This window comes from Streptomyces hokutonensis, assembly GCF_042751305.1.
Lineage (GTDB): Bacteria > Actinomycetota > Actinomycetes > Streptomycetales > Streptomycetaceae > Streptomyces > Streptomyces hokutonensis_A.
The window spans coordinates 64882-121675 of record NZ_JBHYWD010000007.1 but is presented as its reverse complement, the minus strand read 5'-3'; the positions used below and the strand labels follow the sequence as shown (position 1 = coordinate 121675).

Genomic DNA, 56794 nt, shown 5'->3' with positions numbered 1-56794 from the left:
TCGCCCCCGCGCCTCGGGCCCCGCCGCACCCATGGTCGCGCCCCACCCCCCCCGCCCGCGCCGGGCGCGCCGCCCATCGCCCCCCCCCCCCCCCGCCCCACGAGATCGCCTCCGAGGCCTTCACCCGGCTCTGGGCCCGCTGGACGAAGGTCGCGGAACCGCGCGGCTTCCTCTACGTCACCGCGGCCAACCTCGTCCGGGACCACTGGCGCAAACTGGAGCGCGAGCGCCGGGCCGTGCGCCGCGCCACCACCGAGGAAGCGATACGCCCGCCGACCGAACAGACCGACCCGTCCGTACGGCTGCTCGTCCAGTCGCTGCCGGAACGACTGCGCGTCCCGATCCTCCTGCACTACTACGCTGACATGCCGATCCGGGAGGTGTCCGTGCTGACCGGGCGCAAGGAAGGAACCATCAAGGCCGACCTCCACGCGGCCCGCGAACTGCTCCGAGCCCATCTGAGGAGAAGCCTTGACCACACACTTTGACGAGGAGGACGAGGGGCGTGAGCCCGACTTCGCCCTCGACGACCCCCTCACGGTCATCCTGCGGCCTTCCTCCGCCGAGTACCTGGGCCCGCCCGTCGGCCGCTACGAGTCGATCCGCCGCGGCGCGCACCGCCGCCGCCTGCTCCGCGCGGCGGCCGGCGCCGGCGCGACCTGCGCGGTCCTCGTCCTGGCCGCCCTCCCGTTCCGCCTGGCCCACCGCGACACCCCCGTGACCCCCACGGTCCCCCTCGCCCCACCTCCCCTGAGCAGCACTCCTACGACTCCGCCCGCGCCGCCCGCCACCCAGGCACCCAGCCCCAGCGCGGACCCGAGCCGCACGAGTGTCCCCAGCATGGAACCGTCCAGGGCCCCCACGGCACCGGCCTCACTCGCGTCCCGAACCGCCGCCCCCTCGGCCATACCGACCCGAACGCGGTAACTCCCGCGCCCACAGGGGCAATTGCAGCCGATCGTGTGACGATCAACTGGAGCTGTCCCACCAGATGATCACCTTCTGGGACCACTTCACCGCGACGGGCGACCCGAACAGTTACGGCACCCCGAACTGGCAGAAGTACCGTACGGGGACAGGGGAGTTGATGTCCCTGAAGGCCTGCGACGCCGCCCCGTCGAGCGACAGCCCCCGGTGGCCTGCTCGAAAGCCACCCGCGACTTCGCCCAGGAACACGACCTGGACTTCTGGGGGAGCCTCGGGACGCCGGGCAGCTGACGCGAGTTACGGCCGCCCCGTGCGCGGCGGTTCGTCGAGTACGCGGCTCACCGCGACGGCGGCCTCCCGTACGGCGGGGCCCAGCCGGTCGTAGGGCGTGCTGGTGGCCGCACTGACCGAGACGGCGGCCACCGTGATGCCGGCCCTCAACACCGGTGCGGCCAGGGACAGTTCGCCGAGCCGGTACTCCTCGTGCGCGGTGGCCAGGCCTGTCGCGCGGACCCGGGCCAGCTGGGCGCCGAGGGGGCCCGGCGCGGTCAGTGTGTGCGGGGTGTGGCGTTCGACGGAGGCGGGCGGGCCGTGGCCGTGGGCCAGCAGGACCTTGCCGGCCGCCGTCGCGTACAGCGGCAGGCGTTCGCCGCTGACCAGGCACAGCGCGGTACCGTCCGCCGGTACGGCGACGTCGGCGTGCCCGCCGGTGCGCGCGGACAGCGCGCGGAGCGCGGGCAGCGCCGCGTCCAGCAGTCCGCGCGGGCAGGGCGCCGCCGCGCCGAGCGCCCGGATGCGGGTGCCCAGGCGGTAGGAGCCGTCGGCCGCGCGCTCAAGTCCGCCCCAGGCCACCAGTTCCGGCACCATCCGCAGCGCGGTCGGCACCGGCAGTCCCGTCCGCCGTGCGATGTCCGTCAGCCGCAGGGTGTCAGGACCGCCCACGAAGGCGTCCAGCACCGAGAAGACCCGCCCGGCCACTTCGCACCCCAGGTTTTCAACCAGCGAAAGCCGGACGTTGTCGCCGCCAGGCACGCCCCGCGAAGGTCAACACATGACTCTCGCCCTCTCTTCCGACGAGCTCCTGTCCACCACCCGGGCCGTCCGCCACCGCCTCGACCTCACCCGTCCCGTAGCCCGTCAACTTCTCGAAGAATGCGTGGACTTGGCGGTCCAGGCGCCCACCGGCCGCAATCGCCGGCGCCGGCACTTCGTCATCGTCACCGACCCGCAACGACGGGCCGCCCTCGCCGACCTGTGGCGGGCCGGGGTGAACACGCCGGGTGCCTCCGCCCCCGTCCCGCTGCGCGACCTCCGCCGGGCCGACGTCGCCCACATGGACCGCGTCTTCTCCGGCGCCGCACACCTCTACGAACACCTCCAGGAGGTCCCGGCACTCGTCGTCCCGTGCGTGGAGGGCCGTACCGACGAGGCCCCCGTACTCCACCAGGCAGGCACCTGGGGATCCATCCTCCCGGCGGTCTGGAGCTTCATGCTCGCCGCCCGCGCCCACGGCCTCGGCACCTGCTGGACCACGGGCAACCTGGTCCACGAGAAGCAGACGGCCCGCTTCCTCGGCATCCCCTGCTCCGAGGTGATGCAGACGGCCCTGATCCCCGTCGCGTACACCCTGGGCACGGACTTCCGCCCGGCTCGCAGGATCCCCCGCGAGGAGGTACTCCACTGGGACGAATGGTGATGGAGGAGAGAACCGCCGATTGTTTTGAACGTGTTCAATTATCGGCGTAGGCTGCCGCCATGAACGACAGAGCCGCCCTTCTGAAGGGCATCCGCGTCTGGCTTGCCCTGTTCGTCGTCTGTCTGGTGCTCAGCGGCGCCACCGCCTTCCCGCTGGTCCACGAACTCCGTTGGGCCGAGGACCTGTTGACGTCCCTGTCCGTACCGCACTACCTGCCCGCCCTCGCGGATTGGATCGAGCGCGTACGCCAGGGACTCGACACCGCCGACACCGACTACCCCTTCCTCCTCTACGGCACGGACTGGCTGGCCTTCGCCCACCTCGTCATCGCGGTCGCCTTCTACGGCCCCTACCGCGACCCGGTCCGCAACATCTGGGTCGTCGAGTTCGGGATGATCGCCTGCGCCGGAATCATCCCGCTCGCTCTCGTCTGCGGACCGATCCGCGGAATTCCCTTCTGGTGGACGGTGATCGACATGTCCTTCGGGGTCATCGGGATCGTCCCGCTGTACGTCGTCCGGAAGAAGATCAAGCGGTTGGAAGCCGTGCTCGCGCCGACTCCCGCCCCCGCCCCGGCTACTTGAGCGCCGCCAGCGCGATCCGCATCGCGACCGCGTTCATCGACTCGCCCTTGGCGTCCGTGGAGTTGACGGAGTAGACGAGGGTGCGGGAGAGGTCGCGGGTGGCCAGGACGACCGCGCTGTAGCCGTACCGGGAACCGGACTTGAGCCAGTACACCTTCCCGCCGTACTCGAAACGCTGGAGGCCGGCGCTGTAGCTGGCGCCCTCGATGCCGGACGGCACCGTGAACATCTCCTTCAGGTACGGCTCCGGCACGATCCGCCCCCGGAACAGTGCCGTGATCAGCCGTTCCAGGTCGGCGGTCGTCGAGATCATGTCGCCGGCCGCCCACCGGTCCGCCTGGTTCCAGTCGGTGACGTCGACGAACTCCGTTGTGCCGTCGGTCTGTTGGACCACCTGGTAGCCGTGGTTGTGCGGGCCCCGGATGCGCGGGTCGGTGCCGGGGAAGTACGTGTCCCGCATGCCCGCCGGGCGCAGCACGAGGCGGGTGGCCTCGGAGGCGTACGAGTGTCCCGTCACCTTCTCGATCAGCAGGCCGAGGATCGTGTAGTTGATGTTGAGGTAGTCCTGCTGTGTGCCCGGGCGGAACTCCGGGCCCTTCGCCACCGCCGACGCCACCACCTCCCTCGGCGTGAGTGTGTCGAAGCGGTGCGCGTACTGGTCGGCGAAGGCGTCCCCGAAGCCGTCACCGGCCTGGATACCGCTGGTGTGGGTCAGCAACTGCCGTACGGATACGGGCTCGAAGGCCTTCGTGAGCAGCCCCGGCAGATAGCGCTGGACCGGTGTGTCCAGGTCGACCTTCCCCTGTGCGGCGAGCCGCAGCACGGCCGCCGCCGTCACGACCTTCGTCGTCGAACCGGCCCGGAAGCGGGCGGCGGGATCGGCGGCGGCACCGCTCTCCAGGTCATGTACACCGGCACTCCCGCGCCAGCTTCCGTCCGTCCCTCCCACCCGCACGAGGGCCGCCGTGGCATCCGCGTCCGGCAGTCCGACGAGCGCGGCCCGCAGCGCCTCGGTGTCCGGGCCGGCCGTCTCCCGTACGGCAGTTGAGGGCGAGGAGGACGCGGCGAACGCGGGTGCGGCCAGCGGTCCGGCCGCGAGGGCGAGGACGAGCGAGGCGGTGAGGACGGTGGTGCGACGGCGGGTGCGCATCGGCTGCTCCTGGGTTCTCCGGTGGCTGTCGGTGATCAGCCTCATCGCATACGGCCCACCGCGGATCGTCGGCGAGGAGGGCACCCACCCTGGCGCCACCCGGACCAACTCCCTTGCGGAACAAGGGGTTTACCGGGGTTGGCCCCCTACGGGATCCAACTCGGCGCCGCAAAAACTGTTATCGCCGAAGCCTTCACCCCGTCTCCCTCTGCGTCCTCCGTTTCCTCACGCACCGGAGCCACCCACTTGGCAACGAACGCACCCGAGCCGACCGGCGCCCCCAAGCCGACCGGCACCCGCAGGCCCGCCAACAAGCACCGCCTCACCCGCCGGGGCCTGTTCACGCTCGGCGGCGGAGTCGCGGCGGCGGGAGTCGTCGGCGGCGGGATCGCCGCGTTCTCCGGAGGCGGCGCCGACGCCGCGCAGCCCGGCACGGCCATCGGCACCGCCACCGCCCGGCCCGAGGCGCTGACCCACCCGGGCATGCTGCACAACGCCGGTGACCTGCACCGCGCCAAGGTCCGGATCGCCGCCCACAAGGACCCCTGGCTGAAGGGCTGGACCCGGCTCACCAACAACCCGCATTCCGCGAGCACTTGGCGGCCCCGCCCGCAGGCCGTCGTCGTCCGCGGCGGCACCGGCCAGAACTACGGCATCCTCTACAACGACATCCACGCCGCGTACCAGAACGCCCTGCGCTGGCGGATCGGCGGCACCAAGGCCAACGGCTCCACAGCCGTCGCCATCCTCAACGCCTGGTCGGCCACCCTCACTTCGGTCAACGGCAACGCCGACCGCTTCCTGGCCTCCGGCATCTACGGCTACCAGTTCGCCAACGCCGCCGAACTCGTCCGCGACCACCCGGACTTCGAGTTCGCCCGCTTCAAGAAGATGCTGCGCACGGTGTTCCTGCCCATGAACACCGACTTCCTGACCAATCACAACACCGCCAACATCACCAACTACTGGGCGAATTGGGACCTGTGCAACGTCGCCTCCCTGATGGCGAGCGGCATCCTGTGCGACGACCGCGCCACCTTCGAACGCGCGGTGACCTATATGAAGTCCGGCGCGGGCAACGGCTCGTTCAAGCACGCCATCCCGTTCGTCTACAGCGGCCAGAACCTCGCCCAGTGGCAGGAGAGCGGCCGGGACCAGGGCCACACCATGATGGGCATGGGCCTCATGGGCGCGATCTGCGAGATGGCCTGGAACCAGGGCGTCGACCTCTACGGCTACCTCGACAACCGCTTCATGAAGGCCGCCGAGTACGTCGCCAAGTACAACCTCGGCGCGGCCGTGCCCTTCACGACGTACGCCTGGCGCAGCGGCCAGGGCGCCGGACGCTACCTGGAGCAGCCTGTGATCTCCGACATAGCCAGGGGAACCGTTCGCCCGGTTTGGGAGATTCTGCACAACCACTACGCCCGCCGGCGGCGTCTGACCACCCCGTTCATCACGCTCATGGCTGAGAAGGTGCGTGCGGAGGGCGGTGGCGGCGACTACGGGCCCAACAGCGGCGGCTACGACCAACTCGGCTTCGGGACGCTGCTGTACAGCAAGTGACACCGTCGTACACCAAGTGACACCGGGGAGGGTGAGAGGCGACATGGACGGGGACGGACGGCAGTGGCACTCCACCATCGCCGCGGCACAGGCCGGTGACCGGCGGGCGCTGGACGAACTGGTCGCGGGCTGGCTGCCGTTGGTCTACAACGTGGTCGGCCGCGCCCTCAACGGCCATGCGGACGTGGACGACGTGGTCCAGGAGACGATGCTCCGCGCCGTCGACCACCTCGGCTCGCTCCGCGACCCCGACAGCTTCCGGTCCTGGCTGGTCGCGATCGCCATGCGCCAGATCCGGGACCGGGCCCGCCGCCGCAAGTCCCCCGACCAGCTCCCGGACGGGCTCCCCGGCGACGCCGCCGACTTCGCCGAACTCACCGTCCTGCGGCTCCAGTTGGAGGGCCAGCGGCGCGAGGTCGCGGAGGCGGTCCGCTGGCTCGACGACGAGGACCGCCAGCTCCTCTCCCTGTGGTGGCTGGAGGTCGGCGGCGAACTCACCCGCCGCGAACTGGCGTCCGCCGTCGGCATCAGCCGCCAGCATGCGGCGGTCCGCGTCCAGCGCATGAAGGAACGCCTGGAAACCGCCCGGGCCATCGTCCGCGCCCTCGACGGCGCCTGCCCCGACCTGCGCGAAGTCACCGCCCGCTGGGACGGCCGCCAGGACTCGGTCTGGCGCAAACGCGTGGCCCGCCACCTGCGAGGCTGCACCTACTGCGGCGACCCCCGCGAATCCGTCGTCCCCGCGGAACGCCTCCTCGTCGGCATCGCCCTCGTCCCCCTCCCACTCGGCTTCACCCTGTCCCTGGCCTTCGGCGCGAAGACGGCGGCGGCTGCGACGGGGTTGGCGGGGGCGGCTTTTGCGGCGGGGGCGAGTGGGATGGGTGGGGCGGGCGGGGCGGCTGGTGTGGTCGGGGCGGGCGGCTCTGCGGGTGCGGCGGGTTTCGCGGGATCGGCTGGGGCGGCGGGTACCGCCAGTTTCGCCGGCTCGGCCGGGGCCTCGGGTGTCGCGGCCTCGGCCGGGACGGCAGGAGCAGCGGGCACGGCGGGTTCGGCAAGTGCTGCCGGTGCCATGGGTTCGGCGCACGCTGCCGGTGTTGTGGGTTCGGCGGGGCTGGCGGGGGTTTCGGGTGCGGTGCATGCTGCTGGGGTCGTAGGTGCTGGGGGAGTTTCGGGTGTTGCGGGGTCTGCCGGTGTTGTGGGTTCGGCGGGGGTTTCGGGTGCGGTGCATGCTGCTGGGGTCGTAGGTGCTGGGGGAGTCTCGGGCGTCGCCGGATCCACGGGCCTGCCCGGAGCCGCGGGAGCTGCCGGAGCCGCGGGTTCGGCCGGGGGCGCCGGAGTTTCGGGTGTCGCGGGGTCTGCCGGGGCTGCGGGTTCGGTGGGCGCTGTGCACGGGGCAGGCGCCGTGGGTTCGGCGGGCGCGGCCGGTGCTGCTGGCGCCGCCGGAACCGCCGCCGGTGCGGCGGGAACCGTCGGCTCGGCCGGTGGGCCCGCCGGCTGGTCGGCCAAGGTGCTCGGGCTGCTGACCAAGCCCCTCGTCGCCGTGACGGCGGGCGCGACGATCGCGGCGGGCGGCGCCTACGTAGCCACCCACACCCCGAACACCCCACCCCCGAAGGCCCTGACCCCCACGGCGACGGTCGGCACCCTCCACCCCCCGTCCGCGACGGCTACCGCGACCATCCCATCCCCCTTCCCGTCCGGATCCCCGTCCCTCCCCCCGTCCCCCTCCTCCTCCTCGAAGACGACGAGCGGACCGTACGGCTCGGTGGTCGACGCCGTGGACCGTGCCCCGAACCCCGACACCCCACCCGCCGCCCTCCCGCACCGCCCGGCCTCCGGCCTCAGCAGCACCGGCGGGGCGCACGCCACCATGAACCATCGCGGGGACAACGTGACGCTCAGGGGCCAGGGTTACGTCCTCGTCCGCTGGCAGATCTCACCGCAGTACCGCTCCGGCGCGCTGGTCATGCCGAGTTGGACCACGCTGAAGGGCAAGCTCTTCCACGTCGCCTCGGGCGGCGGTCGCCGCATGGACGACCGGGTCGGCACCACCGACCCCACCGCCACCGGTATGGGCAGCAAGACCACCGGCTACGACGTCCTGCCCACCGGCACCCAACAGATGTGGCAGAACGAGTACTTCTACATCGACGGCAGCGTCACCCTCACCGTCAACGAACGCGGCGCCGACTACGGCCTCAATGTCTTCCCCACCACCTGGGACGCCGTGGAACAGGACATCACCACCGGCCCCGCCCAGGGCGCCACCCGCTACGGCCTGACCCGAGACACCGGAAAGGACAACGCCCCGGTACCCCAGTACGTCACCCGCACCACCCCGGCCGACCCGGCGACGGTCGCTCAGGCCTCCCGGGTCTGACCGTCCCGCCCGTAGTCGTCCTGCGCGGCCATGACCTCGTCCCCGTGCTTGAACGCCCATGCCCCGAACGCGTCGATCGGTTCGAGCAACGTCCGCCCCAGCGCGGTGAGTTCGTACTCAACGCGCGGTGGCGAACCACCGTAGGACCGCCGTGCCACCAGCCCGTTGAACTCCAGCCGCCGCAAGGTCTCGGTCAGCACCTTCTGGCTGATCCCGCCGATCCGCTCCCGCAACTCACCCGGCCGCCGCGGACCGTGCCGCAGCGCCCAAAGCACCACACAGTTCCAGGTGTTGCCGAGCAGGTCGAAGGCGAGCCGGGCCCGGCAGTCGGCGAGAAACACGGGGTCGGAGGTCACGCACCACATGGTGCCCGAGCGGCTTCCTACTGTCGTGCCATGCGAATCGGAATCCTCGGAACCGGCGGAATGGCGGACGCGCTCGGCGCGCAGTGGCTCCGGCCCGGACACGAAGTACTGTTCGGCGGCCGCGACTTGGGGCGGGCGGAGACTCTCGCAAGGCGACACGGCGGCGACCACGGCACCCTCCACCAGGCCGCCGACTTCGGCACCGACGCCGTGCTGATGGCACTGCCCTGGCAGGCAGCGATCGAGATCGCCCCCCAACTACCCCTCACCGGACGCGTGTTGATCGACTGCACGAACCCGGTCGGCGCGGGCTTCCGCCTGCTGACGACGGGCGCCCCCTCCGCCGCCGTACAACTCGCCGCAGCCGCAGGCCCCGAGACCCACGTCGTCAAGGCCTTCAACCTCTGCCACGAGGACGTCTGGCGCCTGACACCCCCGGTGTTCGACGGCCGCCCCCTGGGCGTCCCCCTGAGCGGCGACAACCAACAAGCCCTCGCTGTCGTACGGCAGTTGGTGCGGGACGTGGGCTGCGAACCCTTCGCGGCGGGGGAGTTGGACCAGGGCGCGGCACTACTGGAGGCGACTGCCGCGCTGCTCATCCGGTTGTGGGTGGGGGAGGGAGTGGACGCTCAATCCATCGCCCCGCCGGGGGAGTCGGCGGGCCCGCGAGCCCCGGGCGCCGCCGTCACCCCTGCTTCCTGAGCCCGCACAGGACGCCGACGCGGTTGGTGGTGATCGAGTCGACGCCCAGGTCGAGCAGCCGGCGCATCGAGCGCCGGGTGTCGGGGGTCCAGACCGACAGGAGGTAGCCGTCGCGGTGGACACGGGCGACGAGGTCCCGGTCGACCAGTGTGAAGCGGTAGTTGAGCCAGCGCGGCCGTACCGCTTCCAGGACCGCGGGGCGCGGCGGCGCGAGCGAGGTCCAGGTGAGGGCGATCTCGGCCGACGGATCGGCGGCGCGCACGGCGAGCATCCAGTCGGCGCCCGCGCAGTAGTACGCCCGGTCGGCCGCCCCGCACTCGCCGATCACGTCCACGATCCGGCGCACGGCCCCCGGGTCGGCCACGCCGGGCAGGTCGACCATCACCCGGCTGCCCTCGGTCGCGGCCAGCGCCTCCACCAGCGTCGGCACCCCGCCGTCCGTGAGCCCGCGCACCTCGTCCACCGACAGGGACTTCAGCGGCCGGTCCACTTCCCACAGCCGTTGCAGCGTCTCGTCGTGCAGCAGCACGGGCACGCCGTCCCGGGTCACTCGTACGTCGAACTCGACGGCGTCCGCGCCCTGTTCGAGCGCGGAACGCAGTGAGTCGAGGGTGTTCTCACGGGCACGGTAGGGGTCGCCGCGATGGCCCACGGCGGTCACGTTCTCCATGGGCCCATTCTGCTGGTTGTCGCGGGAGCGCCGACCGTCAGGGCGCGAGCCACGCCGAGGTGTAGGCGTCGATCTCGTCGTTGACACGGGCCTTGCCGGCCGCGTCCAGGAAGGAGGCCGCCACGGCGTTCTTCGCGAGGTCGGCGACACCGCGCTCGTCGAGGTCGAGGAGGCGGGCGGCGACCGCGTACTCGTTGTTCAGGTCGGTGCCGAACATCGGCGGGTCGTCGGAGTTGATCGTGACGAGGACCCCCGCCCGGGTGAACTCCTGGATGGGGTGCTCGTCGAGCGTGCGGACCGCGCGGGTGGCGATGTTGGAGGTCGGGCAGACCTCCAGCGCGATGCCGTGCTCGGCGAGGTGGGCGAGCAGCTTGGGGTCCTGCGCGGAACTGGTGCCGTGCCCGATGCGCTCGGCGCGCAGGTCGTTGAGCGCGTCCCACACCGTCTCGGGCCCGGTGGTCTCACCGGCGTGCGGCACGGAGCGCAGGCCGGCCGCGATGGCCCGGTCGAAGTACGGCTTGAACTGCGGCCGGGGCACCCCGATCTCCGGCCCGCCGAGCCCGAACGACACCAGCCCCTCCGGGCGCAGCCGGTCGTCGGTGGCGAGCCGCACGGTCTCCTCCGCCGCCTCCAGCCCGGCCTCACCGGGAATGTCGAAGCACCACCGCAGCACGGTCCCGAACTCCGCCTCGGCCGCCTTGCGGGCGTCCTCGATCGCGTCCATGAACGCCCGCTCGTCGATCCCGCGTCGCGTCGAGGAGAACGGCGTGATGGTCAACTCGGCGTACCGCACCTGCTGCCGGGCCATGTCCCGCGCCACTTCGTACGTCAGCAGCCGCACGTCTTCGGGCGTCCGGATGAGGTCGACCACGGACAGATAGACATCGATGAAGTGCGCGAAGTCCGTGAAGCTGAAGTAGTCGACCAGGGCCTCGGGGTCGGTGGGCACAGTGGAATCGGAGTGCCGGGCGGCCAGCTCCGAGACGATCCGCGGGGAGGCGGAGCCGACGTGGTGAACATGCAGCTCGGCCTTGGGCAGCCCGGCGATGAAGGCGTGCAGCTCGCGGGCCTGACCGGCGGCGGGTACGGCGCTGTGGTCGGACAAGGTTCCTCCCCGGAACGGCGCCCCGGGCAGTGCCGTACGGGACGCGGGTGATCGGCTGATCGATGACTCGGGATCATCGTAGGCCGGGGTGGGAGGGGACGGGGGTGGTGGTCGGCGGGGGCTGATCGCGCCGAGCCCGATCGGCATCCGCGGTGCCGTCCGTATGGCGGAACTGTCACGTGAACGCTCTAGCATGGTCCGTCTGACGGTCGACCGACGGGGACGGGGACGGGACATGGGGGACCAGACACAGCCGGACGGCGGCGCGGGAGCGAACGACGACCCGTGGGCACCCCCGGAGAACAGGCCGTCACTGGACAAGCGCGCACAGCCGCCGAGCCCCGGCCGGCAGCCGCCCCCGCAGGACCAGCCGCCGTCCCTGCACTACCAGCCCACCATGACCGCCCTCCCGTCCGACGGCTTCGCCCCGCCCGGAACTCCGCCCGCTACCGGCGCACCCGGAGTCCCGCACCCTTCCGGCGCCCCCGGCTACGGCCAGCCCAGCACACCCGCCAGCCAGCCCGGCACACCCCCGGGCCTCCCCAGCTACGGCACCCCCGGTTACGGCCCGCCCAACGCCCCGGGCGCACCCGGCATGCCAGGCGCCCCGGGAGTGCCCGGCGGCTACGGCTACCCCGGCTACCCGCAGGGCTACGGCTGGCCCGGTATGCCGATGGCCCCGCAGAACAACCTGGGCACCGCGGCCCTGGTGCTGGGCATCCTGTCCTGCTGCCTGTTCTGCGTCTACGGCATCGTCTCCCTGGTCCTCGGCATCATCGCCGTCGTCCTCGGCGTCAAGGGCAAGAAGCGGGCCGACCGCGGCCAGGCCACGAACCGGGGTCAGGCCCAGGCAGGTCTGGTCACGGGGATCATCGGCATCATCCTCGGCCTCGCCGTGATCGTCCTGCTGGTCATCGGCTTGGCGGTATACGAGAACGAGAACGGCAACCAGGACTCCGACTCGACCTCGTCCTACAACTCCGCGCCCGCCCTGACGGCCCCGATCCCGACCCAGGAGTGACCCAAGGGCCGCCCAACCGACACGCCCCTGGGCTCGCCCCGCCGAAGCGCCCCCTCGCTCTCCACCAGCGCGAGCCTGTCGCGGTTGAAGCGTCTTCCCCGGTAGGCCCCCGAGGCCCGCCCACCGAAGCCACTTCAGCCCTCGGCCCTCGCGAGCCCAGCCGTAGGGTCTTCCCCGATACGCCTCCCGATGCGCGCCTTGCTGAAGCGGCCCCGGCCCTCCTCCAACGCGCACCGCAACCGCAACCCAAGCGCCTCCCTGACCCCGCCCCTGGGCTCGCCTCGACCTTTCGTCCCAGCCATTGCCCGCCCTCCCGGTTGGGTCGAGCCCAGATCGCAACCGCAGCGGGTTCCTCGATACGCCCCCTGGTCTCGCCCGCCCCGGCCCTCCTACCTCAGCAGCTACCCCCGGCCTCCCGTCAGCGCGGCCCCATCCCCGCCGAAGCCCTCCAGGGCTTCCATCAGCGGGAACCCGGCCGCGGTCGAGGTGCCTTCGCCGATACGCCCTCAGGCTTGCCCCGCCTCCGCCTCCGCCTCCGCCTCCGCCTCCGCCTCGGCGGCTGCGCCCGGCCTCCCGTCAGCGCGGCCCCTTCTCCCGCCGAGGCCCTCCAGGGTTTCCATCAGCGGGAACCCGGCCGCGGTCGAGGTGCCTTCGCCGATACGCCCTCAGGCTTGCCCCGCCTCCGCCCCCGCCTCGGCGGCTGCCCCGGCCTCCCGTCGGCCAGCACACCAACCGCAGCCGAAGCCCCCCGGGGGGGCCGGCAGAGGCCCCCTACTCCACCCGTCCCCGCGCCTCCATCAACGCGAACCCCAGCAGATTCGGCCCCCTCCACCGCTCCGGATCCTCCGCCGCCGGGTCGTCCGCGGCCAGCCCGATCCCCCACACCCGGTCCACGGGACTCGCCTCCACCAGCACCCGATCCCCCGTGCCCAGCAGAAACGCCCGCAGTTCCGCGTCTGCCGCGAACTTGTGGACGCTCCCCTCGACGACGATCCCGAACCGCTCCCGCGCCCAGGTCTCCTCGTCGAAGCCGCGCACCAGGCGCCCCGCCTTCTTCGCCATGGACGGATGACCGGCGGAAAGCACGCGCGTGAGCGCCTCGGTGTCGCCGAACAACCGCGCCTTGCCCGCCATCATCCAGTGCTCGGCGGTCGCATACGTCACCCCGTCCACCGTGAACGGCGACGGCCACCACTGGCTCAGACAGCTCGCGCTCACGCGGCCGTCCGGGCGTGGGCGGTGGCCCCAGAAGTGCAGGTACTTGACCTTGGTCCCGGCGCGCACTTCCCTGATCAGGGCTTCCTGTGAATCGATCTTTCGCGCCGCGTCGGACGCGAGCTTCCCCGTGATCTTGTCCATACACGCGAGTCTTGCAGGCACCACTGACACTCCGTCCCCCCTTTTCCATGCGGACTCGACACCTGGTCGAAGGATTCCGTCGCGTAACCAAAAGGCAACAACGGAATCACTTGTTGGAGTCCCTTTGCTCTGTCAGGATCGGCATTCAAATCGAGCTGGAGCTACGCCACCCGCCAGCGGACGAAGCGGGGCGAAGGCGGAGGAGAGCGACATGCACAACCCGGGCAACGCCACCCCGGAACGATTCCCCGCTCAGGAGTACTTCGCGGACGGCGCGCAGTTCATCGCGGGCCGCCTGACCAAGGGCACCTCGGGTCGTACCCACGCGGTTGTCGACCCGGCGACTGGCGAGGACGTCTACACGTACGAGCTGGCCGGCACGGCCGACGTGGACGCGGCCGTCGCCGCCGCCCGCGCCGCCTTTCCGGGCTGGTCGGGCGCCACCCCCGGCGAGCGCTCCGACGCGCTGCACCGCTTCGCCGCCGTGCTCGCCGAGCGCGCCGACGACTTCGCCCGCGCCGAGTCCCTCCAGTGCGGCAAGCCCCTCAAGCTCACCCGCGAGTTCGACATCCCCGGGACCATCGACAACACGGCCTTTTTCGCCGGTGCCGCACGGCACCTCCAGGGGCAGTCGGCCGGTGAGTACTCGGGCGACCACACGTCGTACGTACGCCGTGAACCCATCGGTGTCGTCGGCTCCATCGCGCCCTGGAACTATCCCCTCCAGATGGCCGCCTGGAAGATCCTCCCGGCGATCGCGGCCGGCAACACGATCGTCCTGAAGCCCGCCGAGCTGACCCCGCTGACCTCGCTGATGTTCGCGCAGGCCGCCACCGACGCCGGTATCCCGGACGGTGTCATCAACATCGTCACGGGGACCGGGAAGGAGGCCGGGGAGCACCTCGTCGGGCATCCCGACGTGGCCATGACCTCCTTCACCGGCTCCACCGCCGTAGGCAAGCGCGTCGCCGAGATCGCGACCGCCACTGTCAAGCGCATCCACCTGGAGCTGGGCGGCAAGGCACCCTTGGTGGTCTTCGACGACGCCGATCTCGAAGCCGCTGTCAACGGAGCCGTCGCCGGTTCGCTCATCAACACCGGGCAGGACTGCACGGCCGCCACGCGCGCGTACGTGCAAAGGCCCCTCTACGAAGCGTTCGTCCAGAAGACAGCAGCTCTCATGGCGGGCGTCCGGGTCGGCGACCCGTTCGCCCCCGGCACCGACCTCGGGCCGCTGATCTCGCACGTCCAGCGCGACCGCGTGGCCGGTTTCGTCGACCGGGCGCGTGGCTACGCGCGCGTGGTGACCGGCGGCGAGGCTCCTCAGGGAGATCTCAAGAACGGCGCGTACTATCGCCCCACCCTGGTCGCGGACGCCGCCCAGGACAGCGAGATCGTGCAGTCGGAGCTCTTCGGCCCGGTCCTCGTGGTGCTGCCCTTCGACAGCGACGACGAGGGCATCGCGCTCGCCAACGACACCCCGTACGGGCTCGCCGCCTCCGCGTGGACCCAGGGCGTCTACCGGGCCAACCGCGCGACCCGCGAGATCAAGGCCGGCTGCGTGTGGATCAACGACCACATCCCGATCATCAGCGAGATGCCCCACGGCGGCTACAAGGCGTCCGGCTTCGGCAAGGACATGTCCGCCTACTCGTTCGAGGAGTACACCCAGATCAAGCACGTCATGTTCGACAACACGGCGGTGGCCCGCAAGGACTGGCACCGCACGATCTTCGGGGACCGATAGCAGAACTGACGGCCGCCCAAGGCGCCGCCGTCTCCTCCCGAAAGGGCAGCACGCGCATGAAGCAGTACGAGCCCGACCGCCTGACCCCGGCCGAAATGGCCGCCGTCCGGCGCAGCTTCCGCAAGAGCAGGTCCGCGTGGACCCGCCGTTCGGTGCTGCGCGCCTCCGCCGGCGGCGCGCTCGCGGTCGGCGGTCTCGGGGCCCTCAGCGGCTGCGGGATCCCCGCGGCAGGCAAGACGCAGGGCGGCGTGTCCGCCGACGACCACTCGGCCACGGAGAAGGAGATCGACTTCTCGAACTGGCCCGAGTACATCGACACGGACGACAGCGGCAAGCACCGGCCCACCCTGGACGCGTTCACCAAACGGACCGGCATCAAGGTCAAGTACACCGAGGACATCAACGACAACGACGAGTTCTTCGGCAAGATCCAGCCGCAGCTCGCCGCCGGCCAGCCCACCGGCCGCGACCTGATCGTCCTCACCGACTGGCTGGCCGCCCGCATGATCCGCCTGGGCTACGTCCAGAAACTGGACGCGTCCAACCTGCCGCACGCCTACGCCAACCTGTCGGACCAGTTCCGCAGCCCCGACTGGGACCCCGGCCGGGCGTACTCGTACGTATGGCAGGGCATCTCGACCGTCATCGCCTACAACAAGAAGGCGCTCGACGGCGTCGAGGTGAAGTCGATCTCCGACCTCCTCGACAACCCCAAGCTCAAGGGCCGCGTCGGCTTCCTCACCGAGATGCGCGACAGCGTCGGCATGACCATGCTCGACATGGGCAAGGACCCGGCGAAGTTCACCACCGACGACTACGACGCGGTCATCGCCCGCCTCCAGAAGGCCGTCGACAAGGGCCAGATCCGCCGCTTCACGGGCAACGACTACACGTCGGACCTCACCAAGGGCGACTTCGCCGCGTGCGTCGCCTGGGGCGGCGACATCGTCCAACTCCAGTCGGACAACCCGGACGTGGGCTATGTCATCCCCGAGGCCGGCTACATGACCTCGACCGACAACCTGCTGATCCCCAACAAGGCGCGCCACAAGACGAACGCCGAGCGGCTGATCGACTACTACTACGAGCCCGAACCGGCCGCCGAACTCGCCGCCTACGTCAACTACGTCAGCCCGGTCGCGGACGTGAAGCCGTATCTCGCGAAGATCGACAAGTCGGCGGCGAGCAACCCGCTGATCCTTCCCGACAAGGCCATGGCGGCCAAGTCCCACGCCTTCCGCTCCCTGAGCTCGAAGGAAGAGACGGCCTACCAGCAGAAGTTCGCAAAGCTCACAGGGGCGTGACGACGATGAACACCAAGGACACCAGCGGCGACGTCCGCCTCTCCGGTATCAGCAAGACCTACGACAACGGCTTCACAGCAGTGCAGCCGCTGGACCTGACAGTGCCCCAGGGCTCCTTCTTCGCCCTGCTCGGCGCCTCCGGCTGCGGCAAGACCACCACCCTGCGCATGATCGCCGGCCTGGAGGAACCTTCCTCCGGCACCGTCCACCTCGGCGACCAGGAGGTCACCAACCTCCCGCCGTACAAGCGGCCCGTGAACACCGTCTTCCAGTCGTACGCCCTCTTCCCGCACCTCGACATCTTCGAGAACGTCGCCTTCGGTCTGCGCCGCCGGGGCATCAAGTCGGTGAAACAGCAGGTCGTCGACATGCTCGACCTGGTCCAACTCGGCGAGCAGGCACGGAAGAAGCCGCACCAGCTGTCGGGCGGCCAGCAGCAGCGCGTCGCCGTGGCCCGCGCGCTGATCAACCACCCGAAGGTGCTCCTCCTCGACGAGCCCCTCGGCGCCCTAGACCTCAAGCTGCGCCGCCAGATGCAGCTGGAGCTCAAGCGCATCCAGACCGAGGTCGGCATCACCTTCGTGCACGTCACGCACGACCAGGAGGAGGCCATGACCATGGCCGACACGGTCGCCGTGATGAACGCGGGCCGTGTCGAGCAGCTCGGCTCGCCCAGCGACCTCTACGAGAACCCGAACACCACCTTCGTCGCCAACTTCCTCGGTACCTCCAACCTCATCGAGGCCGAGGTCGACTCCAAGTCCGGCGACGACATCGTCCTCAAGGCGGGCGGCGGCAAGCTCGTCCTGCCCGAGGCGCGATGTTCGGCGCCCACGACGACCGGCGGCAAGGTCCTGGTCGGCGTACGGCCGGAGAAGATCACCCTCACGCCCGCCGACGACGCGGGCGAGATCCCGGCCGGCCGCAACCGCATCACCGGCAAGATCGCCGACTCCAGCTTCATCGGCGTCTCCACCCAGTACGTCATCGACAGCCCGGTCTGCCCCGAGTTCGAGGTCTACGCCCAGAACATCGACCGTGACTCCCGGCTGCGGCCCGGCGCCGACGTCGTCCTGCACTGGAACCCGGCCCACACCTTCGGCCTCGACGCGGCACAGGACATCGACGCGGGCGTCGACACCGAGGAGGAGGCCGCCTGATGGCCGCTGTCACCGAGGCGCCGCCCCTGGCGCCCGCGCCGGAGAAGAAGCCTCCGCGCAAGAGGGGCCGCTGGACGCCGTACTGGCTGCTGCTGCCCGGCATTCTCTGGCTGATCGTCTTCTTCGCGCTGCCGATGATCTACCAGGGCTCCACGTCGATCCAGACGGGCTCCCTGGAGGACGGCTACAAGGTCACCTGGCACTTCTCGACCTACTGGGACGCGGTGTCCGAGTACTGGCCGCAGTTCGTGCGCTCGGGCCTCTACGCCGCAGCCGCGACCATCCTCTGTCTGCTGCTCGGCTACCCGCTCGCGTACCTCATCGCCTTCCGCGCGGGACGCTGGCGCAACCTGATCATGATCCTGGTGATCGCGCCGTTCTTCACCAGCTTCCTGATCCGCACGCTCGCCTGGAAGACGATCCTCGCGGACAGCGGCCCGGTCGTCGGCGCCCTCAACACGCTGCACGTCCTGGACGTCACCAACTGGCTCGGCTGGACCTCCGGCGACCGCGTCCTCGCCACCCCGCTCGCGGTGGTCTGCGGACTGACGTACAACTTCCTGCCGTTCATGGTCCTGCCGCTCTACACCTCGCTGGAGCGCATCGACGGACGGCTGCACGAAGCGGCCGGCGACCTGTACGCCAAGCCCTTCACCACCTTCCGCAAGGTCACCTTCCCGCTGTCGATGCCCGGCGTCGTCTCCGGCACCCTGCTGACCTTCATCCCGGCGGCCGGTGACTACGTCAACGCCGAACTTCTCGGCTCCACCGACACCCGCATGATCGGCAACGTCATCCAGACGCAGTTCCTGCGCATTCTGGACTACCCGACGGCGGCGGCTCTTTCCTTCGTCCTCATGGCCGCCATTCTCGCCATGGTGACCATCTACATTCGCAAGTCCGGGACGGAGGATCTGGTCTAAATGGCAGTCGTACGCTGGTTCAAGCGCCATTTCGTAGTCATCGCGGGCCTGTTGACCCTCGGCTATCTCCTGCTCCCGAACGTCATCGTCACGGTGTTCTCCTTCAACAAGCCGAAGGGGCGCTTCAATTACGAGTGGCAGCAGTTCTCGCTGGACGCCTGGAAGCAGCCGTGCGGTGTCGCCGACATGTGCGGCTCGCTCTCCATCAGCCTCCAGATCGCGGTCTGGGCGACCATCGGCGCCACCGTCCTCGGCACGATGATCGCCTTCGCGCTGGTCCGCTACCGCTTCCGCGCCCGCGGTGCCGTCAACTCGCTGATCTTCCTGCCGATGGCGATGCCCGAGGTCGTCATGGCGGCCTCGCTGCTCACCCTGTTCCTCAACATGGGCGCCCAACTGGGCTTCTACACCATCCTGATCGCCCACATCATGTTCTGCCTCAGCTTCGTCGTCACCGCCGTCAAGGCCCGCGTGATGTCGATGGACCCGCGTCTGGAGGAGGCGGCCCGGGACCTCTACGCCGGTCCGGTGCAGACGTTCGTCAGGGTCACCCTCCCCATCGCGGCCCCCGGAATCGCGGCGGGCGCGCTGCTCTCCTTCGCGCTCTCCTTCGACGATTTCATCATCACCAATTTCAACGCGGGTTCGACCGTCACCTTCCCCATGTTCGTCTGGGGATCGGCACAGCGCGGGACACCCGTTCAGATCAATGTCATCGGTACGGCCATGTTCCTCGTCGCCGTATTGTTGGTGCTCGTCTCCATGGTGATCACCAACCGCCGCAACAAGGTAAAGGCATAACCGCTAGCGCCCTGTAGGGAGTTGAAATCATGGCCCCGAGCGCCATGAGCCGCAGCAACAATTGGACCAAGTCTCTTTCCGAAGCCCGGCCGGTCCCGTACTGGCTGGACGACCCCGGCAAGCCCCACCCCGAGCCCGCGCTCACCGGCGCCGAGACCTGCGACCTGCTGGTCGTCGGCGGCGGCTACAGCGGACTGTGGACCGCGCTCATCGCGAAAGAGCGCGACCCGCAACGGGATGTCGTCCTGCTGGAAGGCCGCGAGGCGGGCTGGGCCGCCTCGGGCCGCAACGGCGGCTTCTGCGCCGCCTCCCTCACCCACGGCCTGTCCAACGGCCTCACCCGCTGGCCCGACGAGATCCACCAGCTGGAGAAGCTGGGCGCCCGCAACCTCGACGAGATCGAGAATGCGGTCGCCCGCTACTCCCTGGACTGCGAGTTCGAGCGCACCGGCGAGATCGACGTCGCCACCGAACCGCACCAGGCCGAGGAACTCCACGACTGGTACGGCGAGTTGGAGAGCAAGGGCCTCGCCGACGGCACCGAGTTCCTCGACGCGGAAGCGGTCCGCGAACAGGTCGACTCGCCGACCTTCCTGGCCGGCCTGTACGACAGCCGGGGCGTCGCGATGCTCAACCCGGCCAAACTGGCCTGGGGGTTGAAGCGCGCCTGCCTCCGACTCGGCGTCCGTATCTACGAACACACCCCCGCCCTCGCCCTCAAGCCGTACGGCGCCGGGATGGCCGTACGCACGCCCTACGGTTCGGTCCGCGCCCGCCGGGTCGCGCTCGGCACCAACATCTTCCCGAACCTGATCAAGCGGGTCCGCTCGTACACCGTCCCGGTCTACGACTACGCGCTGATGACCGAACCGCTCTCCGCCGACCAGTTGGCGTCGATCGGCTGGAAGAACCGCCAGGGCCTGGGCGATTCGGCGAACCAGTTCCACTACTTCCGGCTCTCCGCCGACAACCGCATCCTGTGGGGCGGTTACGACGCGATCTACCCCTACGGCGGCCGGGTGCGCGCCGAGTACGACGACCGGCCGGAGACCTACGCCAAGCTCGCCGAGCACTTCTTCACCTGCTTCCCGCAGTTGGAGGGGCTCAACTTCTCGCACGCCTGGGGCGGCGCGATCGACACCTGCTCGCGCTTCTCGGCGTTCTTCGGCACCGCCCACCAGGGCAAGGTGGCCTACGCGGCGGGCTTCACCGGCCTCGGCGTCGGCGCGACCCGCTTCGGCGCGGACGTGATGCTGGACCTGCTCGCGGGGGAGCGGACCGAGCGCACGGAACTCGAGATGGTCCGCAAGAAGCCGCTGCCCTTCCCGCCCGAGCCCTTCGCCTGGACCGGCATCGCGCTCACCAAGTGGTCGCTGGCCCGCGCCGACGACCACGGCGGCCGGCGCAACCTGTGGCTGAAGACGATGGACAAGCTGGGCCTGGGCTTCGACAGCTGAGCCCCACCTGCGAGGTGTGACCCGGTTCACTCCTTCGAGGGGCCGGAACCCGCGTAATGCCGACGGCCGACCTCCCTCTCTCCTGTGACGCGACCAGCGTCGACATGAGAAAGGGAGGTCTCCTCATGACTGGGGCGAAGACGGCCGTCGAGTGGCTGGCATCCGTGGCTCCGGATCCGGAGGCCTGCCGCTGGGAATGGGAGCGCAACCCCATGGGGATCGCGCTGCTGCCCGCCGGCAAGGCCTGGGACGTACTCATCCTGCCGGGTGAGCTCGGTTATCCCACGCTCGATGTGCTCACCCGGGTCATCGATCAACCGGGCCCGGTACTCGTCGACTTCGGCGACGCACGCATGGGTTTCCTGGTACCGCCCGGTACCGCGGCCCGCTGGCTCGGCACCGGGATCCGTACGGCGGGACTCGGCACGTGGATCGTCGTGCCGTACCCCGGCCGGTCGACCGGCGGAGTCCGCTGGCTGGTACCGCCGGACGGCTCCGGCACCCTCACCGACCCCGCACTCCTCGAACTCGCCATGCACGAGGCGGCGGCGGGGCTGGCGACGGAAGGGGGCGACGGGTGAGCGGGTGAGGTCTTGACAAGCTAATTGGTCTGGACCAAATTGGGCGCGCTCCACCCCTCCAATTCCCCCATGCCCGGAGGCACTTGTGGATCGCTCCAGACCTGTCCTCGCCATGCTCACGGCCGCCCTGCTGGCCGTACCCGGCATCACCGCACTCTCGTCGGCCGCCCGTGCGGCCGACGCGGACCTGGCGAAGAACGGCGGCTTCGAGTCCGGCCTCGACAACTGGTCCTGTTCCGCGAGCAGCGGTACGACGGTCAAGTCGCCCGTGCACGGCGGCAGTTCGGCATTGCAGGCGACCCCGGCCGGCAACGACTACGCCCAGTGCGCGCAGACGGTGACCGTGAAACCGAACTCGCAGTACTCGCTCGCCGGTTACGTCCGCGGCAGCTACGTCTACCTCGGCGCGAGCGGCACCGGCACCACGGACGTCTCCACCTGGACCCAATCGGCCCCCGACTGGCAGCGGTTGACGACGAGCTTCACCACCGGCGCGTCCACCACCAAGGTCACGATCTACACCCACGGCTGGTACGCCACCGGTGCCTACTACGCCGACGACATCTCCCTCACCGGCCCGGCGGTCGACGTAGGGACGCCGCCAACCACCCCCACAGGCCTCGCCGTTGGCACGATCAACTCCTCCTCCGTCGCCCTCTCCTGGTCCGCCGTCACCGGCGCGACGAGCTACGCGATCTACCGCGACGGCGTGAAAGTCCAGACGGCGAGCGGGACTTCGGCCACCGTGAGCGGACTGTCGGCCGCGACGGCGTACAGCTTCCAGGTCGCTGCGGTCAACGACGCGGGCGAGTCCGCCAAGTCGACGGCGGTCACCGCGACCACCTCCACCGGTTCGGGCCCCAGTACCGGACTGCCCACCCACGCCCTCGTCGGCTACCTGCACGCGAGCTTCGCCAACGGCTCCGGCTACACGCGCCTGGCCGACGTCCCCGACAGCTGGGACGTCATCGACCTGGCCTTCGGTGAACCCACCTCCGCGACTTCCGGCGACATCCGCTTCAACCGGTGCCCGGCCAGCGAGTGCGCGAACGTCGAGAGCGACACCGACTTCAAGGCGGCCATCAAGGCCAAACAGGCGGCAGGGAAGAAGGTGCTGATCTCCATAGGCGGCGCCAACGGCCAGGTCCAACTGACCACCACGGCAGCCAGGGACACCTTCGTCTCCTCGGTCTCGAACATCATCGACACCTACGGACTCGACGGCCTGGACATCGACTTCGAGGGCCACTCGCTCTCCCTGGACGCGAGCGACACCAACTTCAAGAGCCCCACAACTCCCGTGGTGGTCAACCTGATCGCCGCCCTGAAGACGCTGAAGGCCAAGTACGGCTCGAAGTTCGTGCTGAGCATGGCGCCCGAGACGTTCTTCGTGCAGATGGGCTATCAGTTCTACGGCACCGGCAAGTTCGGCGGCCAGGACCCGAGGTGCGGCGCGTATCTGCCCGTCATCTACGCACTGCGCGACGACCTCACCCTGCTGCACGTCCAGGACTACAACTCGGGCCCGATCATGGGCCTCGACGGGCAGTACCACACCATGGGCGGCGCCGACTTCCACATCGCGATGACCGACATGCTGCTCACCGGCTTCCCGGTCGCGGGCGACACCACCAACATGTTCCCGGCCCTGCGCCCCGACCAGATCGCCATCGGCATGCCGGCGTCGGTCAACGCGGGCAACGGCTACGTGGCTCCCGCCGAGGTCACCAAAACCCTGGACTGCCTGACGAAGAAGGTGAGTTGCGGCTCGTACACGACCCACGGCACCTGGCCGACCCTGCGCGGCCTGATGACCTGGTCGATCAACTGGGACCGCTACTCGAACTGGGAGTTCCAGAAGACGTTCGACGGCTACTTCGGCTGAGGCTCGCTCCGAAAGCGGCCGAGAAACAGCCGCAGCGAGGCGAGCAGCACGGTCCCGAGACACCAACTGGCCACCACGTCCAGTGGCCAGTGGTAGCCCCGCCGGACCAGCCCGAAGCTGACGGCGGCGACGAGGAGGGCGCAGACGGCAACGGCTCCGCGGCGGGCGTACGACGTCCGGAGCCAAGGAAGGAGGACGAGCGTCGAGGCGCCGTAGGCGATCATCGCGGTGGCCGTGTGGCCGGAGGGGTAGTAGCCGGTGCCGGGCGGGACGGCCGGGGTGCCGCCGCGGGCGATCAGTTCCTTGACGGGGACGATCAGCGCCGGGACCAGGGCCATCAGCACGGCCCCCGCGAGGGGTGACAGCCACCAGCGGTCCGTACCACTGACACGGCCGCGCCAGGCGACGTAGACCAGCACCACGACGAGAACGGGAACCGCGACCTGGACGTTGCCGAGGTCGGCGAGGAGTTCGGAGAAGTGGTCCGGGTGGACGAGTGCGCGGCTCAGGCGCTCGTCCAAGCGGAGGAGCGGGCCGTCGGCTGCCACCTGCCAGGTGATCACCGCGAAGAGCAGCACGGGAAGGGCGAGAAGGAGCCAGAAAAAGGAGGTCGGCCGGCCCGGAACAGGGGGGGTAGTTCCGGGCCGGCCGTCCGGATCGGAACGTCGGCCGCCCCGGGGGGTTTGGGGCGGGCGACTGTCCGATCGGTGAGGAGATTCGGAGCCGGAGGCTCCTGTTGTGTGCGCGAGGGCACGACCAGGGCGAAGCTGGGGAGGCCTCGTCCTGAAGTCGCCCACAGTCCCCTGTGGGCGGGGTGTATCTCTCATCTGGGTAGAACCTACGGCAGTGACTGGAGGGAAGACAGGCGGATTCGCGTCCCGTCATGCACCCCGCACACCTTCTTCACACGGCCTGACGCCCGCCGCCCCAGCCTGTGAATCACGGCGGATGAAAGGGCTGGGGCGGATGGGACGCGTGAGGCGCGGCCCCTGTGCGGGAGCTGCGGGCTCCCTGTGGCCCGGAAGTACGGGAGAGGGTGGCTCAGATACGTGCGAACGCCTGCTCGATGATGTCCAGGCCCTCGGTCAGCAGGTCCTCCCCGATCACCAGCGGGGGCAGGAAGCGGAGGACGTTGCCGTAAGTGCCACAGGTCAGGACCAGCAGCCCCTCCTGGTGGCAGGCCTTGGCGAGCGCGGCCGTCGCCTCCTGGTTCGGCTCCTTGGTCGTACGGTCCTTGACCAGCTCGATGGCGATCATCGCGCCGCGCCCCCGCACATCGCCGATGATGTCGAACTTCTCGGCCATGGCACCGAGCCGGGCCTTCATCACGGCCTCGATGTTCTTCGCCTTGGCGTTGAGGTCGAGCTCCTTCATCGTCTCGATGGCACCGAGGGCACCGGCGCAGGCGACCGGGTTGCCGCCGTACGTACCGCCCAGACCACCGGCGTGCGCGGCGTCCATGATCTCGGCGCGACCGGTGACGGCGGCGAGCGGCAGGCCGCCCGCGATCCCCTTCGCGGTGGTGATCAGGTCCGGGACGACACCCTCGTCCTCGCACGCGAACCACTGACCCGTACGGCAGAACCCGGACTGGATCTCGTCGGCGACGAACACGATCCCGTTGGCCTTGGCGAATTCACTCAGCGCGGGCAGGAAGCCCTTCGCCGGCTCGATGAAGCCGCCCTCGCCGAGGACCGGCTCGATGATGATCGCGGCGACGTTGTCGGCGCCGATCTGCTTGTTGATCATGTCGATGGCCTGCGCGGAGGCCTCGGCACCGGCGTTCTCCGCACCGGTCGGCCAGCGGTAGCCGTAGGCGACGGGAACGCGGTACACCTCGGGCGCGAACGGCCCGAACCCGTTCTTGTACGGCATGTTCTTCGAGGTCAGCGCCATCGTCAGGTTGGTCCGGCCGTGGTACCCGTGGTCGAACACGACGACGGCCTGCCGCTTCGTGTACGCCCGCGCGATCTTCACGGCGTTCTCGACGGCCTCGGCGCCGGAGTTGAACAGCGCGGACTTCTTGGCGTGGTCACCCGGGGTCAGCTCGGCCAGCGCCTCCGCGACCTCGACGTATCCCTCGTAGGGCGTGACCATGAAACAGGTGTGGGTGAAGTCGGCGAGCTGCGCGGTGGCACGGCGTACGACGGCCTCGGCGGAGGCGCCGACGCTCGTCACCGCGATACCGGAACCGAAGTCGATCAGCCGGTTCCCGTCGACGTCCTCGATGATCCCGCCGCCCGCGCGCGCGGTGAACACGGGCAGCACGGAACCCACACCGGCCGCGACCGCCGCGGTACGGCGGGCCTGCAGTTCCTGGGACTTCGGGCCGGGGATCGCGGTGACGACGCGGCGCTCCTGCGGAAGTGCGGTCATGAGGGGCTCCTGGGGTGGTGCGGACGCTTGCGCGCTGTCCTGTTTCTTTTTCTTCCTTTCTCGCAGGCTAGGACCGGGGGCGAGGGGTGGGCATGCTCCATGTGGGCGGTGTCGGCGCCGCGGGTTGTCCGCCGTGGACAGTGTCGGGTTCGCGTCGCTTGTCGCGCGCCGGGCCGCGTAAACGGTGAACTCCCCTTGCCGGCGCGTTAGATTGACTCGCTGACGATGCACGGAACGGCTGGTCAAGGGGCGAGGGCGATGGACAGCGACGGGACGCGGGACGCGCGGGGTACGCATGCGAATCCTGTGCCGCGCCCGGCACGGCCTACGGAGGCGGCGGGGGTGCCGCCGAGGCCTGCGCACCCCCCCGGCCCGGTCGGCGCCGCCGTGGCCGACTGGCTCAACGAGCCCCGGCCGGCCGCCGGTCCTGGTATCTGGCGGTTCGGGTACCGCGTGCCCAAGCCGGAGAGGGGCACCGACCGGCTGTCCCCGATCACCATCGTCGGCGTGGTCGTCCCGCTCGTCGTGGGCATGGTGCTGTGGTCGCTGTGGCGGCACGGCAGCATCCCGTACCAATGGGCGCTGCTGAAGGTGTTCACCCCGGACGACTGGTGGTGGGCCGGCACCACGGCACCCAAGGGCAAGGGCTTCGACGCCGTGGCGGTGGCCGACGGCGTGTTCTTCGGCATCCTGGTCTACGGCATGGGGCGCCTGGGGAGCTGGCCCGAGATCATCCGGCACCTGGTCACGCGCCGCCCGCAGCCGGCCCGGGCGCTGCTCGCGCTGCTGGGTGCCGTGGTCGCGGAGAACCTGGTCGTGATCCCGAGCGTCTTCGACGTCGGCTGGAACGCGCTTCCGGTGGCCGGTCCGGTCTACCACCTCATCAACCTCTTCCCGGGCGGCTACGACTTCATCTCCACACCGCTGATGGGCAACCTGCTCTACGTGGTCATCGGCGTCCTGCTCCTCTGGCCGTTCGCCCGGATCGGCGGCTGGCTGCCACTTCTCCGCGAGCGGTACGCCCCACGCGACACTGCCGCCGCGACGGTCGCTGCCGAGCCGGCGCCGGCCGACGGTTCACGGGCCCACTGGCCCGAACTGCGCGAGGCGGGGCAGTTCGAGGCCGCGGACGTCCTCACCCACGAGGTACTGGCGGGGCGGATGAACGACGTGGACTGCGCGCGCGTCGAGCACGCCTGGAAGCGGGCCCGGCGGACCGGCGACCTCTCCTCCTTCACCCGCACCGTGCTGCGGGACGCCGGCGCTGCCTGGACCCACCCCTCCGGCTCCCGCGACCTGCCCGGCCGCATCGCGCGGCACGACCTGCTCGCCGGTCAGGTGCGGATCGGGACCTGGGCGCCGGGTGAGCGCACCGCGCTCGCCTACCGCGGCGTCGGCACCGCGCTCGGCCCGGACACGCTGGGGACCTCGCTGCTCGTCGTCGGACCCTCGGGTTCGGGCAAGACACGGCACGTGGTGCGGCCGTTGGTCGAGAACCTCACCCTCCAGGCCCTCACTGGCCGGTGCGCCGTCGTCGCGGTGTGCGCGGCCGGTGCGCCGCTCGGCCCGGACGACGCGTTCGACGTGATCGTCAGGGTCGGGGATCCGGGGTCCGTCCACGACCTCGACCCGTACGCCGAGTCCACCGACCCCGACGAAGCCGCCGCCCTGCTCGCGGAGGCCCTGGCCGGAGACCTCGACACGGTGGACACGCAGCGTGCCGCCGGCGCTCTGGCCCAGCTCCTCGGGCCCTACCGGGCCGCGTACGGCAGGTTCCCCGCACTGCCCGTACTGCGCGAACTCCTCGAGGGCGAGCCGAGGGTGCTGGCGGAGCTGAGCGGGGCACTCACCGACGACGGACACGCCATGATGCGGCGTGAACTCGACTCCCGTATGCGCCACGCAGGCGGTGGCAACGACCCCGGCCAGGCCCTCGCCGACCGGCTCGCGCTGCTCGACCGCCCGGTGTTCGCCGAGTTCTTCGGAGCGGGTAGCGGGACCGTACGGCCGTTCTCGCTGCGAGCCGTCGCCCACCACCCGCTGCGGGTCCGTATCGACCTGCCCGAACACGGGCACGACGAGGCGGCCAAGGTGCTCACCCGGCTGGTCCTCGCGCAGTTCACCGCGGTCGTACGCGGCCGCGAGCGCGGGCACTTCGCCTGCCTCGTGCTCGACGACGCCACCGGCACCGTGACCACCGAGTCACTGCGCCGGATCCAGCGGCTGCGCTCCGAGGACGCGGGTGTCGTCCTCGCCCTGCGCACCGTCGGTGAGGTGCCCGAGGCCCTGCACGGCCCGCTCTACGGCGCGGTCGGCTGCCGGATGGCGCTGGCCGGCGTCACCACCTGGGACGGCAGCCGCTTCGCGCAGGCCTGGGGCACCGAGTGGGTGGAGACCACGGATGTCGCCAAGCACACCGTCTTCGCCGACCAGCCCATGACCCGCGCCATCCACGCCCTCCGTAAACTCGTCACCGGCAAGGCCGTGACCACGGAGGCCGTGACCGTCCGCCAGGTCGAACGGGAGCGCTGGTCCGCGTCCGAGCTGGCGCACGGTGTGCCGGCCGGGCACGCGGTGCTGTCCCTGACCAGCGTGAAAGGGGAACACGCGCCTCCGCTGCTGGTGGATCTGCGCGGCCAGGGGCACTGAACCGGACATACGGGGGCGTCGCGACCATACGGTGAGGCAGAATCGGCACAGGCCGTTCATACGCGGCGGCCAAAAGATCGCCATGATCGCCCGTGCTCGATTTCCTCCCATCTGAAGGCCCCATGCCCCCCACCCTCGCCTCGCTCGTCCACCACTCCGCGCTCAAACTCACCGTGCGCGCCGGCGAGGACCGTCTGGACGTGCCCGTGCGCTGGGCGCATGTCAGCGAGCTGGCCGACCCGGTGCCGTACATGGAGGGCGGGGAACTGCTGCTGATCACCGCGTTGAAGCTGGACGCGGAGGACCCCGAGGCCATGCGGCGGTATGTGAAGCGGCTGGTGGGGGCGGGGGTCGTGGGGCTCGGGTTCGCCGTCGGGGTCAACTACGACGAGATCCCGAAGGCGCTGGTCGACACTGCGGCGGAGGAGGGGCTGCCGCTGCTCGAGGTGCCCCGGCGGACCCCGTTCCTCGCGATCAGCAAGGCCGTCTCTGCCGCCATCGCCGCCGACCAGTACCGGTCCGTGACCGCGGGGTTCGCCGCGCAGCGCGAGCTGACCCGGCAGGCCCTCACCGACGGCCCGGAGGGGCTGCTCGCCGCGCTCGCCTCGCAGGTCGACGGGTGGGCCGCGCTCTACGACACGTCCGGCGCCGTCGTCGCCGCCGCACCGGAGTGGGCCGGCCGCCGGGCCGCCCGGCTCACGGCGGACGTCGAACGGCTGCGGGAGCGCCCCGCGCCCGCCTCATCCGTGGTGGGCCTCCCGGACCACGAGGACCGCGTCGAACTGCACTCCCTCGGCACCGGCCGACGGCCGAAAGCAGCCCTCGCGGTGGGCACCGCCGCCGCGCTCGGGACCGCGGAACGGTACGCCGTCCACTCGGCGATCGCGCTCCTGACCCTCACCACCGAACGCTCACGGTCCCTGCAGGCCGCCGAGCAGCGGATCGGCGCGGCGGTGCTGCGGATGCTGCTCGCAGGACAGCCGGACCACGCGCGGGCGGTCGCAGGGGGCCTGTTCGGAGCGCTCCTCGACGCGCCGTTCCGGGTGATCGTGGGGGAGGGCACCGGCGCGGACCGCGACGCGCTGGGCGGGCTCGCCGAGGTCATGGAGTCGGCGGCGGCCCGCTCCGGGGAGGCCGTGCTCGTCGTACCGGAAGGATCTCAGGAGGCGCAGCGGCTCGTGGTGCTCGCCGTCGACGGGGGCGCGGCCGTCGAGGCCTGCCGCGAGTACGCGGCGGCGCTGGAGGCCGAGCGCGCCTCCTCCGACGGACGGGACGTACGCGAGCAGGCCGAGGACGACGGACCGGTCGTCGGGCTCTCCGCGCCGGCCGGGCCCATCGCCGCCGCTGCCGCCCACAAGCAGGCGGAGCAGGCACTGTCGGTGGCCCGGCGGCGCGGTCGGGTGTTCGTCGAGCACGAGGAGCTGGCCGCCGGGTCGGTGCTGCCGCTGCTCGCCGACGACGCGGTACGGGCGTTCGCGGACGGGTTGCTGCGGCCGCTCTCCGAGCACGACGCGACCGGGCGCGGGGACCTGGTCGCCTCGCTGCGGGCGTGGCTGTCCCGGCACGGCCAGTGGGACGCGGCGGCGGCGGACCTCGGGGTGCACCGGCACACGCTGCGGTACCGGATGCGGCGGGTGGAGGAGATCCTCGGCCGCTCGCTCGACGATCCGGACGTACGGATGGAGCTGTGGCTGGCGTTGAAGGCGACGGCCGCGGCGGAGTGACGGCCTCTGCGGAGTGACGGCCGCGGCGGTGGGGCAGGCCCTGCCGAACTGTACTGTTCCCGTCCGGTACCACTACGACTCGGCTAAACGCACCGCGGCCTCCCCGCACCTACGGTTGACCGAGAAGCCCCAAGACCACCCCCAACGCGGAAGGGCCGGGACATGACTTCCACCCACGCCTTCTGGCTCGCCGGCCGTCAGGCCAACGGCGAGGACACCTTCGACGTCACCTCCCCGTGGGACGGACGCCTCGTCGGCAAGGTCAGCGTGCCGACCGACGCCCAGGTCGAGGAGGCGGTGGCCGCCGCGTACGCCGTACGGGACGAGTTCGCCGCGACCCCCGCCCACGTCCGCGCCGCCGCCCTCGACCACGTCAGCCGGCGGCTCGCCGAGCGCACCGAGGAGATCGCGCAGCTGATCTCCGCCGAGAACGGCAAGCCGATCAAGTGGGCGCGCGGTGAGGTCGGCAGGGCCGTGTCCGTGTTCCGGTTCGCGGCCGAGGAGGCCCGGCGCTTCAACGGCGGCGAGGCCCAGCGCCTCGACACCGACGCCGGCGGCCAGGGCCGGCTCGCCCTCACCCGGCGCTTCCCGAAGGGCGTCGTCCTCGGCATCGCGCCCTTCAACTTCCCGCTGAACCTCTGCGCCCACAAGATCGCCCCCGCGATCGCGGCCGGCGTGCCGATCATCCTCAAGCCGGCCCCGGCCACCCCGCTCTCCGGCCTGATCATCGGCGACCTGCTCGCCGAGTCCGAACTGCCCGCCGGCTCGTGGAGCATCCTGCCGGTCGCCAACGACCACATGCCCGCCCTCGTCCAGGACGAGCGGCTGCCGGTGATCTCCTTCACCGGTTCGGAGAAGGTCGGCTACGCGATCATGGACTCGGTGCCGCGCAAGCACTGCACCCTGGAACTGGGCGGCAACGGCGCGGCCGTGGTCCTCGGGGACTACTCCTCCGACGCCGACCTCGACTGGGCCGCGACCCGCATCGCCACCTTCTCCAACTACCAGGGCGGCCAGTCCTGCATCTCCGTCCAGCGGGTCATCGCCGACGCGGCCGTCTACGACCGCCTCCTCCCGCGCATCGTCGCCGCCGTCGAGGCCCAGGTCACCGGTGACCCGTCCGACGCCAAGACCGACGTCGGCCCGCTCGTCAGCGAGGCCGCCGCGCAGCGCGTCGAGTCCTGGGTCCAGGAGGCCGTCGACGCCGGCGCCACCCTCCTCACCGGCGGCAAGCGCGACGGCGCCTCGTACGCGCCGACCGTGCTCACGGACGTACCGGCCGACGTCACGATCTCCTGCGAGGAGGTCTTCGGACCGGTGCTCACCGTGACGAAGGTGGACGGTGAGGCCGCCGCCTTCGCCGCCGCCAACGACTCCAAGTACGGCCTCCAGGCAGGGGTGTTCACCCATGACGTGCAGGTCGCCTTCCGCGCCCACCGCGCACTCGAGGTCGGCGGTGTCGTGATCGGCGACGTCCCGTCGTACCGCGCCGACCAGATGCCCTACGGCGGCGCCAAGCAGTCCGGTGTCGGCCGCGAGGGCGTGAAGTTCGCGATGGACGACTACACCTACGAGCGGGTGCTGGTGCTCACGGGGCTCGCGCTCTGACCGTTCTCTCACCGAGCCGTACTAGCTAATGGGAACCATTTTCAGATAGTCTCCCCGAAGGGGCCCGGCGCCGATGCCTTCCGGTGCCGGGCCTCTTCTTCGTGTCGGCCTGCTTCCGGACCCTCAGCCGGAGAAGCCGACGTGCGCGAGCCGCAACGGGCCGCGCAGCCCGATGTGCACGTCGTGCACGCCCTCGGCGACGATCCCGGCGCCGAGAGTGGTGTAGTCGTAGGGGCCCGACGTCGGTGCGGGCAGGGCGAGTCGGGCCAGTGTCAGGCCGCCGTCGAGGGACAGTTCCACGACCCCCTCGCCGCCCGCCACCTCCACGGTCACCTCCGTGACCCCGGCGCCGAAGTCGCAGTGCCGGTACGTCAGTTCGGCCGTGCCGCCGCCCACCGGGGTCACCGCGTCGCCCGCCGTCTTCGTCCGGTCGACGATCTCGCCGCCCGACTGCTCGTCGAAGTCGGCCGCGGGCAGGCCCCGTTGGAGGAGATCCCGGGGTGCGGTGGGCTCACCGGTGAGCGTCACCGTCGTCCGCAGGCGGATGTCCTCGCTGGAGGCGCCGACGAGGAGGTCGTAGCCGCCCGGTTCCAGGCGGTGGCCACCCCGGGCCACGTCCCAGAACTCGAAGGCGGACAGCGGGACTTCGAAGGAGAGGTCCGCCGTCTCGCCGGGGGCAAGGGGTACGCGGCGGTGCGCGGCCAGTTCACTGAGCGGGCGGGGGACCGACGGGTTCACCGCGCTGATGTACAGCTGCGCGACCTCGTCGGCCGTCACGTCCCCGGTATTGGTGACCGTGAACTCCACGTGCACCGCCCCGAGTTCGACCCGTGCACTCAGGTCGCCGTACGAGAAGGACGCGTACGACAGGCCGTGGCCGAACGGGAACAGCGGGGTGCCCTCGAAGTAGAGATACGTCTGACGGCTGCCGATCACGTCGTAGTCGAGGAGGTCGGGCAGGTCGCTGTCGGCCGCGTACCAGGTCTGGGGGAGGCGGCCGGCGGGGGACACGTCACCGGCGAGGACGCGGGCGAGGGCGGTGCCCGCCGCCTGGCCGCCGTGGGCGGTCCACAGGATCGCGGGCAGGCCGGGGAGGTCGGAGGGGTCCACCGTGTACGGGTACGCGGAGACCAGGGCCAGGACCGTGCGCGGGTTCGCGACGCGGGCCGCGCGCAGCAAGCGCTGCTGCTGGGGCGGGAGTTGGAGCGTCGTACGGTCCTCGGTCTCGCGGCCGTTGATGTGCGGGTCGTTGCCCGCGACGACGAGCACCACGTCCGCCGCCTCCGCGACCCGGGCCACCGTGTCCTCGCCGCGCTCCACGATTAGCAACTCGAAAACCTCCGCACCTTCCCCGGCAACCTTCACGCCGTCGGCGGCGACAGAGACGTGGCGACCCGTACCGATGTGCAGCAGGAGGTGACCGTTCTCGTGGGGTTCCAGGCGGAATGTCTCCTGGACGACCCAGCCGCCGGGCTGGTCGGCGGAGGCGCGGACGTAACCGTCCTCGGCGACCGAGAGATAACGGCCGTCGGAGGCGCGGAGGGTGAGGACGCCCTCGCCCCAGTCGACGAGCGCGAGTTCGGTGCCGGTGGCGTCGGTCGTGAGCGGCGGGAGGTCGGTGCGGCCCGCGAGGAGCGCGGGGTCCAACGCGCCCTCGGCGCCGCGCACTTCGTCGGAAACGTCCGCCAACGGAACGTGCAGATACGCGCCTTGGGAGGTCTTCAGCCGGACCCGGTCCACGCCCTCCGCGAACTCGACGCGCTCGGCGCCGAACCGCTCGTACAGGCCCTCCAGCGGAGTGGAGCGGTGGATCAACGTGCCGCTGTACCAGTCGAGTTTGCACTCGTCCGCGAGCAGGCCGACCACGGCGAGGCGCGTGTCGTGGGCGAGGGGCAGCAGGTCGCCGTCGTTCTTGAGGAGGACGACCGCCTGTTCGGCGGCCTCCTGGGCGAGGGCCCGGTGCGCCGCGGTGTCGAAGTCCTCGGTGCCGGTGTGCGGATCGTGCGCCGGGTCGAACTCGCCGAGCCGGAACCGGACCGAGAGCTGTCGGCGTACTGCCGCGTCGATGTCGGCCTCGGTCAACAGGCCCTGTTCCAGGGCGCCTTGGAGCCGGGCGACGATCGTCGAGCTGTCCGTGCCGTGGTCGGTGAAGCTGTCCACGCCGGCGAGCAGCGAGGCCGCCGTCGCCTCCTCGTGGGTGTCGAAGTAGTGCTCGGAGTCCACCAGGTTGGAGGGCGCGCCCGCGTCCGAGCAGACGAGGAGGTCCTCGTCGGTCCAAGTGCGGAGGTGCTCGCGGAGATACGGCGAGACGTGGTTGGGGCGGCCGTTGACCAGGTTGTACGCGGGCATCACCCCGGCCACCGCGCCCGCCTCGACCGTCTCGCGGAACGCGCGCAGGTCGTACTCGTGCAGCACGCGCGGGCGGACGGAGGACGAGGTGACGTCGCGGCCCGTCTCGTTGTTGTGGGCCAGCCAGTGCTTGAGGACGGGGGCCGTGCGCCAGTACGTCGGGTGGTCGCCGCGCAGGCCGCGCGTGTACGCGGTGGCGATCGCCGAGGTCAGCCCCGGGTCCTCCGAGTAGCCCTCCTCGTTACGGCCCCACAGCGGGTGGCGCAGCAGGTTCACTGTCGGCGCCCACACGTTGAGGCCTACGCGGTCGTCGCGGGCGCGCATCGCGCGGACCTCCTTGGACACCGCGTCGCCGACCCGTCGTACGAGCTCCTCGTTCCAGGTCGCGCCCAGGCCCACCGCCTGCGGGAAGACCGTCGCCGGGCCCATCCAGGCCACCCCGTGCAGGGCCTCCTGGCCGGTGCGGAACGCGGCGACGCCCAGGCGCTCCACGGCGGGCGCGTACTGGTGCAGAAATCCGATCTTCTCGTCGAGGGTGAGCCGTGCCAGCAGATCGTCGATGCGCTTCGCGAACGGCAGCTGCGGGTCGCGGAATGGCGGCGTAGGCGGCGTTTGTGCGGTCACGTGGGGTTCCCCTTGCGATGGAGCGGCGCGGCTCTTTCGAAGCGCTTCGATGCTGATTCGATGCGGAGCGGGTGTCAAGAGACCTTCACCGTTATTTCAAGCAGCGCATACGGACAGGTCACCCCGCACACCTCGGAGGAATCTTGGAAGCGACCCTTGTGCACCCATGGGTGTTCACTTAACCTCGCAGCAACATCGAAGCGCTTCGACTAAGTGCTCTGTTCCACTCAAGACACCGCAGCCGACGGCTCCACCGCCGGGTGTCCTGGTGCGCCATGAAGGGTTGACGCAATGACGCCGAACGCCTCCGCCGCCTCCGCTCCCAGCCGGAGAAGCTTCCTCGCCTCCACGGCGGTCGTCGCCGCAGCGGTGGCGGGAGGGGTACCGCTGCTCTCCGCCTGCGGCGCCTCGGACAGCGGTTCGGGCGGGGGCAGTTCGGAGGGCAAGGGCGTCAAGAAGCTGCTGCCGGCGTTCGTGGCCGGCAACGTGGTGACCCCGGACCTTCCCTCCAAGAACGGCTCCGCGATCGGCTTCACCAGCAAGCTGGACCTGGCCACACTGAAGACGTCGGTTCCGAAGAAGCTCGGCAAGGGCGGCAAGGTCTCCGTCATGTCGCCGTTCTGGGGCTCCCCGCCGAAGAGCGACAACGCCTACTACAAGGCGATGAACGCCCTGATCGGCGTCGACGTGGCCTGGCAGAACCAGGACGGCAACACCTACGACCAGAAGCTCGGCGCGGTGCTCGCCTCCAGCGACATCCCCGATGTCGTGGTCATCCCGGGCTGGAACATGGGCGGCAAGATACCCAGCGCGATCATCGGCAAGTTCGCCGACCTCGGCCCCTACCTCTCCGGGGACAAGGTCAAGGACTACCCGAACCTCGCCGCGATACCGTCCGACGCCTGGCAGCGCTGCGTCTTCGGCGGCAAGCTGCGCGGACTGCCCATGCCGTCCTCGTACGTGCCCAACATCGTGCCGCTCTACCGCAAGGACATCTTCGACAAGGAGGGGTACCAAGTCCCCACCTCTGCCGACGAGTTCATGGCCCTGGCCAAGGAGATCACCAACGCCAAGGCCAAGCGCTGGGCCTGCATGGACATGAAGTGGACGGCCTTCAACGCCTGGGGTGTGCTCTCCGGCAGTGAGAAGTCGCTGGGCTGGAACCTCGTCGACGGCAAGCTGATCAACCGGATCGAGACCCAGGAATACCTCGAAGCACTGGAGTGGACGCGCAAGCTGTTCGCCGCCGGGTACGTCCACCCCGACGCCAAGCTCGGCAAGAGCCAGGCCACCGACCCCGGGCCCAAGTTCGCCGCCGGCGAGTTCCTCATCTACAACCAGGACATCTCGCAGTGGTGGAGCCGCACCGCCGAACAGGCCACCCAGAACCCGGACTACAAGATCTGGGGCATGGACATCTTCGGCCACGACGGCGGCGACCCGACCCTGTGGGCCGGCGAACCGGCCGGCATCTTCGCCTTCATCAGCAAGAAGGCCTCCGAGTCCGTCGTCCGTGACGCGCTGGCCGTCGCCAACGTCACCGCCGCGCCGTACGGCACCAAGGAGTACATGCTCACCAACTACGGCGTGGAGGGCACCCACTACACCGTCAAGAACGGTGTGCCCACCAAGACCGACCAGGGCAACAACGAGGTCATCAACGCCTACGTCATGGTCGCCAGCCCGGCCGCGACGATCGCCCACCCCGACTTCCCCGACGTCGCCAAGGCGCAGGTCGAGTGGCAGCAGCGGATGGGCGCCTTCACGAAGAAGTCCACGTTCTACGGCCAGCAGATCACCGAACCGAGCCGCTACACCAACCTCTCCAACGACTTCGAGCAGTTGGAGGACGACATCACCCGCGGCCGCAAGAAGATCAGCGACATGCAGCAGGCCGTGTCGGACTGGAAGAGCAAGGGCGGCGACCAACTCCGCGCCTGGTACCAGAAGTTGCTCGACGACAACGGCACCGCGACGAGCTGACCGGGTACCGAGGCAAGGAGAACGGCCGTGTCCCACAGCACGGTGCCTCGGAGCAGGACCGAGGCCGACACGACGGACAAGTCCCCGGTGGCGTCCGGCGGCGCCACCGGACCCCGACGCAACCGCCCAAAGACAAAGGTGAGTTGGCGGATCAGGTTCAGACGCGACCGCGTCCTGCTCCTGATGACCCTGCCGGCCGTCCTGCTCATCCTCGTCTTCAACTACCTGCCGATCCTGGGCAACATCGTCGCCTTCGAGGACTACGACCCCTACGCCAGCGACAACGGCATCGTCTCGATGCTGCACAGTCCGTGGGTCGGCCTGGAGAACTTCCAGCAGATCTTCGCGGACTCCGCCTTCTGGAGCGCCGTACAGAACACGCTCGTCCTGTTCTTCCTCCAGCTGATCCTGTTCTTCCCGATCCCGATCCTGCTCGCGCTGCTCATCAACAGCGTGGTCAGGCCCCGGGTCCGGGCGCTCTCCCAGGCGATCCTGTACCTCCCGCACTTCTTCTCCTGGGTGCTGGTCATCGCCGTCTTCCAGCAACTCCTGGGCGGGGCCGGGCTGTTCTCGCAGCTCCTGAGGCAGCACGGCTTCGACGGCCTCGACGTGATGACCGACCCGAACACGTTCAAGTTCCTGGTCACCGCGCAGAGCGTGTGGAAGGACGCGGGCTGGGGGATCATCGTCTTCCTCGCCGCGCTCTCCTCCGTCAGCCCCGACCTCTACGAGGCCGCCGCGATGGACGGCGCCGGCCGCTGGCGCCGCATGTGGCACGTCACGCTGCCCGCGCTCCGGCCGGTGATCGCGCTGCTGCTGGTCCTGCGCGTGGGCGATGCGCTGACCGTCGGCTTCGAACAGATCCTGCTCCAACGCGACGCCGTGGGACCCGGAGCGGCCGAGGTCCTCGACACCTTCGTCTGGTGGAACGGCGTCCGCAACCAGGACTTCGGCTACGCCGCCGCGGCCGGACTCGTCAAGGGCGTGATCAGCCTCGGCCTGGTCCTCGCCGCGAACAAAGTGGCCCACCTCATGGGCGAGCAGGGGGTGTACAAGAAGTGACCGCCGTCATCGACAAGCCCGTCGAGCCAGTCAAGTCCGTACGACAGCCCGGCCGTTGGGCCGCACCGCCCCGGCCGACCTGGGAGGAGGAACCCAGCAGGGCCGGTCTCGCCGGCAAGGGACTGGTCCTCACCCTCGCCTGCCTCGGCATCCTCTTCCCGCTCTGGATCGTCCTCGTCACCAGCCTCTCCTCGCGCAAGACCATCGACCAGGCGGGCGGCCTGGTCATGGTGCCCAAGGGCATCACCGTCGTCGCCTACAAGGAACTCCTCAGCGGCGGCCAGGTCACCCGCGCGGCGGTCATCAGCGTCCTCATCACCGTCGTCGGCACGGCGTTCTCGATGACGGTCTCCGTGCTGTGCGCCTACGGCCTCTCGCGTATCGGCTCGCTCGGGCACCGGTGGATCCTGATGCTGCTGCTCGCCACGATGTTCTTCAGCGCCGGACTCATTCCGACGTATCTGCTGGTTCAGTCGCTCGGCCTGACTGACAGTTATCTCGCGCTGATCTTGCCTAGTGCGCTCAGTGTTTTCAACATCCTTGTGCTGCGCGGGTTCTTCATGGGGATCTCGCAGGAACTCGTCGACAGCGCGCGGATCGACGGTGCCGGTGACTTTCGGATTCTCTGGCAGATCGTGATGCCGCTGTCCCGTGCGGTGCTGGCCGTTATCACGCTGTTCTATGCCGTGGGCTATTGGAGCGCTTGGTTCAACGCGTCCCTGTATCTCAACGACCAGGACATGATGCCGTTGCAGAACGTCATGATCCAGCTGGTGCAGAAGCAGGAGGCGCCGGTGGGGTTGGGGCAGGCGATCAAGACGGGTGAACTGTCCGGGCTGGCTGTGCAGATGGCCGTCATGGTGATGGCTTTGTTGCCGGTGGCTGTGCTTTCGCCGTTTGTGCAGCGGCATTTCAAGAAGGGGATGTTGACCGGGGCCGTCAAGGGCTGAATCGGTTGTGTTTTGGCTGCGGGTGTGTGGGGGCTGGTCGCGCAGTTCCCCGCGCCCCTGAAAAGCAAGTCTCCTCACCCCATCTCATACAGCGAGGTATGTGCATGCTTGCGTCCCGACTGAGCCGCCGGGCCGTTCTTGCCGGGACTGCGGCTGCCGCTGCGCTCACCACCGTGCCGCTCCTCACGACGAGGGCACAGGCAGCGGAAACCCCAACCTACCGTTGGCGCAACGCCGTCATCGGTGGCACCGGATTCGTCACCGGTGTCCTCTTCCACCCCTCCGTCCGCGGTCTCGCCTACGCCCGTACCGACATCGGCGGTGCCTACCGCTGGGACGACCGTTCCGCCCGCTGGACCCCCCTCACCGATCAAATCGGCTGGGACGACTGGAATCTCCTCGGGGTGGAGGCCCTCGCGGTCGACCTGGCGCATCCGGACCGGTTGTACCTCGCCGTCGGCACCTATGCCCAGTCCTGGGCGGGCAACGGCGCGATCCTGAGCTCCGAGGACCGGGGCACCACCTGGACCCGTACCGATCTCGCCGTGAAGCTCGGTGGCAACGAGGACGGGCGCGGGGCGGGGGAGCGGCTGCTCGTCGACCCGCGTGACAGTGACACCCTGTGGCTCGGCACCCGGCACGACGGGCTGCTCAAGTCGACCGACCGGGGCGCCACTTGGGCAGCCGTCGGCGGCTTCCCGGCGGCCCCGAGCGCGAGCGGCCAGGGCGTCACCTTCCTCGTCGCCGCCGGCCGCGCCGTTTACGCCGGGTGGGGTGACGGCGACGGGAGCGCGACCGCCGTCAACCTCTACCGCACCACCGACGGCAGCACGTGGGAGGCCGTCCCCGGGCAGCCCACCGGTACCTCCGCCAAGGTCCCGATCCGTGCTGCCTACGACCGTCACGCGTGCGAGCTCTATGTGACGTACGCCGACGCACCCGGGCCCAACGGGCAGTCCGCCGGCAGCGTGCACAGGCTCGCGCCCGCCACCGGGCGCTGGGCGGACGTCACCCCCGTCCAGCCCGGCGGCAGCGACACCTTCGGCTATGGCGGGGTCGCCGTCGACGCCCGTCGCGCGGGGACCGTCGTCGTCTCCACCAACAACCGCTGGGCGGCCGTGGACACCCTGTACCGGACCACCGACGGTGGCCTCACCTGGACGTCCCTCAAGGACTCCGCTGTCTTCGACGTGTCCGAGACTCCTTTCCTCAAGTGGGGTGTGGACCAGCCGAAGTTCGGCTGGTGGATCCAGGCCGTCGCCGTCGACCCGTACGACTCGAAGCACGTCGTCTACGGCACCGGCGCCACGCTCTACGGCACGCGTGACCTCATGCACTGGGCACCGCAGATCCGTGGCCTGGAGGAGACGTCCGTGATCCAGCTGATCTCGCCCCCGGTCGGGGAGGCGCACCTGATCAGCGCCTCGCGGGACATCGGCGTGATGTACCACGAGCGGCTCACGGCGTCTCCGTCGCGCGGCATGGCGACGAACCCCGTGTTCGGGTCGGCGACGGGAATCGCGCAGGCCGCGGGCAGGCCGGCGTATGTCGTCCGCACGGGCTGGGGCGACAACGGCAACGGTGCCTACTCGGGCGACGGCGGCCGGACCTGGGCGCCCTTCGCTGCCCAGCCCTCCATCGCCCATGACGCACCGGGGCCGATCGCCGCCGGCGCCGACGGCGGTACGCTGCTGTGGTCCTTCGTGCACTGGGACGGCACGAAGTACGCGGCTCGCCGCTCGGCGGACAACGGCGCGACCTGGACCGAGATCTCCTCCTTCCCGAAGGGCGCCACGCCGGTCGCCGACCCGGCCGACCCGACGCTCTTCTACGCATACGACACCGACACAGGAACGCTATACGCCAGCACTGACAGTGGCCTTTCGTTCACTGCGCGTGCGGGTGGGCTGCCCGCCGGGGACAGTCAGTTCCAGCTGGTCGCGGCGCCCGACAGGTCAGGTGACCTGTGGCTGAGCGTCAAGTGGAACGGGCTCTACCGGTCCGTCGACGGCGGCGCGAGCTTCAGCAAGGTCGCCAGCTGCTGGGCCTCCTACACCCTCGGGTTCGGCAGGCCCGCCCCCGGCGCCGACTACCCGGCGATCTATCAGGTCGGCTCGACCGAGACCATCACCGCCGTCTACCGCTCCGACGACGAGGCGAAGACCTGGGTGCGGATCAACGACGACCGGCATCAGTGGGGTTGGACCGGGCAGTGCATCACCGGTGACCCGCGCGTGTACGGCCGTGTCTACCTCGCCACCAACGGGCGCGGCATCCAGTTCGGGGAGCAGATCTGATGCCTCGGCTCGGTGATGCCACCCGCGGTCGCGTCCTCTTCGGCGGCGACTACAACCCCGAACAGTGGCCCGAGGAGACCTGGCACGAGGACGTCCGGCTGATGAAGGACGCCGGCGTCAACTCCGTCACCCTCGGCGTCTTCTCCTGGGCCAAGCTCGAACCCGAGCCGGGGGCAAGGGAGTTCGGCTGGCTGGACCGGCTGATGGATCTGATGCACGGCAGCGGGATCGGCGTCGTCCTCGCCACGCCCACCTCCTCCCCGCCGCCGTGGCTAGGCCGCCTCCACCCGGAGACCCTGCCCCGCGACGCCGACGGCCGGATCGAGTGGTGGGGCGGACGCCAGCACTTCTCGCACTCCAGCGCCGTCTACCGCCGGCACGCCGCCGCCATCACCGAGGCCCTGGCCGCCCGTTACGCCGACCACCCCGCCCTCAAGATGTGGCACATCAACAACGAGTACTGCACCTTCGACTACGGCGACGAGGCCGCCGTCGCCTTCCGCCGCTGGCTGCGCGCGAGGTACGGGACGCTCGACGCCCTCAACTCGGCCTGGGGCACGGCGTTCTGGAGCCAGGGCTACGACACCTGGGACGGCGTCCTGCCGCCGCGCCACGCCCACTACCTCAACAACCCCACCCACGTGCTCGACTTCCGGCGCTTCACCTCCGACATGCTCCTGGAGTGCTACACCGCCGAGCGCGACATCGTCCGCCGGCACACCCCGCACATCCCCGTCACCACCAACTTCATGCCGCTGTGGGTGGGGCAGGACGGCTGGCGCTGGTCCGAGGAGGAGGACGTCGTCTCGGTCGACCTGTACCCCGACCCGCGCGATCCTCTCGGCGCCCAAAGTGCCGCCCTCGTGCAGGACTTGACCCGCTCACAGGCACGCGGTCCGTGGATGCTCATGGAGCAGGCGGCCGGACCGGTCAACTGGCGCGGGGTGAACCACCCGAAGCCGCGCGGCCTCAACCGCCTCTGGTCCCTCCAGGCCGTGGCCCGGGGCGCCGACGCCGTCTGCTACTTCCAGTGGCGCCAATCCCGGCAGGGCGCCGAGAAGTTCCACTCCGGAATGCTCAGCCACGCGGGAGAACGGGGCCGCACCTTCCAGGAGGTCAAGCAGCTTGGCGCCGAACTCGCGCGCATAGGCGGTGAGGTGACAGGCAGTCACATCACGTCCCGTATCGCGATCCTGCACGACTGGCACGCCTGGTGGGCCGGCGCCCAGGACGGCCGCCTCTCCACCGAGGTCGACCACCCCGAGGTCGTCCGCGCCTGGCACCGCGCCCTGTGGGAGTCCCACCTCACCACCGACTTCGCCCACCCCGAACACGACCTGTCCGCCTACGAGTTGGTCGTCGTACCGCAGCTGTACCTCCTCACCGACACCGCGATCGACAACCTCCTCGCGTACGTCCGCGGCGGCGGCACCCTCGTCTGCGGCTTCCTCACCGGGATCGCCGACGAGGACGACCGCGTCCGCCCCGGCGGCATGGACGGCCGCCTCCGCGACCTCTTCGGCATCCGCACCCTGCACGAGTGGTGGCCGCTGGACCCGGGTGAGACCGTCGAATGCGAGGGCTTCCGCGGCACGCTCTGGTCGGAGGAGATCGAGCCCGGGGACGGCGCCGCCGACGAGGCGATCCCTTACAAGGGCGGGGAGTTGGATGGCCTGCCCGCCGTGCTGCGCAAGGGCCGCGCCTGGTACGTCTCCACCCTCCCCGAGCCGTACGCACTCCGCGCCCTCCTCGCCCGCGTCGCCGCCGAGGCGGGGATCCGCCCGGTGCTCGAAGGGCTGCCGGCGGGCATCGAGGCCGTACGCCGCGGCGAGCTGTTGTTCCTCCTCAACCACGGACGCGAACCGGTGACCGTCGAAGTCCCAGGCAGATACGACGACTTGCTCACGGGCACGTCCGTCGAGGACGAACTCACCCTCGGCCGCTACGGCGTCGCGGTGCTACGGCCATGACGGGCGGAACGGAGTCCGGTGGAGCCGGGCGCGAGGCGCGCGGGGGCGGTGGAGCCGTGCCTGATGCACGTGGGTCTGGAGGGGCTGTGTCCGAGGCACGCGGATCAGGCGGAGCCGTGCCCAAGGCGCGCGGGGGCGGTGGAGCCGTGCCTGACGCACGCGCGTCTGGAGGGGTTGTGTCAGGGGCGCGCGGGGGCGCTGGGGCCGTGTCCGAGGTGCGCGGGAGCGGTGGAGCCGTGCCTGACGCACGCGCGTCTGGAGGGGCTGTGTCAGGGGCGCGCGGGTGCGCTGGGGCTGTGTCCGAGGTGCGCGGGAGCGGTGGAGCCGTGCCTGACGCACGCGGGTCCGGAGGGGCTGTGTCCGAGGTGCGCGGGTTCGGAGGGGCTGTGTCCGAGGTGCGCGGGTTCGGTGGAGCTGTGTCCGAGGTGCGCGGGTCTGGTGGAGTCACGCCTGAGACATGTGGGTGCGATGGAGTCATGCCCGAGACACGCAGGTCTGGTGAAGCCGTGCCCGAGGCGCGCAGGTCCGGTGGTGCCGTGCCCGAGGCGCGCACCTCCGGTGGTGCCGCGCCCGAAGCATGCACCTCCGGTGGTGCCGTGCCCGAGGCGCGCAGGTCCGGTGGTGCCGCGCCCGAAGCAGGCAGGTCTGGTGAAGCCGTGCCCGAGGCGCGCACGTCCGGTGGTGCCGCGCCCGAAGCACGCACCTCCAGCGGAGCCACGCCCGACGCGCGCCGCTCCACCGACCCCACGCCCACCACCACCCCCCACCACGGCACCTGGGAGCCCACCCCGGCCGCCCGTTGGGAGGACGCCTTCCTCAGCGGTAACGGTCATCACGGCGCCCTCGTGTTCGGCGATCCGGACGACGAGCGAGTCATCGTCACCCACCACACCCTCGTCCGCCCGAACGGTGCCGAGCACGCCCGGCCGCCGCGCCTCGCCGCCGAACTCGCGGCGCTCCAGGAACGGTTGCTCGCCGGTGACCTCACGGCCGCCGAGGGCTTCACGGACGGCCGCCCGCTCCAGTGGGTTCAGCCCTTTCATCCGGCCTTCCAGACACGGCTGCGCAGCAGCCGGGCCGCCGCCGTGGAACGCGACTACCACCGCTCCGTCGACTTCACCACCGGCGAGACCACCGCCCACCGCGGCGACCGGCGCAGCCGCGTCTTCGTCTCCCGGGCCGACGACGTGATCGTCCAGCACGTCACGGCCCCCGATCTTACCCTCGACCTTGCCCAAGAGCATCAACTCCCGGGCGCGCCGGCCGGGTTGACCGTCGGCCACGGCACGCTCCTCACCCCGGACGGCGTACTGCTCAACCTCCGCGTCCGCTACCCCGACAGCGACCGCGCCTACACCGGAGTGACCCTGGCCGTGGTCACCGGCGGCACAACTCGGCTCGCGCCGACCGGAGTTCGTGTCACCGGCGCCACCGAGGTCCTGCTCCTCACCCGCGTACGACGTCACACCGGCGAACTGGACGTCGCGGCGGAGACCCGAGCCCTACGTGCCCTGCTGCCCGACGAGCGGGACGGGGACCGGCACCCCTACGACACCCTCCTCGACCGCCACCTCGCCCTCCACAGCACGGCCTACGACCGTGTCAACCTCGATCTACGGGCCGACACCACCGAACGCGCCCTCCCGGGCTCCGAGTTGCTCAAGCGGCCCAGCAGCCCCGCCCTCCTGGAACGCCTCTTCGCCGCAGGCCGCTACCACCTCCTCTCCGCCAGCGGCCTGCTGCCACCCCGCCTCACCGGCCTGTGGACCGGCGACTGGAACACAGCCTGGTCCGGGGCGTTCACCAACGACGCGAACCTCAACCTCCAGACCGCCTCCGCCGCCAGCGCCGCACTCCCCGAAGTCACCGACGCCCTCGCCTCCCTGATCCACCGTCAGCTCGGTGACTGGCGGGAGAACGCCCGTGCCGTCTTCGGCGCCCGAGGCGTCGTCGCGCCCGCGCACACCGACGGCGAGTCCGGGCTGTCGTACCACTTCAGCCGCGAGTACCCGCTGCACCTGTGGACCGCGGGCGCCGACTGGCTGCTCAAGCCGCTCGTCGACCACGACGAGACCCGCGGCGCACGCGACCCCCGCACCGCCGCCGCACTCGCCGAAGCCGCCTTGTTCTACGAGGACTTCCTCACGAGCGATCGCACCGACCCCGACGGCCGGCTGGTCGTCGTCCCCTCCTACTCGCCCGAGAACCGTCCCGCGAACGGCAGTTGGGGCGCGATCAACGCCGCGATGGACCTCTCCGCCGCCCGGCACGCGCTGCGCACCGCCGCCGACTACCACCCGGGCACCCCGGAGGCCGACCGCTGGCGCGCCCTCGCCGACCGGCTTCCGCCACACCGGGTCAACTCCCAAGGCGCGCTGGCCGAATGGGCGTGGCCGGGCCTGGAGGACACCTACGACCACCGCCACCTCAGCCACCTCTACGGCGTCTGGCCCCTCGACGAGATCAACCCCTACGACACCCCGGAGCTGGCGAGAGCCGCGCACCGCGCGCTCCAACTCCGGGGCGCCGAGAACGATTCGGCGCACGGCCACCTCCACCACGCGCTCGTCGCCGCCCGACTCCGTGACGGCGAACGGGTCGCGCACGCCCTCGGCCAGGTCCTCGACGGCGACTTCTTCCACGCCTCGCTGATGAGCGCGCACTACCCGAACCGCGATGTCTACAACGCGGACGCCGCGCACACGCTGCCCGGTGTGCTGATCGAGACGCTGGTGCAGTCGACGCCGGACCGGCTGGTCCTGCTGCCCGCGCTGCCGACTGCGTATCCGCGGGGTCAACTCACCGGCGTACGCACGAGGTTCGGGGCGGAACTCGATCTGACCTGGACGCCGGACACGGCCGTGGCCGTGCTCCGCCCCTCCCGCACCCACCGCGTCGAACTGCGGACTTCCTCCGGCACTCAGCCGCTCGAACTCGTCGCCGGAGAAGACCGCGTCCTCACCCTGGGGGCGCGGTAGCCACACCCAACTCCCCCCACCCATGGAAGGGACACCATGGCAACACGCACCCGCAGCAGGCTCGTCATGGCCCTGCTGGCCCCCGCCCTCGCGCTCGGCGCCACCGTCGGCCTCGCCTCGGCCCCCGCCTCCGCCGCCGTCTGGAGCTCCTGCGACCAGTGGGGCAGCACGACCCTGAACGGCTACACGCTCTACAACGACATCTGGGGCTCCGGCGCCGGCACCCAGTGCATCTGGGCCAACTCCGGTACCAACTGGGGCGTCACCGCCAACCACCCCAACACCGGCGGGATCAAGGCCTACCCCAACGCCAAGAAGGTGATCGGCAAGTCGATCACCTCGCTCGGCTCGCTCAAGAGCAGTTACAACGTCACGGTGCCGTCGTCAGGCGCGTACAACACGTCGTACGACATCTGGGACACCAACTACGCCTACGAGATCATGCTCTGGGTCAACAAGACCGGCGCGGTCGGCCCGCTCGGCACCTCGCAGGGCAGCCTGACACTGGGCGGTTCCACCTGGACCGTCTACAAGGGCAACAACGGCAGCAACGACGTGTTCTCGTTCGTCCGAAGCTCCAACTCCTCGTCCGGGACGATCGACATCCTGCCGATCCTCAAGTGGATCAAGGACACCAAGGGCTGGTTCGGCAACGTGACCATCGGGGACCTGCAGTTCGGCTTCGAGATCACGTCCTCGTCCGGCGGGCTCGCCTTCACCACCAACAGCGAGAGTGTCACCAGCAGTTGACGCACCCCGGCACCGCGCTCAGCCGCCCGGTCCCCGCACTCCGCGGGGGCCGGGCGGCTCCGCCACGACGAGCCCCGCGACCCAGCAGCCGAGAGCGGCGAGCACGAGGGCGCCGACCACCGGGTTGACGTAACCTGGGACGGTGTCGGACACGAAGCCGCCGCCGTCCTTCGTCTCGCAGACGAACCGCAGCGGCACGAAGTCCACCGAGTAGTCGATGACGTTCGAAGTCCGCTCGTCGTACTGCCCGTTGACGGTACGACAGGGCGGCAGCGGCGCCGAGCCGGTGCCGCCGTCCCCCACCTCCAGCAGCGCGCCCATGATGTGCAGCAGACCCCACAGATACAGGGCGAACGCGGCCAGGCCCGCCGCGCCGGCGAGCTTGCGTAGGACCATCGCAGGAGTCCACCAGAACAAGATCGGCACGGCTGTGACGGAGCCCACAGTTCCGCACAACGGAAGCGTCACGTCTCGGAGGGGAGTCCGAACTCCCCTCCACACACGGCTACTCCGCGACCGGCAGCGTCGCCCCGTCCCGCAGGAACAGCGGAATCCGGTCCAGCGGGGCGTCGACCGTCACGGCCGCGCCGCCCTCGTACGTCTCGCCCGTCCACGCGTCCGTCCACCACGCGCCCGCCGGGAGATAGACCGTACGGACCGTCGCACCCGCCGTCAGCACCGGAGCCACCAGCAGGTCGGGGCCGAAGAGATACGCGTCGTCGACCGACCAGGCCGCCTGGTCCCCGGGGAACTCCAGGAACAGCGGCCGCATGACCGGCAGCCCCTCCTCGTGGGCGGCCCGCATCACATCGAGGACGTAGGGCTCCAGGCGCTCGCGCAGCCGCAGGTACTTCTCCAGGATGGGGAGGGCCTGATCGCCGTACGACCAGACCTCGTTGGGGCCGCCCGTCATGTCGGGGCCCAGCGGCATCCCGGGGTCGCGGAAGCCGTGCAGGCGCATCAGCGGCGAAAGCGCGCCGAACTGAAACCAGCGGACCATGACTTCCCGGTACGCCGGGTCGTCCGGGTCGCCGCCGTGGAAGCCGCCGATGTCCGTGTTCCACCAAGGGATGCCGGACAGCGCGGTGTTGAGGCCCGCGGCGATCTGGCGGCGCAGGGTCGGGAAGTCGGTGCCGATGTCACCCGACCACAGCGCGGCGCCGTAACGCTGACTGCCCGCCCACGCCGAGCGGTTGAGGGTGATGATCTCCGATTCCCCCTCAGCCAGCAGTCCTTCGTGGAACGTACGGGAGTTCTCGGCCGGATAGATGTTGCCGACCTCCAGGCCCGGACCCGCCCAGTAGCGCAGGTTCTCCTGGAAGCCCGGCTTCAGTTCCGGCTCGCAGGCGTCCAGCCAGAAGGCCGTGATGCCGTACGGCGCAAGGTAGTTGTCGCGGATCTTCGACCACAGGAACTCGCGGGCCCCGGGGTTGGTCGCGTCGTAGAAGGCCACCTGGACGGTCGACGCGACGCCCTTGTCCGGCCAGTCGGCGTGGGCCATCGGCCCGTACTGCGTGCCGATCAGATGGCCGCGCTGCTCCAGTACTGAGTGGTTCTCGCTCAGGGGCGACACCGACGGCCAGACGCTGACCACCAACTTCACGCCCAGCTCGTCGAGTTCACGCACCATCGCCGCCGGGTCGGGCCACTCCGCCGGGTCGAACTTCCAGTCGCCCAGGTGCGTCCAGTGGAAGAAGTCGCAGACGATCGCGGAGAGGGGCAGTTCGCGGCGCTTGTACTCCCGCGCCACGGCGAGGAGTTCGGCCTGGGTGCGGTAGCGCAGCTTGCACTGCCAGAAGCCCGCCGCCCACTTCGGCAGCATCGGCGTACGGCCCGTCACCGCGCTGTAGCGGCGCTGGCCGTCGGCCGGGTCGCCGGCGGTGATCCAGTAGTCGATCTGCCGGGCCGAATCGGCCACCCAGCGTGTGCCGTTGCCGGCCAGCTCGACCCGGCCGATCGCCGGGTTGTTCCACAGCAGGGTGTAGCCACGGCTGGAGACGAGCACCGGGATGCCGACCTCGGCGTTGCGCTGGACCAGGTCGAGGACCAGCCCCTTCTGGTCCAGCTTCCCGTGCTGGTGCTGCCCGAGGCCGTACAGCTTCTCGTCCTCGTACGCGGCGAAGCGCTGCTCCAGGCGGTGGTGGCCGTTGCCGACTGCCGTGTAGAGCCGCGAGCCGGGCCACCAGAAATGGGCGCGGGCCTCCGCGAGGAGTTCGGCGGAGTCCTCGGTGCGCAGGAAGCGGATCAGCCCCTCGGCGTCGACGTGGACGGTCAACTCGCCCACGGTCAGGGTCCCTTGACCGTCCTCGATCTTCACGCCGGCCTCGGTGGCCGGTGCCTGGTCCAGGAGCGCGCCCGGCAGCCCGTCGAGCAGCGGTCCGCCGAGCCGGGCCCGCACCCGTACCGCGTCCGGACCCCAGGGCTCGATCCGTACGGTCTCCTGACGCCCGCTCCACTCCAGCGCGCCGTCCCTCTCCCGGAACGTTCCGACGGTGGGGGAGGACTGCGCGAGACTGACCTCGGACTGGATTACTGCAGGCTGATTCACGAGGAGTGCTCCTGGAAGAAAGCAGGCAGGGGGTAACCGCACAAACACGTGGAGCGTGGCTGGTCAAGAAGCTGACGGCGCCGGCCCCGTACTCGCCCGCACCGTCAACTCCGGTGCGATCAGCACGACTTCGTCGCTGCCGCGGCCGTCCAGCTTGGCCACCAGGTGCTCCACGGCGTAACGCCCCATCTCCTGCGCGGGGATGGCGACGGACGTCAGCCGCACCGAGGCCTGGGTGGCGACCTGGTCGGGGCAGACCGCGACCACCGACACGTCCTCCGGCACCGCCCGGCCCTGCTGGCGCAGCAGCGCGAGCAGCGGCTCGACCGCCGACTCGTTCTGCACGACGAAGCCCGTCGTGCCCGGGCGCTCGTCGAAGATCCGGGCCAGCGTCACCGCCATCGCGTCGTACCCGCCCTCGCACGGCCGGTGCAGTACCCGGAGGTCCAACTCCCTTGCCCTGGAACGGAGTCCGTCGAGGGTGCGCTCGGCGAAACCGGTGTGCCGCTCGTAGACCGCGGGCGCCTCGCCGATGACAGCGATGTCGTGGTGACCGAGCTTCGCGAGGTGCTCGACGCACAGCGCGCCGGTCGCCCCGAAGTCGAGGTCGACGCAGGTCAGTCCGGTGGTGTCGGCGGGGAGGCCGATGAGTACGGAGGGTTGGTCGGTGCCGCGCAGCAACGGCAGCCGTTCGTCGGCGAGTTCGACGTCCATCAGGATCATCGCGTCGGCGAGCCCGCTGCCGGTGACCCGGCGGACCGCGTCGGGGCCCTCCTCGCCGGTGAGCAGCAGCACGTCGTAGCCGTGCAGCCGGGCGGTGGTCGCCACGGCGATGGCGATCTCCATCATCACCGGTACGTACATGTCCGTGCGCAGCGGCACCATCAGCGCGATGATGTTCGACCGGCTGCTGGCCAGGGCGCGGGCGCCCGCGTTCGGGTGGTAGCCCAGCTCGCGGATGCTCTGCTCGACCCGCTGCCGGGTGGCTCCGGAGATGGACCGCTTGCCGCTGAGGACATAGCTCACCGTGCTCGCCGAGACTCCGGCGTGCTGGGCGACCTCGGCGAGGGTGACCATCCAGCTCTCCAAGCTTTGTGAAGCGCTTCGACAGTGCGCGTTGCTGACAAGGGCGGGTGGGGGTGGTTCGACATTAGCTTCAGGCGGTGTGGGTGTCCATAGGGTGTCGAAGCGCTTCGACACTTTCTCCGAAGACCCGGCTCAACGGGGTGCCCCGGGGATTCTCCGCGCGGGAAAGACAACCTCCGGGCGGGTCGGCGACCACTGGAAGGTCGTAACGGCCGCCGATGGGCCGTAGACGAACCGTCCCCCGGAAGGACCCCCGATGCAACACCGCAGGCCCCGCCTCTCGAAGAAGGCGAATGCGCTGGCCGCCGCCTCGGTTGCGCTCACGGCGCTCGCCGGGGTGACCGTCGCCCAGGCGGGCGGGACGAGCAAGAGGTGCGGGGCCTTCGACACCGTCACGCTCGGCAAGTACTACGTGAACAACAACCTCTGGGGCCAGGACAAGGCCACCGGCAGCCAGTGCGTCTGGGACGACTCCCGGTCGGGGTCCGCGATTTCGTGGGGTACGTCCATCAGCCGGGCCAACAACGGCAAGGGCGCCGACGCGGACGTGAAGTCGTACGCCAGTACCGTCCTCGGCCGGCACTGGGGCTGGAAGGTCGACAAGGCGACCACCGGCCTGCCGATCCGGGTCGGCGACCGCAAGCCGGTGAAGACCAGCTGGGACTTCTCGCTCAGCGGCAATCCCGGCACGCTCGACGTCGCCTACGACCTGTGGCTGCACGCCAAGAACACCGCCGGCTGGGCCGACCAGCCCACGGACGAGATCATGATCCGGCTCGACCGGCAGGGCGGCGCCGGCCCGCTCGGCACCAAGTACGGCAGCGTCAGCCTCGACGGCACCATGTGGGACATCTACCAGGGCAACATCGGCTGGAACGTCTACTCCTTCGTCCGCACCGCCAACACCACCAAGGCCACCCTGAACATCGACGACTTCACCCAGGCCCTGGTCCGCCGCAAGCTGCTGAGCAACGACAAGTACCTCTCCGGCATCGAGTCCGGCACCGAGGTCCTCAAGGGTTCGGGGCGCCTTGACACCAAGACGTACTCCGTCGACATCGGCTGAACGGACGCGCGAAGGGTGGCCGCTTCGCGGCGGATCGGGTAGATACGAACGGGTAGCACCCATCGGTAACCACAGAGCGCCGAGGGTCCGATTCGCGGCGAGGTGAGCCTCATGTCCGCTCCACCCAGCAAACCCACCGTCACCGAGCGGGAAGCCCGGCAGGTGGCGGAGGCCGCCCGGGAACAGGACTGGCGCAAGCCCAGCTTCGCCAAGGAACTGTTCCTCGGCCGCTTCCGGCTCGACCTCATCCACCCCCACCCGCTCCCGCCCGACGAGGACGTGCGGCGCGGCGAGGAGTTCCTCGCCAAGCTGCGGGTCTTCTGCGAGACGGAGATCGACGCCGCCCGCATCGAACGCGAGGCCCGCATCCCCGACGAGGTCATCGCCGGCCTCAAGGAGCTCGGCGCCCTCGGCATGAAGATCGACACCAAGTACGGCGGCCTCGGCCTCACCCAGGTGTACTACAACAAGGCGCTGGCCCTGGCGGGCTCGGCCTGCCCGGCGGTCGGCGTGCTGCTCTCGGCGCATCAGTCGATCGGCGTACCGCAGCCGCTGAAACTGTTCGGCACCGATGAGCAGAAGGCCGAGTTCCTGCCGCGCTGCGCCCGCACCGACATCAGCGCCTTCCTGCTCACCGAACCGGACGTCGGCTCCGACCCGGCGCGGCTCGCGACCAGCGCGGCGCCGGACGGGGACTCCTACGTCCTCGACGGGGTGAAACTCTGGACCACCAACGGCGTGATCGCCGACCTCCTGGTCGTGATGGCCCGGGTGCCGAAGAGCGAGGGCCACAAGGGCGGCATCACGGCCTTCGTCGTGGAGACCGACTCGCCCGGCATCACCGTCGAGAACCGCAACGCCTTCATGGGCCTGCGCGGCATCGAGAACGGCGTCACCCGCTTCCACCAGGTCCGGGTGCCCGCCGCCCACCGTATCGGCCCCGAGGGAGCGGGCCTGAAGATCGCCCTCACCACCCTCAACACCGGCCGACTCTCCCTCCCCGCGTCCTGCGTCGCGGCGGGCAAGTGGTGTCTGAAGATCGCCCGCGAGTGGTCGGCGGCCCGTGAGCAGTGGGGCAGGCCGATCGCCGAGCACGAGGCCGTCGGCAAGAAGATCTCCTTCATCGCGGCCACGACCTTCGCCCTGGAGGCCGTACTCGACCTGTCCAGCCAGATGGCCGACGAGGACCGCAACGACATCCGCATCGAGGGCGCGCTCGCCAAGCTCTTCGCCTCCGAGATGGGCTGGCTGATGGCCGACGAACTGGTCCAGATCCGCGGCGGCCGCGGCTTCGAGACGGCCGAGTCCCTCGCGGCCCGCGGCGAGAAGGCGGTCCCCGCCGAACAGGTCCTGCGCGACCTCCGCATCAACCGCATCTTCGAGGGCTCGACCGAGATCATGCACCTCCTCATCGCCCGCGAGGCCGTCGACGCCCACCTCACGGTCGCCGGTGACCTCATCGACCCCGACAAGTCCCTTTCGGACAAGGCGAAAGCGGGCGCCAACGCGGGTGTCTTCTACGCCAAGTGGCTCCCGAAGCTGGTCGCGGGCAGCGGCCAACTCCCCGGCACCTACGGCGAGTTCCGCCACGGCATCGACCTCTCCAAGCACCTTCGCTACGTCGAGCGAAACGCCCGCAAGCTGGCCCGCTCCACCTTCTACGCCATGTCCCGCTGGCAGGGCCGCATGGAGACCAAGCAGGGCTTCCTGGGCCGGATCGTCGACATCGGCGCCGAACTCTTCGCGATGAGCGCGGTCTGCGTACGGGCCGAACTCCTGCGCACCCAGGGCGAACACGGCCGCGAGGCCTACCAACTCGCCGACGCCTTCTGCGAACAGTCCCGCATCCGCGTCGAGGAGCTCTTCGGCCGGCTGTGGACCAACACCGACGACCTCGACCGCAAGGTGGTCAAGGGAGTCATGGGCGGCGCGTACACATGGCTGGAGGAGGGCATCGTCGACCCGTCGGGCGAGGGCCCGTGGATCGCCGACGCCTCCGCCGGTCCGAGCAAGGTGGACAACGTGCACCGAACCGTCGACTAGCCCCGGATCAGCAGTACTTGTCGCTCGGATCCCGCGTCGTCCAGGAGCAGGTGTCGACCTTGCTGCCGGTCGCTCTGGTCAGCGTCGCCGTGTCGCTGGTGTTGTTCCAGACATAGGCACCGCGGTTCTGGTACGTGTTCGACGCGGTGTCCGAGCCCTTGCCGGTGTGCACCTTGATGTACTTGCCGGCGCCGATCTTGATGTTCTTGAAGACGTACCGGTGGTTCGAGACGTCCTTGAGGACCCACCCCTTGAGCGAGATCGCCGACCGGCTGGTGTTCGTGATCTGCACCCACTCGCCGTTGAGGCTCGTGTTGGACCGGTTGTCCGAGCCCGGGCTGTCGAACCAGACGTGGTAGATCGTGACCCCGCCGGCGGCCTCGGCCGGGGTGCTCAGCAGGGTGCCGGTGAGTATCGCGGCGCCCGCGAGCGCGGGCAGGGCAGTGCGTATCCGCATGGAGAATCCCCCCAGGATGTCGTCCACTGGCCGGTCGTCCACCGGCGCAGGAAAGAAGTGTTATCACACGACCTTCACGCCGTATTCACAAAGGGGGATTTCCCTTCAATCACCGACGAGAGCCGATAAGCCACCCGCGCGAGGGAACCGCTGTCCACCTGGCCACCCGTTGCGGCAACAATGGAGGGATGAGCGACAGTCCAGCACCCCTCGCCGACCCACATCTCGTCTACGACCCCGTCGTGGGCGACGGTCCCAAGGCCCTGGTGATCCTCGGCTCCACCGGGTCCATCGGCACCCAGGCCATCGACCTCGTGCTGCGCAACCCGGACCGCTTCCGGGTCACCGCACTCTCCGCCAACGGCGGCCGGGTCGGGCTCCTCGCCGAGCAGGCGTACCGGCTCAGGGTGCGGACGGTCGCGGTCACCCGCGAGGCCGCCGTACCGGCACTGCGCGAAGCGCTCACCGCGCAGTACGGCACCGGGGAGCCGCTCCCCGAGATCCTCGCCGGTCCCGACGCGGCCACCCAGGTCGCCGCCTCCGACTGCCACACCGTGCTGAACGGCATCACCGGCTCCATCGGCCTCGCGCCCACCCTCGCCGCCCTGGAGGCGGGCCGCGTCCTCGCGCTCGCCAACAAGGAGTCGCTCATCGTCGGCGGCCCGCTGGTGAAGGCCCTGGCCAAGCCCGGCCAGATCATCCCGGTCGACTCCGAGCACGCGGCCCTCTTCCAGGCCCTCGCGGCCGGTACCCGGGCCGATGTCCGCAAGCTCGTCGTCACCGCGTCCGGCGGCCCCTTCCGCGGCCGTACGAAGGCCGAACTGGCGAACGTGACGGTCGAGGACGCCCTCGCGCACCCCACCTGGGCCATGGGCCCGGTGATCACGATCAACTCGGCGACCCTGGTGAACAAGGGGCTCGAAGTGATCGAGGCGCACCTGCTGTACGACATTCCCTTCGATCGCATTGAGGTGGTCGTGCACCCGCAGTCGTATGTCCACTCGATGGTGGAATTCAACGACGGATCTACGATTGCCCAGGCGACGCCCCCCGACATGCGCGGGCCGATCGCCATCGGGCTCGGCTGGCCCGAGCGGGTCCCGGACGCGGCACCCGCGTTCGACTGGAGCAAGGCCTCGACGTGGGAGTTCTTCCCGCTCGACACCGAGGCGTTCCCCTCCGTGGGCCTCGCCCGGCGTGTGGGACAGCTCGCGGGCACGGCCCCGGCGGTGTTCAATGCGGCGAACGAGGAGTGCGTGGAGGCGTTCCGCGCGGGCGCGCTGCCGTTCAACGGAATCATGGAGACGGTGACACAGGTGGTCGAGGAACACGGGACACCGGTCACGGGAACCTCGCTCACCGTGGCGGACGTCCTCGAAGCGGAGACCTGGGCACGCGCCCGGGCCCGCGAACTGACAGCGCAGACGACCACGGCGAACGCGGAGGCGCGTGCATGACAGCCCTGATGATGATCCTCGGCATAGTCGTCTTCGCGGTCGGCCTGCTGGTCTCGATCGCCTGGCACGAGCTGGGACATCTCTCCACCGCGAAGCTCTTCGGCATCCGGGTGCCCCAGTACATGGTCGGCTTCGGCCCGACCATCTGGTCCCGGAAGAAGGGCGACACCGAGTACGGGTTCAAGGCCATCCCGTTCGGCGGCTACATCCGCATGATCGGCATGTTCCCGCCCGGCGACGACGGCCGGATCACCGCCCGCTCCACCTCGCCCTGGCGCAGCATGATCGAGGACGCCCGCTCGGCGGCCTTCGAGGAACTCCAGCCCGGCGACGAGACCCGCCTCTTCTACACCCGCAAGCCGTGGAAACGGGTCATCGTGATGTTCGCGGGCCCCTTCATGAACCTCATCCTGGCGGTGGCGCTCTTCCTCACCGTCCTGATGGGCTTCGGCATCTCGCAGCAGACCAACACGGTCAGCTCGGTCTCCCAGTGCGTGATCGCGCAGAGCCAGAACCGCGACACGTGCAGGTCGACCGACCCGGCCTCCCCGGCCGCCGCCGCGGGCCTCAAGGCGGGCGACAAGATCCTCAGCTTCAACGGCGTGAAGACGACCGACTGGAACAAGCTGTCCGACCTGATCCGCGCCGCCCCCGGCAAGACGGTCGCGATCGTCGTCGAGCGCAAGGGCCAGGACGTCACCCTGCACGCGAAGATCGCTTCCAACCAGGTCGCCAAGAAGGACTCCAGCGGCCAGATCGTCCAGGGCCAGTACGTCACCGCCGGCTTCCTCGGCTTCAGCGCGGCCACCGGCATCGTCCGCCAGGACTTCGGCGACTCGGTCACCTGGATGACCGACCGCCTCGGCGAGGCCGTCGACTCCATCGCGGCCCTCCCCGGCAAGATCCCGGCCCTGTGGAACGCGGCCTTCGACGGCGCCCCCCGCCAGGCCGACTCCCCGATGGGCGTGGTCGGCGCGGCCCGCGTCGGCGGCGAGATCTTCACCCTCGACATCCCGCCCACCCAGCAGCTGGCCATGGCCCTCATGCTGGTCGCCGGCTTCAACCTCTCCCTGTTCCTCTTCAACATGCTCCCGCTGCTCCCGCTCGACGGCGGGCATGTCGCGGGCGCCCTGTGGGAGGCGCTGCGCCGCAACCTGGCGAAGGTGCTCAAGCGCCCGGACCCGGGCCCCTTCGACGTGGCGAAGCTGATGCCGGTCGCGTATGTCGTTGCAGGGATCTTCGTCTGCTTCACGTTGCTCGTCCTAGTGGCGGACGTGGTTAACCCGGTGAAAATCTCCTAGTCATTCGTAGTTTGTGGCGGCCTCACATCCTTGATGTGAGTGGTGGCCGCGGAATATGTGTTTGTTTTTGGGGGGGTGTTGGTGGGCGGGCCGGGGAGTCTTTTTATAATGATCGTTTGAGAGAGTCTGGTTG

The 56794-nt window shown here is 70.2% G+C and carries 42 protein-coding genes and 1 pseudogene; 30 read left to right on the top strand and 13 right to left on the bottom strand.

Annotation, left to right across the window (positions count from 1 at the left end; translation table 11 throughout):
- Both ACFXC1_RS20215 and ACFXC1_RS20210 read left to right on the top strand, forming a co-directional pair.
- Positions 1 to 488: RNA polymerase sigma factor (locus ACFXC1_RS20215; protein ID WP_381244482.1), on the top strand; the 488-nt coding region annotated here is incomplete at its 5' end.
- Complete coding sequence (locus tag ACFXC1_RS20210; RefSeq protein ID WP_381244481.1) at positions 472 to 927, top strand: hypothetical protein; 456 nt, start codon at positions 472 to 474, stop codon at positions 925 to 927. The genes ACFXC1_RS20215 and ACFXC1_RS20210, both read left to right, overlap by 17 nt.
- A gap of 297 nt (positions 928 to 1224) precedes the next feature.
- On the opposite strand, the gene ACFXC1_RS20205 is transcribed toward ACFXC1_RS20210, so the two are convergent.
- On the bottom strand, positions 1225 to 1905 hold the full coding sequence (locus tag ACFXC1_RS20205; RefSeq protein WP_381244479.1) for an IclR family transcriptional regulator: 681 nt from the start codon (positions 1903 to 1905) through the stop codon (positions 1225 to 1227).
- Positions 1906 to 1978: 73 nt separating this feature from the next.
- Here ACFXC1_RS20205 and ACFXC1_RS20200 point away from each other — a divergent pair, with 73 nt between their 5' ends.
- Together ACFXC1_RS20200 and ACFXC1_RS20195 are read left to right on the top strand one after the other, a co-directional pair.
- Complete coding sequence (locus ACFXC1_RS20200; RefSeq protein WP_381244478.1) at positions 1979 to 2623, top strand: nitroreductase family protein; 645 nt, start codon at positions 1979 to 1981, stop codon at positions 2621 to 2623.
- Positions 2624 to 2682: 59 nt separating this feature from the next.
- Positions 2683 to 3207, top strand: coding sequence for a hypothetical protein (locus tag ACFXC1_RS20195; RefSeq protein WP_381244477.1), 525 nt, complete (start codon positions 2683 to 2685; stop codon positions 3205 to 3207).
- Here ACFXC1_RS20195 and ACFXC1_RS20190 read toward each other — a convergent pair.
- Positions 3200 to 4357, bottom strand: coding sequence for a serine hydrolase domain-containing protein (locus tag ACFXC1_RS20190; protein WP_381244475.1), 1158 nt, complete (start codon positions 4355 to 4357; stop codon positions 3200 to 3202). The two genes, ACFXC1_RS20195 and ACFXC1_RS20190, sit on opposite strands and share 8 nt — an antisense overlap.
- 246 nt (positions 4358 to 4603) lie before the next feature.
- Between ACFXC1_RS20190 and ACFXC1_RS20185 the strand changes: the two genes are divergently transcribed.
- Together ACFXC1_RS20185 and ACFXC1_RS20180 are read left to right on the top strand one after the other, a co-directional pair.
- Positions 4604 to 5923: an alginate lyase family protein gene (locus tag ACFXC1_RS20185; protein ID WP_381244473.1), complete on the top strand. Its 1320-nt coding sequence runs from the start codon at positions 4604 to 4606 to the stop codon at positions 5921 to 5923.
- Between the two features lie 43 nt (positions 5924 to 5966).
- Entirely contained in the window at positions 5967 to 8303 is a 2337-nt protein-coding gene (locus ACFXC1_RS20180; protein WP_381244471.1) for an RNA polymerase sigma factor, read from the top strand.
- Here the strand turns inward: ACFXC1_RS20180 and ACFXC1_RS20175 are convergent.
- On the bottom strand, positions 8285 to 8668 hold the full coding sequence (locus ACFXC1_RS20175) for a winged helix-turn-helix transcriptional regulator (protein WP_381244470.1): 384 nt from the start codon (positions 8666 to 8668) through the stop codon (positions 8285 to 8287). The genes ACFXC1_RS20180 and ACFXC1_RS20175 overlap by 19 nt on opposite strands.
- A gap of 30 nt (positions 8669 to 8698) precedes the next feature.
- On the opposite strand from ACFXC1_RS20175, the gene ACFXC1_RS20170 reads away from it, so the two are divergent.
- Positions 8699 to 9370, top strand: a complete 672-nt coding sequence (locus ACFXC1_RS20170) for an NADPH-dependent F420 reductase (RefSeq protein WP_381244468.1) — start codon at positions 8699 to 8701, stop codon at positions 9368 to 9370.
- Here the strand turns inward: ACFXC1_RS20170 and ACFXC1_RS20165 are convergent.
- Positions 9354 to 10040, bottom strand: a complete 687-nt coding sequence (locus ACFXC1_RS20165; RefSeq protein ID WP_381244466.1) for a glycerophosphodiester phosphodiesterase — start codon at positions 10038 to 10040, stop codon at positions 9354 to 9356. The genes ACFXC1_RS20170 and ACFXC1_RS20165 overlap by 17 nt on opposite strands.
- A 37-nt stretch (positions 10041 to 10077) precedes the next feature.
- Positions 10078 to 11292 (bottom strand): annotated as a pseudogene (locus ACFXC1_RS20160) (adenosine deaminase).
- Between the two features lie 88 nt (positions 11293 to 11380).
- On the opposite strand from ACFXC1_RS20160, the gene ACFXC1_RS20155 reads away from it, so the two are divergent.
- A complete protein-coding gene (locus ACFXC1_RS20155) occupies positions 11381 to 12166 on the top strand; it encodes a DUF4190 domain-containing protein (protein ID WP_381244465.1) in 786 nt (261 codons plus the stop codon).
- A 771-nt stretch (positions 12167 to 12937) separates the two neighbouring features.
- Here ACFXC1_RS20155 and ACFXC1_RS20150 read toward each other — a convergent pair.
- Positions 12938 to 13525 carry an NADAR family protein gene (locus ACFXC1_RS20150; protein ID WP_381244463.1) on the bottom strand — a complete coding sequence of 196 codons (588 nt, stop codon included), beginning with the start codon at positions 13523 to 13525 and terminating at the stop codon, positions 12938 to 12940.
- Positions 13526 to 13736: 211 nt separating this feature from the next.
- On the opposite strand from ACFXC1_RS20150, the gene ACFXC1_RS20145 reads away from it, so the two are divergent.
- From ACFXC1_RS20145 to ACFXC1_RS20110, 8 genes are all read left to right on the top strand, one after another.
- A complete protein-coding gene (locus ACFXC1_RS20145; protein WP_381244461.1) occupies positions 13737 to 15272 on the top strand; it encodes a gamma-aminobutyraldehyde dehydrogenase in 1536 nt (511 codons plus the stop codon).
- Positions 15273 to 15328: 56 nt separating this feature from the next.
- Positions 15329 to 16576 (top strand): ABC transporter substrate-binding protein, encoded by a 1248-nt coding sequence (locus ACFXC1_RS20140; protein WP_381244460.1) that lies wholly within the window; start codon positions 15329 to 15331, stop codon positions 16574 to 16576.
- Positions 16577 to 16581: 5 nt separating this feature from the next.
- On the top strand, positions 16582 to 17736 hold the full coding sequence (locus ACFXC1_RS20135) for an ABC transporter ATP-binding protein (protein ID WP_051106124.1): 1155 nt from the start codon (positions 16582 to 16584) through the stop codon (positions 17734 to 17736).
- Positions 17736 to 18659, top strand: a complete 924-nt coding sequence (locus tag ACFXC1_RS20130) for an ABC transporter permease (protein WP_381244458.1) — start codon at positions 17736 to 17738, stop codon at positions 18657 to 18659. The genes ACFXC1_RS20135 and ACFXC1_RS20130 overlap by 1 nt, the downstream gene beginning before the upstream one ends.
- The gene (locus ACFXC1_RS20125) at positions 18660 to 19460 is read left to right on the top strand and encodes an ABC transporter permease (protein ID WP_262059170.1); all 801 of its coding nucleotides are present in this window, start codon (positions 18660 to 18662) and stop codon (positions 19458 to 19460) included. It begins immediately after the preceding gene.
- A 29-nt stretch (positions 19461 to 19489) separates the two neighbouring features.
- The gene (locus tag ACFXC1_RS20120; RefSeq protein ID WP_381244456.1) at positions 19490 to 20917 is read left to right on the top strand and encodes an NAD(P)/FAD-dependent oxidoreductase; all 1428 of its coding nucleotides are present in this window, start codon (positions 19490 to 19492) and stop codon (positions 20915 to 20917) included.
- Between the two features lie 125 nt (positions 20918 to 21042).
- Entirely contained in the window at positions 21043 to 21498 is a 456-nt protein-coding gene (locus tag ACFXC1_RS20115) for a bifunctional DNA primase/polymerase (RefSeq protein ID WP_381244455.1), read from the top strand.
- Positions 21499 to 21610: 112 nt separating this feature from the next.
- On the top strand, positions 21611 to 23383 hold the full coding sequence (locus ACFXC1_RS20110) for a chitinase (RefSeq protein ID WP_381244946.1): 1773 nt from the start codon (positions 21611 to 21613) through the stop codon (positions 23381 to 23383).
- Here ACFXC1_RS20110 and ACFXC1_RS20105 read toward each other — a convergent pair.
- Positions 23371 to 23961, bottom strand: a complete 591-nt coding sequence (locus ACFXC1_RS20105; protein ID WP_381244454.1) for a phosphatase PAP2 family protein — start codon at positions 23959 to 23961, stop codon at positions 23371 to 23373. The genes ACFXC1_RS20110 and ACFXC1_RS20105 overlap by 13 nt on opposite strands.
- A gap of 463 nt (positions 23962 to 24424) precedes the next feature.
- Positions 24425 to 25759 (bottom strand): 4-aminobutyrate--2-oxoglutarate transaminase, encoded by a 1335-nt coding sequence (gene gabT, locus ACFXC1_RS20100; RefSeq protein WP_381244452.1) that lies wholly within the window; start codon positions 25757 to 25759, stop codon positions 24425 to 24427.
- A 258-nt stretch (positions 25760 to 26017) separates the two neighbouring features.
- Here gabT and ACFXC1_RS20095 point away from each other — a divergent pair, with 258 nt between their 5' ends.
- The 3 genes from ACFXC1_RS20095 (at position 26018) to ACFXC1_RS20085 (ending at position 31740) form a co-directional block, all read left to right on the top strand.
- A complete protein-coding gene (locus ACFXC1_RS20095; RefSeq protein WP_381244450.1) occupies positions 26018 to 28408 on the top strand; it encodes a type IV secretory system conjugative DNA transfer family protein in 2391 nt (796 codons plus the stop codon).
- Positions 28409 to 28530: 122 nt separating this feature from the next.
- A complete protein-coding gene (locus ACFXC1_RS20090; protein WP_381244448.1) occupies positions 28531 to 30132 on the top strand; it encodes a PucR family transcriptional regulator in 1602 nt (533 codons plus the stop codon).
- A 162-nt stretch (positions 30133 to 30294) separates the two neighbouring features.
- Positions 30295 to 31740 carry an aldehyde dehydrogenase family protein gene (locus tag ACFXC1_RS20085; RefSeq protein WP_381244446.1) on the top strand — a complete coding sequence of 482 codons (1446 nt, stop codon included), beginning with the start codon at positions 30295 to 30297 and terminating at the stop codon, positions 31738 to 31740.
- Between the two features lie 123 nt (positions 31741 to 31863).
- Here ACFXC1_RS20085 and ACFXC1_RS20080 read toward each other — a convergent pair whose 3' ends face one another.
- Positions 31864 to 34713: a glycoside hydrolase family 3 C-terminal domain-containing protein gene (locus tag ACFXC1_RS20080; RefSeq protein ID WP_381244444.1), complete on the bottom strand. Its 2850-nt coding sequence runs from the start codon at positions 34711 to 34713 to the stop codon at positions 31864 to 31866.
- 291 nt (positions 34714 to 35004) lie between these two features.
- Here ACFXC1_RS20080 and ACFXC1_RS20075 point away from each other — a divergent pair, with 291 nt between their 5' ends.
- The 7 genes from ACFXC1_RS20075 (at position 35005) to ACFXC1_RS20045 (ending at position 46703) form a co-directional block, all read left to right on the top strand.
- Positions 35005 to 36696: an extracellular solute-binding protein gene (locus ACFXC1_RS20075; protein ID WP_381244442.1), complete on the top strand. Its 1692-nt coding sequence runs from the start codon at positions 35005 to 35007 to the stop codon at positions 36694 to 36696.
- A gap of 27 nt (positions 36697 to 36723) precedes the next feature.
- Positions 36724 to 37758, top strand: coding sequence for an ABC transporter permease (locus ACFXC1_RS20070; RefSeq protein ID WP_381244440.1), 1035 nt, complete (start codon positions 36724 to 36726; stop codon positions 37756 to 37758).
- A complete protein-coding gene (locus ACFXC1_RS20065; protein ID WP_381244438.1) occupies positions 37755 to 38708 on the top strand; it encodes a carbohydrate ABC transporter permease in 954 nt (317 codons plus the stop codon). Before ACFXC1_RS20070 ends, ACFXC1_RS20065 begins: the two co-directional genes overlap by 4 nt.
- 104 nt (positions 38709 to 38812) lie before the next feature.
- Positions 38813 to 41005 (top strand): 1,4-beta-glucanase, encoded by a 2193-nt coding sequence (locus ACFXC1_RS20060; RefSeq protein WP_381244437.1) that lies wholly within the window; start codon positions 38813 to 38815, stop codon positions 41003 to 41005.
- Complete coding sequence (locus ACFXC1_RS20055; protein ID WP_381244435.1) at positions 41005 to 42975, top strand: beta-galactosidase; 1971 nt, start codon at positions 41005 to 41007, stop codon at positions 42973 to 42975. The genes ACFXC1_RS20060 and ACFXC1_RS20055 overlap by 1 nt, the downstream gene beginning before the upstream one ends.
- 476 nt (positions 42976 to 43451) lie before the next feature.
- Positions 43452 to 45953: a glycosyl hydrolase family 95 catalytic domain-containing protein gene (locus ACFXC1_RS20050; RefSeq protein WP_381244434.1), complete on the top strand. Its 2502-nt coding sequence runs from the start codon at positions 43452 to 43454 to the stop codon at positions 45951 to 45953.
- Positions 45954 to 45989: 36 nt separating this feature from the next.
- Positions 45990 to 46703: a glycoside hydrolase family 12 protein gene (locus ACFXC1_RS20045; protein WP_019074788.1), complete on the top strand. Its 714-nt coding sequence runs from the start codon at positions 45990 to 45992 to the stop codon at positions 46701 to 46703.
- Positions 46704 to 46721: 18 nt separating this feature from the next.
- Here the strand turns inward: ACFXC1_RS20045 and ACFXC1_RS20040 are convergent, their stop codons facing one another.
- The 3 genes from ACFXC1_RS20040 to ACFXC1_RS20030 form a co-directional block, all read right to left on the bottom strand.
- Complete coding sequence (locus tag ACFXC1_RS20040; protein ID WP_381244431.1) at positions 46722 to 47099, bottom strand: hypothetical protein; 378 nt, start codon at positions 47097 to 47099, stop codon at positions 46722 to 46724.
- A gap of 109 nt (positions 47100 to 47208) precedes the next feature.
- Positions 47209 to 49251: a glycoside hydrolase family 31 protein gene (locus ACFXC1_RS20035; protein ID WP_381244430.1), complete on the bottom strand. Its 2043-nt coding sequence runs from the start codon at positions 49249 to 49251 to the stop codon at positions 47209 to 47211.
- A 63-nt stretch (positions 49252 to 49314) separates the two neighbouring features.
- Positions 49315 to 50328 (bottom strand): LacI family DNA-binding transcriptional regulator, encoded by a 1014-nt coding sequence (locus ACFXC1_RS20030; RefSeq protein ID WP_019074791.1) that lies wholly within the window; start codon positions 50326 to 50328, stop codon positions 49315 to 49317.
- 265 nt (positions 50329 to 50593) lie between these two features.
- Between ACFXC1_RS20030 and ACFXC1_RS20025 the strand changes: the two genes are divergently transcribed.
- Together ACFXC1_RS20025 and ACFXC1_RS20020 are read left to right on the top strand one after the other, a co-directional pair.
- Positions 50594 to 51403, top strand: a complete 810-nt coding sequence (locus ACFXC1_RS20025; protein ID WP_381244428.1) for a GH12 family glycosyl hydrolase domain-containing protein — start codon at positions 50594 to 50596, stop codon at positions 51401 to 51403.
- A gap of 111 nt (positions 51404 to 51514) precedes the next feature.
- Positions 51515 to 53446 (top strand): acyl-CoA dehydrogenase family protein, encoded by a 1932-nt coding sequence (locus ACFXC1_RS20020; protein ID WP_381244426.1) that lies wholly within the window; start codon positions 51515 to 51517, stop codon positions 53444 to 53446.
- A gap of 7 nt (positions 53447 to 53453) precedes the next feature.
- On the opposite strand, the gene ACFXC1_RS20015 is transcribed toward ACFXC1_RS20020, so the two are convergent.
- Positions 53454 to 53903: a lamin tail domain-containing protein gene (locus ACFXC1_RS20015; RefSeq protein ID WP_381244424.1), complete on the bottom strand. Its 450-nt coding sequence runs from the start codon at positions 53901 to 53903 to the stop codon at positions 53454 to 53456.
- Positions 53904 to 54091: 188 nt separating this feature from the next.
- Between ACFXC1_RS20015 and dxr the strand changes: the two genes are divergently transcribed.
- Entirely contained in the window at positions 54092 to 55360 is a 1269-nt protein-coding gene (gene dxr / locus ACFXC1_RS20010; RefSeq protein WP_381244423.1) for a 1-deoxy-D-xylulose-5-phosphate reductoisomerase, read from the top strand.
- An 8-nt stretch (positions 55361 to 55368) separates the two neighbouring features.
- Positions 55369 to 56661 (top strand): M50 family metallopeptidase, encoded by a 1293-nt coding sequence (locus ACFXC1_RS20005; protein ID WP_381244944.1) that lies wholly within the window; start codon positions 55369 to 55371, stop codon positions 56659 to 56661.
- Positions 56662 to 56794: the final 133 nt, after the last annotated feature.

Excerpts from the sequence above, each read along its gene's own strand:
- ACFXC1_RS20200 (WP_381244478.1), top strand. The coding sequence starts at position 1,979 with ATGACTCTCGCCCTCTCTTCCGACGAGCTCCTGTCCACCACCCGGGCC.
- ACFXC1_RS20195 (WP_381244477.1), top strand. The coding sequence starts at position 2,683 with ATGAACGACAGAGCCGCCCTTCTGAAGGGCATCCGCGTCTGGCTTGCC.
- ACFXC1_RS20190 (WP_381244475.1), bottom strand. The coding sequence starts at position 4,357 with ATGCGCACCCGCCGTCGCACCACCGTCCTCACCGCCTCGCTCGTCCTC.
- ACFXC1_RS20180 (WP_381244471.1), top strand. The coding sequence starts at position 5,967 with ATGGACGGGGACGGACGGCAGTGGCACTCCACCATCGCCGCGGCACAG.
- ACFXC1_RS20175 (WP_381244470.1), bottom strand. The coding sequence starts at position 8,668 with ATGTGGTGCGTGACCTCCGACCCCGTGTTTCTCGCCGACTGCCGGGCC.
- ACFXC1_RS20170 (WP_381244468.1), top strand. The coding sequence starts at position 8,699 with ATGCGAATCGGAATCCTCGGAACCGGCGGAATGGCGGACGCGCTCGGC.
- ACFXC1_RS20165 (WP_381244466.1), bottom strand. The coding sequence starts at position 10,040 with ATGGAGAACGTGACCGCCGTGGGCCATCGCGGCGACCCCTACCGTGCC.
- ACFXC1_RS20155 (WP_381244465.1), top strand. The coding sequence starts at position 11,381 with ATGGGGGACCAGACACAGCCGGACGGCGGCGCGGGAGCGAACGACGAC.
- ACFXC1_RS20150 (WP_381244463.1), bottom strand. The coding sequence starts at position 13,525 with ATGGACAAGATCACGGGGAAGCTCGCGTCCGACGCGGCGCGAAAGATC.
- ACFXC1_RS20145 (WP_381244461.1), top strand. The coding sequence starts at position 13,737 with ATGCACAACCCGGGCAACGCCACCCCGGAACGATTCCCCGCTCAGGAG.
- ACFXC1_RS20140 (WP_381244460.1), top strand. The coding sequence starts at position 15,329 with ATGAAGCAGTACGAGCCCGACCGCCTGACCCCGGCCGAAATGGCCGCC.
- ACFXC1_RS20135 (WP_051106124.1), top strand. The coding sequence starts at position 16,582 with ATGAACACCAAGGACACCAGCGGCGACGTCCGCCTCTCCGGTATCAGC.
- ACFXC1_RS20130 (WP_381244458.1), top strand. The coding sequence starts at position 17,736 with ATGGCCGCTGTCACCGAGGCGCCGCCCCTGGCGCCCGCGCCGGAGAAG.
- ACFXC1_RS20125 (WP_262059170.1), top strand. The coding sequence starts at position 18,660 with ATGGCAGTCGTACGCTGGTTCAAGCGCCATTTCGTAGTCATCGCGGGC.
- ACFXC1_RS20120 (WP_381244456.1), top strand. The coding sequence starts at position 19,490 with ATGGCCCCGAGCGCCATGAGCCGCAGCAACAATTGGACCAAGTCTCTT.
- ACFXC1_RS20115 (WP_381244455.1), top strand. The coding sequence starts at position 21,043 with ATGACTGGGGCGAAGACGGCCGTCGAGTGGCTGGCATCCGTGGCTCCG.
- ACFXC1_RS20110 (WP_381244946.1), top strand. The coding sequence starts at position 21,611 with ATGCTCACGGCCGCCCTGCTGGCCGTACCCGGCATCACCGCACTCTCG.
- gabT (WP_381244452.1), bottom strand. The coding sequence starts at position 25,759 with ATGACCGCACTTCCGCAGGAGCGCCGCGTCGTCACCGCGATCCCCGGC.
- ACFXC1_RS20095 (WP_381244450.1), top strand. The coding sequence starts at position 26,018 with ATGGACAGCGACGGGACGCGGGACGCGCGGGGTACGCATGCGAATCCT.
- ACFXC1_RS20090 (WP_381244448.1), top strand. The coding sequence starts at position 28,531 with ATGCCCCCCACCCTCGCCTCGCTCGTCCACCACTCCGCGCTCAAACTC.
- ACFXC1_RS20085 (WP_381244446.1), top strand. The coding sequence starts at position 30,295 with ATGACTTCCACCCACGCCTTCTGGCTCGCCGGCCGTCAGGCCAACGGC.
- ACFXC1_RS20075 (WP_381244442.1), top strand. The coding sequence starts at position 35,005 with ATGACGCCGAACGCCTCCGCCGCCTCCGCTCCCAGCCGGAGAAGCTTC.
- ACFXC1_RS20060 (WP_381244437.1), top strand. The coding sequence starts at position 38,813 with ATGCTTGCGTCCCGACTGAGCCGCCGGGCCGTTCTTGCCGGGACTGCG.
- ACFXC1_RS20055 (WP_381244435.1), top strand. The coding sequence starts at position 41,005 with ATGCCTCGGCTCGGTGATGCCACCCGCGGTCGCGTCCTCTTCGGCGGC.
- ACFXC1_RS20050 (WP_381244434.1), top strand. The coding sequence starts at position 43,452 with ATGCCCGAGACACGCAGGTCTGGTGAAGCCGTGCCCGAGGCGCGCAGG.
- ACFXC1_RS20045 (WP_019074788.1), top strand. The coding sequence starts at position 45,990 with ATGGCAACACGCACCCGCAGCAGGCTCGTCATGGCCCTGCTGGCCCCC.
- ACFXC1_RS20040 (WP_381244431.1), bottom strand. The coding sequence starts at position 47,099 with ATGGTCCTACGCAAGCTCGCCGGCGCGGCGGGCCTGGCCGCGTTCGCC.
- ACFXC1_RS20030 (WP_019074791.1), bottom strand. The coding sequence starts at position 50,328 with ATGGTCACCCTCGCCGAGGTCGCCCAGCACGCCGGAGTCTCGGCGAGC.
- ACFXC1_RS20025 (WP_381244428.1), top strand. The coding sequence starts at position 50,594 with ATGCAACACCGCAGGCCCCGCCTCTCGAAGAAGGCGAATGCGCTGGCC.
- ACFXC1_RS20020 (WP_381244426.1), top strand. The coding sequence starts at position 51,515 with ATGTCCGCTCCACCCAGCAAACCCACCGTCACCGAGCGGGAAGCCCGG.
- ACFXC1_RS20015 (WP_381244424.1), bottom strand. The coding sequence starts at position 53,903 with ATGCGGATACGCACTGCCCTGCCCGCGCTCGCGGGCGCCGCGATACTC.
- dxr (WP_381244423.1), top strand. The coding sequence starts at position 54,092 with ATGAGCGACAGTCCAGCACCCCTCGCCGACCCACATCTCGTCTACGAC.
- ACFXC1_RS20005 (WP_381244944.1), top strand. The coding sequence starts at position 55,369 with ATGATGATCCTCGGCATAGTCGTCTTCGCGGTCGGCCTGCTGGTCTCG.